The 57,671-nt window shown below is 57.2% G+C and carries 52 protein-coding genes (1 of these 52 running past the window's edge); 28 read left to right on the forward strand and 24 right to left on the reverse strand.

The genetic code is table 11. The features are described 5' to 3' along the window. Positions 1–320: 320 nt before the first annotated feature. The 3 genes from ppc (at position 321) to fsa (ending at position 4,585) form a co-directional block, all read left to right on the forward strand. Entirely contained in the window at positions 321–2,972 is a 2,652-nt protein-coding gene (gene ppc, locus IM314_RS17895) for a phosphoenolpyruvate carboxylase (protein ID WP_041911805.1), read from the forward strand. A 57-nt stretch (positions 2,973–3,029) separates the two neighbouring features. Further along, positions 3,030–3,794: an AraC family transcriptional regulator gene (locus IM314_RS17900; RefSeq protein WP_153657339.1), complete on the forward strand. Its 765-nt coding sequence runs from the start codon at positions 3,030–3,032 to the stop codon at positions 3,792–3,794. 128 nt (positions 3,795–3,922) lie between these two features. After that, a complete protein-coding gene (gene fsa / locus IM314_RS17905; RefSeq protein WP_193359359.1) occupies positions 3,923–4,585 on the forward strand; it encodes a fructose-6-phosphate aldolase in 663 nt (220 codons plus the stop codon). A gap of 111 nt (positions 4,586–4,696) precedes the next feature. Here fsa and katG read toward each other — a convergent pair whose 3' ends face one another. From katG to metB, 4 genes are all read right to left on the reverse strand, one after another. Beyond that, positions 4,697–6,877: a catalase/peroxidase HPI gene (gene katG / locus IM314_RS17910; protein WP_193359360.1), complete on the reverse strand. Its 2,181-nt coding sequence runs from the start codon at positions 6,875–6,877 to the stop codon at positions 4,697–4,699. 146 nt (positions 6,878–7,023) lie between these two features. Next, positions 7,024–7,911: a methylenetetrahydrofolate reductase gene (metF, locus tag IM314_RS17915; protein WP_041911801.1), complete on the reverse strand. Its 888-nt coding sequence runs from the start codon at positions 7,909–7,911 to the stop codon at positions 7,024–7,026. A gap of 659 nt (positions 7,912–8,570) precedes the next feature. Further along, entirely contained in the window at positions 8,571–11,003 is a 2,433-nt protein-coding gene (locus IM314_RS17920; protein WP_041911800.1) for a bifunctional aspartate kinase/homoserine dehydrogenase II, read from the reverse strand. A 2-nt stretch (positions 11,004–11,005) separates the two neighbouring features. Then, a complete protein-coding gene (gene metB / locus IM314_RS17925) occupies positions 11,006–12,166 on the reverse strand; it encodes a cystathionine gamma-synthase (RefSeq protein WP_021242813.1) in 1,161 nt (386 codons plus the stop codon). A gap of 275 nt (positions 12,167–12,441) precedes the next feature. On the opposite strand from metB, the gene metJ reads away from it, so the two are divergent. Next, positions 12,442–12,759 carry a met regulon transcriptional regulator MetJ gene (metJ, locus tag IM314_RS17930; protein WP_003862042.1) on the forward strand — a complete coding sequence of 106 codons (318 nt, stop codon included), beginning with the start codon at positions 12,442–12,444 and terminating at the stop codon, positions 12,757–12,759. A 48-nt stretch (positions 12,760–12,807) separates the two neighbouring features. Here metJ and rpmE read toward each other — a convergent pair whose 3' ends face one another. Next, a complete protein-coding gene (gene rpmE, locus IM314_RS17935) occupies positions 12,808–13,020 on the reverse strand; it encodes a 50S ribosomal protein L31 (RefSeq protein WP_003862040.1) in 213 nt (70 codons plus the stop codon). 200 nt (positions 13,021–13,220) lie between these two features. On the opposite strand from rpmE, the gene priA reads away from it, so the two are divergent. From priA to rraA, 7 genes are all read left to right on the forward strand, one after another. Next, positions 13,221–15,416 (forward strand): primosomal protein N', encoded by a 2,196-nt coding sequence (priA, locus tag IM314_RS17940; protein WP_047362498.1) that lies wholly within the window; start codon positions 13,221–13,223, stop codon positions 15,414–15,416. Positions 15,417–15,535: 119 nt separating this feature from the next. Continuing rightward, positions 15,536–16,561 carry a DNA-binding transcriptional regulator CytR gene (cytR, locus tag IM314_RS17945; protein ID WP_041911797.1) on the forward strand — a complete coding sequence of 342 codons (1,026 nt, stop codon included), beginning with the start codon at positions 15,536–15,538 and terminating at the stop codon, positions 16,559–16,561. Between the two features lie 93 nt (positions 16,562–16,654). Next, positions 16,655–17,641, forward strand: coding sequence for a cell division protein FtsN (gene ftsN, locus IM314_RS17950; RefSeq protein WP_028014839.1), 987 nt, complete (start codon positions 16,655–16,657; stop codon positions 17,639–17,641). Between the two features lie 94 nt (positions 17,642–17,735). Next, positions 17,736–18,266: an ATP-dependent protease subunit HslV gene (gene hslV, locus IM314_RS17955; protein WP_008501802.1), complete on the forward strand. Its 531-nt coding sequence runs from the start codon at positions 17,736–17,738 to the stop codon at positions 18,264–18,266. Between the two features lie 9 nt (positions 18,267–18,275). After that, a complete protein-coding gene (gene hslU, locus IM314_RS17960) occupies positions 18,276–19,610 on the forward strand; it encodes an HslU--HslV peptidase ATPase subunit (RefSeq protein ID WP_028014840.1) in 1,335 nt (444 codons plus the stop codon). A gap of 62 nt (positions 19,611–19,672) precedes the next feature. Beyond that, entirely contained in the window at positions 19,673–20,599 is a 927-nt protein-coding gene (menA, locus tag IM314_RS17965; RefSeq protein WP_100171285.1) for a 1,4-dihydroxy-2-naphthoate polyprenyltransferase, read from the forward strand. A gap of 92 nt (positions 20,600–20,691) precedes the next feature. Further along, on the forward strand, positions 20,692–21,177 hold the full coding sequence (gene rraA / locus IM314_RS17970) for a ribonuclease E activity regulator RraA (RefSeq protein WP_014885702.1): 486 nt from the start codon (positions 20,692–20,694) through the stop codon (positions 21,175–21,177). A gap of 584 nt (positions 21,178–21,761) precedes the next feature. On the opposite strand, the gene zapB is transcribed toward rraA, so the two are convergent. Beyond that, on the reverse strand, positions 21,762–22,001 hold the full coding sequence (zapB, locus tag IM314_RS17975) for a septal ring assembly protein ZapB (RefSeq protein ID WP_028014842.1): 240 nt from the start codon (positions 21,999–22,001) through the stop codon (positions 21,762–21,764). 398 nt (positions 22,002–22,399) lie between these two features. On the opposite strand from zapB, the gene IM314_RS17980 reads away from it, so the two are divergent. The 4 genes from IM314_RS17980 (at position 22,400) to fpr (ending at position 26,752) form a co-directional block, all read left to right on the forward strand. Next, the gene (locus tag IM314_RS17980; RefSeq protein WP_028014843.1) at positions 22,400–23,245 is read left to right on the forward strand and encodes an MIP/aquaporin family protein; all 846 of its coding nucleotides are present in this window, start codon (positions 22,400–22,402) and stop codon (positions 23,243–23,245) included. 21 nt (positions 23,246–23,266) lie between these two features. After that, entirely contained in the window at positions 23,267–24,775 is a 1,509-nt protein-coding gene (glpK, locus tag IM314_RS17985; RefSeq protein WP_028014844.1) for a glycerol kinase GlpK, read from the forward strand. A 123-nt stretch (positions 24,776–24,898) separates the two neighbouring features. Continuing rightward, entirely contained in the window at positions 24,899–25,909 is a 1,011-nt protein-coding gene (glpX, locus tag IM314_RS17990) for a class II fructose-bisphosphatase (RefSeq protein WP_028014845.1), read from the forward strand. 96 nt (positions 25,910–26,005) lie between these two features. After that, positions 26,006–26,752: a ferredoxin--NADP(+) reductase gene (gene fpr / locus IM314_RS17995; RefSeq protein ID WP_047362494.1), complete on the forward strand. Its 747-nt coding sequence runs from the start codon at positions 26,006–26,008 to the stop codon at positions 26,750–26,752. Here the strand turns inward: fpr and IM314_RS18000 are convergent, their stop codons facing one another. Beyond that, positions 26,753–27,172: a DUF805 domain-containing protein gene (locus IM314_RS18000; protein WP_028014847.1), complete on the reverse strand. Its 420-nt coding sequence runs from the start codon at positions 27,170–27,172 to the stop codon at positions 26,753–26,755. A gap of 112 nt (positions 27,173–27,284) precedes the next feature. Between IM314_RS18000 and IM314_RS18005 the strand changes: the two genes are divergently transcribed. Further along, positions 27,285–27,881, forward strand: a complete 597-nt coding sequence (locus tag IM314_RS18005; RefSeq protein ID WP_041911791.1) for a DUF1454 family protein — start codon at positions 27,285–27,287, stop codon at positions 27,879–27,881. 111 nt (positions 27,882–27,992) lie between these two features. Beyond that, the gene (gene tpiA / locus IM314_RS18010) at positions 27,993–28,760 is read left to right on the forward strand and encodes a triose-phosphate isomerase (protein ID WP_006808674.1); all 768 of its coding nucleotides are present in this window, start codon (positions 27,993–27,995) and stop codon (positions 28,758–28,760) included. 38 nt (positions 28,761–28,798) lie between these two features. Here tpiA and IM314_RS18015 read toward each other — a convergent pair whose 3' ends face one another. The 6 genes from IM314_RS18015 to cpxP form a co-directional block, all read right to left on the reverse strand. Beyond that, a complete protein-coding gene (locus IM314_RS18015) occupies positions 28,799–30,103 on the reverse strand; it encodes an SLC13 family permease (RefSeq protein WP_193359246.1) in 1,305 nt (434 codons plus the stop codon). Between the two features lie 73 nt (positions 30,104–30,176). Next, positions 30,177–30,920, reverse strand: a complete 744-nt coding sequence (locus IM314_RS18020; protein ID WP_045630631.1) for a CDP-diacylglycerol diphosphatase — start codon at positions 30,918–30,920, stop codon at positions 30,177–30,179. A 107-nt stretch (positions 30,921–31,027) separates the two neighbouring features. After that, positions 31,028–32,017 (reverse strand): sulfate ABC transporter substrate-binding protein, encoded by a 990-nt coding sequence (locus IM314_RS18025; protein ID WP_028014851.1) that lies wholly within the window; start codon positions 32,015–32,017, stop codon positions 31,028–31,030. Between the two features lie 134 nt (positions 32,018–32,151). Then, positions 32,152–33,114, reverse strand: coding sequence for a 6-phosphofructokinase (pfkA, locus tag IM314_RS18030; RefSeq protein ID WP_028014852.1), 963 nt, complete (start codon positions 33,112–33,114; stop codon positions 32,152–32,154). Positions 33,115–33,288: 174 nt separating this feature from the next. Continuing rightward, the gene (gene fieF, locus IM314_RS18035; protein ID WP_028014853.1) at positions 33,289–34,182 is read right to left on the reverse strand and encodes a CDF family cation-efflux transporter FieF; all 894 of its coding nucleotides are present in this window, start codon (positions 34,180–34,182) and stop codon (positions 33,289–33,291) included. A 153-nt stretch (positions 34,183–34,335) separates the two neighbouring features. Then, positions 34,336–34,842 (reverse strand): cell-envelope stress modulator CpxP, encoded by a 507-nt coding sequence (gene cpxP, locus IM314_RS18040; protein WP_041911789.1) that lies wholly within the window; start codon positions 34,840–34,842, stop codon positions 34,336–34,338. Positions 34,843–34,992: 150 nt separating this feature from the next. Here cpxP and cpxR point away from each other — a divergent pair, with 150 nt between their 5' ends. Together cpxR and cpxA are read left to right on the forward strand one after the other, a co-directional pair. Further along, positions 34,993–35,691 (forward strand): envelope stress response regulator transcription factor CpxR, encoded by a 699-nt coding sequence (cpxR, locus tag IM314_RS18045; RefSeq protein WP_006179159.1) that lies wholly within the window; start codon positions 34,993–34,995, stop codon positions 35,689–35,691. Then, positions 35,688–37,061 (forward strand): envelope stress sensor histidine kinase CpxA, encoded by a 1,374-nt coding sequence (gene cpxA / locus IM314_RS18050; protein ID WP_003862003.1) that lies wholly within the window; start codon positions 35,688–35,690, stop codon positions 37,059–37,061. Before cpxR ends, cpxA begins: the two co-directional genes overlap by 4 nt. Positions 37,062–37,113: 52 nt before the next feature. On the opposite strand, the gene yiiM is transcribed toward cpxA, so the two are convergent. Next, positions 37,114–37,788, reverse strand: coding sequence for a 6-hydroxyaminopurine reductase (gene yiiM, locus IM314_RS18055; RefSeq protein WP_193359245.1), 675 nt, complete (start codon positions 37,786–37,788; stop codon positions 37,114–37,116). A gap of 71 nt (positions 37,789–37,859) precedes the next feature. Next, on the reverse strand, positions 37,860–38,480 hold the full coding sequence (gene sodA, locus IM314_RS18060) for a superoxide dismutase [Mn] (protein ID WP_047736671.1): 621 nt from the start codon (positions 38,478–38,480) through the stop codon (positions 37,860–37,862). A gap of 288 nt (positions 38,481–38,768) precedes the next feature. Between sodA and rhaT the strand changes: the two genes are divergently transcribed. Beyond that, the gene (gene rhaT / locus IM314_RS18065; RefSeq protein WP_045630604.1) at positions 38,769–39,803 is read left to right on the forward strand and encodes an L-rhamnose/proton symporter RhaT; all 1,035 of its coding nucleotides are present in this window, start codon (positions 38,769–38,771) and stop codon (positions 39,801–39,803) included. Here rhaT and rhaR read toward each other — a convergent pair whose 3' ends face one another. Together rhaR and rhaS are read right to left on the reverse strand one after the other, a co-directional pair. After that, positions 39,804–40,652 carry an HTH-type transcriptional activator RhaR gene (gene rhaR, locus IM314_RS18070; protein WP_041911786.1) on the reverse strand — a complete coding sequence of 283 codons (849 nt, stop codon included), beginning with the start codon at positions 40,650–40,652 and terminating at the stop codon, positions 39,804–39,806. It abuts the gene before it with no gap. Between the two features lie 73 nt (positions 40,653–40,725). Beyond that, positions 40,726–41,562 (reverse strand): HTH-type transcriptional activator RhaS, encoded by an 837-nt coding sequence (gene rhaS, locus IM314_RS18075; protein WP_193359244.1) that lies wholly within the window; start codon positions 41,560–41,562, stop codon positions 40,726–40,728. Positions 41,563–41,863: 301 nt separating this feature from the next. Between rhaS and rhaB the strand changes: the two genes are divergently transcribed. From rhaB to rhaM, 5 genes are all read left to right on the forward strand, one after another. Continuing rightward, positions 41,864–43,333 carry a rhamnulokinase gene (gene rhaB / locus IM314_RS18080; protein ID WP_193359243.1) on the forward strand — a complete coding sequence of 490 codons (1,470 nt, stop codon included), beginning with the start codon at positions 41,864–41,866 and terminating at the stop codon, positions 43,331–43,333. After that, positions 43,330–44,589, forward strand: coding sequence for an L-rhamnose isomerase (gene rhaA / locus IM314_RS18085; RefSeq protein ID WP_193359242.1), 1,260 nt, complete (start codon positions 43,330–43,332; stop codon positions 44,587–44,589). Before rhaB ends, rhaA begins: the two co-directional genes overlap by 4 nt. A 96-nt stretch (positions 44,590–44,685) precedes the next feature. Continuing rightward, the gene (gene rhaD, locus IM314_RS18090) at positions 44,686–45,516 is read left to right on the forward strand and encodes a rhamnulose-1-phosphate aldolase (protein ID WP_041911782.1); all 831 of its coding nucleotides are present in this window, start codon (positions 44,686–44,688) and stop codon (positions 45,514–45,516) included. 30 nt (positions 45,517–45,546) lie between these two features. Further along, positions 45,547–46,695, forward strand: a complete 1,149-nt coding sequence (fucO, locus tag IM314_RS18095) for a lactaldehyde reductase (protein ID WP_193359241.1) — start codon at positions 45,547–45,549, stop codon at positions 46,693–46,695. Next, the gene (gene rhaM, locus IM314_RS18100; RefSeq protein WP_193359240.1) at positions 46,692–47,006 is read left to right on the forward strand and encodes an L-rhamnose mutarotase; all 315 of its coding nucleotides are present in this window, start codon (positions 46,692–46,694) and stop codon (positions 47,004–47,006) included. The genes fucO and rhaM overlap by 4 nt, the downstream gene beginning before the upstream one ends. A 38-nt stretch (positions 47,007–47,044) precedes the next feature. Here rhaM and IM314_RS18105 read toward each other — a convergent pair whose 3' ends face one another. The 5 genes from IM314_RS18105 to IM314_RS18125 form a co-directional block, all read right to left on the reverse strand. Next, positions 47,045–47,983 (reverse strand): Abi family protein, encoded by a 939-nt coding sequence (locus IM314_RS18105; protein WP_052682972.1) that lies wholly within the window; start codon positions 47,981–47,983, stop codon positions 47,045–47,047. Positions 47,984–48,183: 200 nt separating this feature from the next. After that, positions 48,184–49,455, reverse strand: coding sequence for an MFS transporter (locus IM314_RS18110; RefSeq protein WP_192972064.1), 1,272 nt, complete (start codon positions 49,453–49,455; stop codon positions 48,184–48,186). A 44-nt stretch (positions 49,456–49,499) separates the two neighbouring features. Further along, positions 49,500–51,623, reverse strand: a complete 2,124-nt coding sequence (locus IM314_RS18115; protein ID WP_193359239.1) for an alpha-galactosidase — start codon at positions 51,621–51,623, stop codon at positions 49,500–49,502. Between the two features lie 104 nt (positions 51,624–51,727). Continuing rightward, on the reverse strand, positions 51,728–52,723 hold the full coding sequence (locus IM314_RS18120; protein WP_193359238.1) for a LacI family DNA-binding transcriptional regulator: 996 nt from the start codon (positions 52,721–52,723) through the stop codon (positions 51,728–51,730). Between the two features lie 17 nt (positions 52,724–52,740). Beyond that, the gene (locus IM314_RS18125) at positions 52,741–53,289 is read right to left on the reverse strand and encodes a helix-turn-helix domain-containing protein (RefSeq protein ID WP_193359237.1); all 549 of its coding nucleotides are present in this window, start codon (positions 53,287–53,289) and stop codon (positions 52,741–52,743) included. A 103-nt stretch (positions 53,290–53,392) separates the two neighbouring features. On the opposite strand from IM314_RS18125, the gene IM314_RS18130 reads away from it, so the two are divergent. Both IM314_RS18130 and IM314_RS18135 read left to right on the forward strand, forming a co-directional pair. Next, a complete protein-coding gene (locus IM314_RS18130; protein ID WP_028014867.1) occupies positions 53,393–54,052 on the forward strand; it encodes an AzlC family ABC transporter permease in 660 nt (219 codons plus the stop codon). Continuing rightward, positions 54,052–54,375, forward strand: coding sequence for an AzlD domain-containing protein (locus tag IM314_RS18135; protein ID WP_028014868.1), 324 nt, complete (start codon positions 54,052–54,054; stop codon positions 54,373–54,375). Before IM314_RS18130 ends, IM314_RS18135 begins: the two co-directional genes overlap by 1 nt. Before the next feature lie 40 nt (positions 54,376–54,415). Here the strand turns inward: IM314_RS18135 and IM314_RS18140 are convergent, their stop codons facing one another. Both IM314_RS18140 and fdhD read right to left on the reverse strand, forming a co-directional pair. Then, complete coding sequence (locus IM314_RS18140) at positions 54,416–54,628, reverse strand: DUF1471 domain-containing protein (protein WP_193359236.1); 213 nt, start codon at positions 54,626–54,628, stop codon at positions 54,416–54,418. Positions 54,629–54,742: 114 nt separating this feature from the next. Further along, a complete protein-coding gene (gene fdhD / locus IM314_RS18145) occupies positions 54,743–55,579 on the reverse strand; it encodes a formate dehydrogenase accessory sulfurtransferase FdhD (protein ID WP_041911777.1) in 837 nt (278 codons plus the stop codon). Between the two features lie 371 nt (positions 55,580–55,950). On the opposite strand from fdhD, the gene fdnG reads away from it, so the two are divergent. Continuing rightward, positions 55,951–57,671: the 5' portion of a formate dehydrogenase-N subunit alpha gene (fdnG, locus tag IM314_RS18150; RefSeq protein WP_193359235.1), read on the forward strand. It continues 1,330 nt past the right edge of the window; only the first 1,721 of its 3,051 coding nucleotides appear in the window; the start codon lies at positions 55,951–55,953; its stop codon lies off the right edge, out of view.

Consider the following 57,671-nt stretch of genomic DNA (forward strand, 5'->3'; position numbering starts at 1 on the left):
TGCCTTAGTTGTAAGTGTCTACCATGTCCCCGAACAAGTGTTCACTATGTCCCCGGACCGTACAGTGGGAGAGGGTTAGGGTGAGGGTGAGGGTGAGGGCAACAAATCGCATGATCACCGTCACATTTCCATAAGCATCTCTTATCTGACGCAATGCGAATTAAATTTCGTAAATTGCCCGCATTTATTCGTTTGCTGAACCGTTTTCGCAGCAATTGACGACGGGGGTTTTACGTGGCTTTATAAAGGGAGATGACAAAATAATGTCCAGAAGATTTTCGCCTGGGCATAAACAAAAATGATGGGGTGACTGGGTTTTTATGAACGAACAATATTCCGCGTTGCGTAGTAATGTCAGCATGCTCGGCAAAGTGCTTGGAGATACCATCAAAGACGCGCTGGGGGAGAACATCCTCGACCGCGTTGAAACCATCCGCAAGCTGTCCAAATCTTCCCGTGCCGGTAACGAGGCCAGTCGTCAGGAGCTGCTCACCACCTTGCAGAACCTCTCTAACGATGAGCTGCTGCCCGTTGCCCGCGCCTTCAGCCAGTTCCTGAACCTGGCAAACACCGCTGAGCAATACCACAGCATTTCGCCAAACGGCGAAGCGGCCAGCAACCCGGAAGTCATTGCCCGCACCCTTCGTAAACTGAAAGACCAGCCAGACCTCAACGAAGCCACCATCAAAAAAGCGGTGGAGTCCCTTTCGCTGGAGCTGGTGCTGACCGCACACCCAACCGAAATCACCCGTCGTACGCTGATCCACAAGATGGTGGAAGTAAACAGCTGCCTGAAGCAGCTGGATAACAAAGACATTGCCGACTACGAGCGCAACCAGCTGATGCGCCGTCTGCGCCAGCTGATTGCCCAGTCCTGGCACACCGATGAAATTCGTAAGCATCGCCCAAGCCCGGTCGACGAAGCCAAATGGGGCTTTGCGGTGGTGGAAAACAGCCTGTGGGAAGGGGTACCAAACTACCTGCGCGAGCTGAACGAACAGCTGGAAGAAAACCTGGGCTATCGTCTGCCGGTAGACTTTGTGCCGGTGCGCTTCACCTCCTGGATGGGCGGTGACCGCGACGGCAACCCGAACGTGACCGCGGAAATCACCCGTCACGTCCTGCTGCTGAGCCGCTGGAAAGCGACCGACCTGTTTCTGAAGGATATTCAGGTGCTGATCTCCGAGCTGTCGATGGTTGAAGCGACGCCGGAACTGCGCGCGCTGGCCGGTGAAGAAGGTGCCAGCGAGCCGTACCGTTTCCTGATGAAAAAGCTGCGCGGTCAGCTGATGGCCACCCAGGCGTGGCTGGAAGCGCGCCTTAAAGGCCAGCGCCTGCCGAAGCCGGAAGGTCTGCTGAGCCAGAACGAACAGCTCTGGGAGCCGCTATACGCCTGCTATAAATCACTCCAGGCCTGTGGCATGGGCATCATCGCCAACGGCGAACTGCTTGATACCCTGCGCCGCGTGAAGTGTTTCGGCGTACCGCTGGTGCGTATCGACGTCCGTCAGGAAAGTACCCGCCATACTGAAGCCTTGGGCGAGCTGACCCGCTATCTCGGCATCGGCGACTATGAAAGCTGGTCCGAAGCCGACAAGCAGGCGTTCCTGATCCGCGAATTGAACTCCAAGCGCCCTCTGCTGCCGCGCAACTGGGAGCCAAGCAACGACACCCGCGAGGTGCTCAACACCTGTAAAGCGATCGTCGATGCGCCGAAAGGATCGGTGGCCGCCTACGTGATCTCTATGGCGAAAACCCCGTCCGACGTGCTGGGTGTTCATCTTCTGCTGAAAGAAGCGGGCATCGACTACGCCCTGCCAGTCGCCCCGCTGTTTGAGACCCTCGACGACCTGAACAACGCCAACGACGTCATGACCCAGCTGCTTAACATCGACTGGTATCGCGGCTTTATTCAGGGCAAGCAGATGGTAATGATTGGCTATTCCGACTCCGCGAAAGATGCGGGCGTGATGGCGGCGTCCTGGGCGCAGTATCAGGCTCAGGATGCGCTGATCAAAACCTGCGAGAAAGCCGGTATCGAGCTGACCCTGTTCCACGGTCGCGGCGGCTCCATTGGTCGCGGTGGCGCGCCTGCTCACGCGGCGCTGCTCTCTCAACCGCCGGGAAGCCTGAAAGGCGGCCTGCGCGTGACCGAGCAGGGCGAGATGATCCGCTTCAAGTATGGCCTGCCGGAAGTGACCATCAGCAGCCTGTCGCTCTATACCAGCGCGATCCTGGAAGCGAACCTGCTGCCGCCGCCGGAGCCAAAAGAATCCTGGTGCCGCATCATGGACGAGCTGTCAGACATCTCCTGCGATCTGTACCGCGGCTACGTGCGTGAAAACAAAGACTTCGTGCCTTACTTCCGTTCAGCAACGCCTGAGCAGGAGCTGGGTAAATTGCCGCTGGGCTCGCGTCCTGCAAAGCGTCGCCCGACCGGTGGCGTTGAATCCCTGCGCGCCATTCCATGGATCTTCGCCTGGACGCAAAACCGCCTGATGCTGCCCGCCTGGTTGGGTGCCGGTGCCGCGCTGCAAAAAGTGGTGGAAGACGGCAAACAGAACGAACTGGAAACCATGTGCCGCGACTGGCCCTTCTTCTCTACCCGTCTGGGCATGCTGGAGATGGTCTTCTCGAAGGCCGACCTGTGGCTGGCGGAATACTACGACCAGCGGCTGGTGAAACCAGAGCTGTGGGCGTTGGGTAAAGAACTGCGCGAACTGCTGGAAGGCGACATCAAAGTGGTGCTGGACATCGCCAACGACTCGCACCTGATGGCGGACCTGCCGTGGATCGCCGAGTCAATCCAGCTGCGTAACATCTACACCGACCCGCTGAACGTTTTACAGGCTGAACTGCTGCACCGTTCCCGCCTGGCGGAAGAGGAAGGTAAAGAGCCGGATCCGCGCGTTGAACAGGCACTGATGGTGACGATTGCGGGCGTTGCGGCGGGTATGCGTAACACTGGGTAATGCTTTATGCCGGGCAGGCGTTTTTAGCGCCGCCCGGCACGTTTCGGTAGTCTTCTCATGTATTCCGATATCACCCGAATTTTGGCTGACCTGGTGAACCGTACGTTACCGCTGGGCCAGATTCATTTCTCAGCGCTGGCTGAACAGCATCCCCGAACATCTCCCTGCCTCGTCATTACCCTTGCTCCGCCCTGTGAGGCGATATTTTCATCCTTTGGACACATCACGCTTCCACCGTCTAACGCCATGAGCATACATTTCGGTAAGCAGCAGCTGACTCTGGATTTACAGCGTGACAACGCGCTTTTGCAGCAGCTGCAGGTTCCCCGACGTGGCCCGCGAACGGGTGCTTTTCTTCTGCAAGCGCTCACCGAATTACAGATGCAGCCAGACGAGCAAGACACAGCCATGCTGGTGGTATTAAGCTTGCTCAGCCACTGCCGGGATCTGCTTGGCAGTGACATCCACACCGCTAACCGCAGCCGGGCGCTATTCGAAGCCGTTCGTAGTTATATCGAAGAAAATTACGCCTCTTCGTTAACGCGCGAATCCGTGGCACAGGCGTTCTACATCTCGCCGAACTACCTTTCCCATCTCTTTCAGAAGATCGGCCACGTGGGGTTCAACGAGTATCTGACACAAACGCGGCTGGAACATGCACGCCAGCTGCTGAAAGGCTACGATCTCAAAATTAAAGATATTGCCGCACGCTGCGGATTTCCTGACAGCAACTACTTTTGTCGCCTCTTTCGCAAGCACACCGAGCGTTCCCCTTCCGAATATCGTCGCCAGTATCACAGCCAGCTTATCGCCAAAAAATAGCATTGTGATCGCTATCGCACTTCGCTAAGGACATTACATTTGTCCAGTATTTGGCAAAATTGACCTGTATCCGCCGCACTCAGCCGGGCCTTATCCTTTATTCAACCTTTCTGACTTAAGGAAAAATAATGGAACTGTATCTGGATACCGCGAACGTGGCGGAAGTGGAACGCCTTGCCCGCGTCTTCCCCATCGCGGGCGTCACCACCAACCCAAGCATCATTGCCGTCAGCCGTGAATCCATCTGGGACGTGCTGCCGCGCCTGCAACAAGCCATCGGGCCGAACGGTACGCTGTTTGCTCAAACCATGAGCCGCGACGCCGAAGGCATGGTGGCGGAGGCCAAACGCCTGAGTAACGCCATCCCGGGTATTGTGGTGAAAATTCCGGTCACCGCGCAGGGGCTTATCGCCATTAAACAGCTGAAAAGAGAGGGTATTACCACGTTGGGTACCGCCGTTTACAGCGCCGCTCAGGGTTTACTGGCCGCGCTGGCAGGCGCGAAATACGTTGCGCCGTACGTCAACCGCGTCGACGCACAGGGCGGCGACGGTATTCGCATGGTACAGGAGCTGCAGTCCCTGCTGGAACTGCATGCGCCGGAAAGCATGGTGCTGGCTGCCAGCTTTAAAACACCGCGTCAGGCGCTGGACTGCCTGCTGGCCGGATGCGAGGCAATCACGATCCCCTTAGACGTAGCGCAACAAATGCTCGGTACCCCAGCGGTAGAGTCGGCCATAGAAAAGTTCGAGCAGGACTGGAAAAACGCGTTTGGTAACCTCAATCTCTAAGGGAGAAGAGGTTCGCAAAAAAAACTCGATCGCCTGAAAAGCGGGTGACAGCTACGCCTTACCCCGCCTGGATGACTGGCAAAAAAATCCCCGCCGTGGCGGGGATTGCTTTTACTTCACGTCAAACCGATCCAAATCCATCACCTTCGTCCATGCGGCAACGAAGTCACGGACAAACTTCTCGTGTGCGTCGCTGCTGGCATAAACCTCGGCCAGCGCGCGCAGGACGGCGTTAGAACCGAAGACCAGGTCGGCGCGGGTCGCGGTGTATTTCACTTCACCGCTGGCGCGATCGCTTCCGGCAAACAGTTCGTTTGAATCGTCGGTCGCTTTCCACTGGGTATTCATATCCAACAGGTTCACGAAGAAGTCGTTGCTCAGCACGCCCTCGCGGTTGGTGAATACGCCATTATTGCTGCCATCAAAGTTCGTGCCCAGCACGCGCAGGCCACCGATCAGCACCGTCAGCTCAGGTGCGGTCAGGGTCAGCTGCTGGGCCTTATCAATCAGCAATGATTCCGTCGTGGACACATCCACCTGCGCACGGTAGTTGCGGAAGCCGTCGGCAATCGGTTCGAGCAGGTTAAACATCTCGATATCCGTCTGATCCTGACGCGCATCCACACGGCCCGGCGTGAACGGCACGTTGACGTAAACGCCCGCGGCTTTCGCCGCCTGCTCAACGCCCACAACGCCCGCCAGCACGATGATATCCGCCAGCGAGGCTTTATTGGTGGTGCGCTGAATAGCTTCCAGAGCCGGTAACGCACGTACCGCCGCGGCGTTCACATCCCAGTCGCGCTGAGGCGCCAGCGCCAGACGCGCGCCGTTGGCGCCGCCGCGCTTGTCGCCACCGCGGAAGGTCGATGCAGACGCCCATGCCACGGAAACCAGCTCGCTCACGGAGAGGCCAGAGGCCGCGATTTCCGCTTTCAGGCTTTCAATGTCTTCCTGCGTCGGATGGAACACCGGCTGAGGCAGCGGATCCTGCCAAATCAGATCTTCTTTCGGCACTTCCGGGCCGATGTACCGCGCTTTTGGCCCCATATCACGGTGGGTCAGTTTGAACCACGCGCGCGCGAAGGCTTCGTTAAAGGCCTGCGGATCGTTCAGGAAGCGACGGGAAATTTTCTCGAATTCCGGGTCGAAACGCAGCGTCAGGTCGGTGACCAGCATGGTTGGCTTACGTTTTTTCGACGGGTCAAACGGGTCTGGCATGATTTCTGGCGCATCCACGGCTTCAAACTGAATCGCGCCTGCCGGGCTGCGGGTCTGCACCCATTCGTATTTGAACAGGTTCTCGAAGAAGTAGTTGCTCCACTGGGTCGGAGTTTGCGACCAGATGACTTCCAGCCCGGAGGTGATGGCGTCAGCGCCAATACCGGTGCCGTGCGTGCTGGCCCAGCCTAAGCCCTGCGCTTCAATCGGCGAGGCTTCCGGATCGGTACCTACGTGCGTGGCTTCACCCGCGCCGTGGGTTTTACCGAGCGTATGGCCGCCGGCAATCAGCGCGACGGTCTCTTCGTCGTTCATACCCATGTTGCCAAAGGTGGCGCGGATCGCCGCCGCAGCAGACAGCGGTTCACCGCTGGCGTTTGGCCCTTCCGGGTTCACGTAAATCAGCCCCATTTCGGTGGCCGCCAGCGGGCGCTTCGCCAGTGCTTCCGGGTCACGGTGGGTCAGCCAGGCTTTTTCATCACCCCAGTTCACGTCCAGATCCGGTTCCCAGACGTCTTCACGACCGGCGCCAAAACCAAAGGTGCGGAAGCCGGAGTTCTCCAGCGCCACGTTACCCGCGAGAATAAACAGGTCGGCCCAGGAGATTTTTTGTCCGTATTTTTGCTTGATTGGCCACAGCAGGCGGCGCGCTTTATCCAGGCTGACGTTATCAGGCCAGGAGTTCAGCGGCGCAAAGCGCTGTTGGCCGCGTCCGGCGCCGCCGCGTCCGTCAACGGAGCGGTAAGTACCGGCACCGTGCCAGGCCATGCGAATAAACAGACCCGCGTAGCTGCCCCAGTCGGCAGGCCACCACGGTTGAGAATCGGTTAACAGGGCTTTGAGATCGCCCTTGAGGGCGGAATAGTCGAGCTTGCTGAATTCTTTGCGGTAGTCGAAGTCTTCACCCAGAGGGTTCGAACGGTTGGAATGTTGGTTTAGAAGATCGATGCGGAGTTGTTTAGGCCACCACTCTTTGCTGCCGGTACCTGCGCCCGCGCTGTGATCGACGCCGCCCTGATGGAACGGACATTTGCCGGCGGATGCCGCGTTATTGGTCTCGTCTGACGTGCTCATCGCTATGCTCCCTTTACAGTGATACCGTTACGATATACACCACTAGCAATAAGATATAGTTGAATTAATCCACAGATTCGATAGTTAATACCTTTTAACTTTTTATATGATTAAAAAGCCCTCACTTTATGAGGGCTTTTTGCTGATTACGCCGGACGAACGCCCAGCGTATGACAAATGGCGTAGCTCATCTCCGCGCGGTTAAGCGTGTAGAAATGGAAGTCTTTCACCCCTTCGCGGCTTAAGATCTTCACCATGTCCATCGCAATATTGGCCCCCACCAGCTTGCGGGTTTCCGCATCATCGTCCAGCCCTTCGTACATTTTGGACATCCACAGCGGAATGCGAACGTTGGTCATATCGGCGAACTTCTTCGCCTGTTTGAAGTTAGAGACTGGCAGAATGCCCGGGATAATTTCGACGTCGATACCTGCCGAGACGCAGCGGTCGCGGAAGCGCAGATAGCTTTCCACGTCAAAGAAGAACTGGGTGATGGCGCGGTTGGCACCGGCCTCCACCTTACGCTTCAGGTTAAGCAAATCCGCCTGGGCGCTTTTCGCTTCCGGGTGGACTTCAGGGTAGGCGGCCACGGAGATATCAAAATCAGCAACGTCTTTCAGCAGCGCGACCAGATCGGTAGCGTACATGTCCGGCTTGCCGCTTCCCGGCGGCAGATCGCCACGCAGGGCAACGATATGGCGAATCCCGTTGTTCCAGTAGTCCTGGGCAATGGCGCGCAGCTCATCGCGGGTGGCGTCAATACAGGTCAGATGCGGCGCTGCTTCCAGACCGGTACGATCTTTGATGCCTTTAATAATGCTGTGCGTACGGTCACGCTCGCCGGAGTTGGCGCCGTAGGTCACGGAGACAAACTTCGGCTTAAGGCTGCTCAGGCGATCGATAGAGCTCCACAGGGTTTGCTCCATTTCACTGGTGCGCGGCGGGAAAAATTCAAAAGAGACGTTAATCTGGCCATTTACTTCGGCCAGGCTCTGATTCAGTGCTTCCCGCTGGTTGGCGTGAAAAAAGCTCATACCTTACCTCTATCTTTCGCGTGTCATTGTCTGTTGTGTTGTGAACTTCTATACGTTTAGACGTCCAGATGTAAAAATGACGGAAAAGCGGCGTGACGTCAACAGAAATAATCACAATAACGGTGAGGTTTGCTCAGGGAAGATGAAGGGAGTTCATGATGAGGGTGAGCGCGGTCTGATGCCCTCACCCTAACCCTCTCCCTGTGGGCTGAGGGATCCCCACAAAATAATACCAGCACGGACGACCCCCTCTCCCTTGAGGGAGAGGGCTGGGGTGAGGGGGAACATACGGCTCTGGTGGTCATTCCGTTCACTTTATGTTCCTTGCTACTCTGTAAGGACATGACCTGTGAACGTGCCAGGGCGGCTCAATCGCCGCCGCCCTGGCGACCCGGGCTCCCGGCGGTAAATCGCCGCTTCGCGGTGCCTTCGGCTTATTCCTTCCGGCTTGTCGGGGGCGGGCGGAGGTAACGTCCCTGTAAAGCCCGCCCTCTCGGCGCATCCATGCGCCTCGCCCCGGCCTACAGGAAACGCCTCAGCGATTTACAGCCGGACCAGGACATCGCTGTAAGTTATTCATTTCTCTGAAGCAATGTTCATCGCTTCAGGAAAAAATTACTGGGGATTCCTCAGCCCACAGGGAGAGGGAAATTCACTTTTTACAGCAGCTTAGCCAGACGGTTAATATCGGACTGGATAGCCCCAGCGGTGACATCGCGCCCCGCGCCCGGGCCGCGGATCACCAGCGGGTTATCGCGGTACCAGCGGCTTTCAATGGCGAAGACGTTATCGCACGGCAGCAGGGCCGCCAGCGGATGGTCAGGACGCACCGCCTCGACACCCACACGCGCCTTACCGTTCGCCTCGAAACGCGCCACGTAGCGCAGCACCAGCCCCATCTCGTTTGCCGCTTCCAGACGCTGTACCATCTGGTCATTCAGCTCGTCGCCGTTTTCGAAGAAGTGATCAACAGAACCTTCTTCGCAGCCCGCAGGCACCAGCGACTCGACGCGTACGGAATCCGGCTCGATGTCATAACCGGCTTCACGCGCCAGGATCACCAGCTTGCGCATCACGTCTTTACCGGAGAGGTCAACGCGCGGATCGGGCTCGGTTAAGCCCTGCTGCCACGCCTGATCCACCAGGTCGGTGAACGGTACGGTGCCGTCAAACTGCAGGAACAGCCAGGAGAGCGTACCGGAGAAGATCCCGCTCAGCGCCAGAATGCTGTCGCCGCTTTCAATCAGGTCACGCACGGTATGGTTAACCGGCAGGCCCGCGCCAACGGTGGCATTATAGAGCCAGTGGCGGCCCGTTTTTTCGAACGCGTCATGGATCTGACGGTATTTATCGGTGCTGCTCGCCCCCGCCAGCTTGTTGGCGCTGATGACGTGGAAACCGTGGCTGGCGAAATCCAGATACTGATCGGCAAGCTGTTCGCTGGCGGTGACGTCCAACACCACCAGATCGTCATACGGGTGCGCGCGCATCCACAGGAACAGCGACTCTTCATCCTGCTCAACCGCTTCATCGTTAAAGAAGGCAAGCGCCCGGCTGGCGTCCAGCCCTTCGTAGTTCAGCAGGCTGCGGCGGCTATCCACCACGCCCGCAAGAATAAATTCAAACCCGGTACGCGCCGAAAGCGTGACCTGTTCGCGGGCGAACAGCTCCAGCCAGCGGGAACCGATGTTACCCTTGCCAAACAGCACCAGGCCGATGCGTTTTTCCGCGCGGAACAGCGAGGTGTGCAGACCCTGAATCAGGCTTTCGGTTGGGCCTTTACGCAGCACGGCGACCAGGCTGATGCCCTCTTCCGACTGCCAGGTGAACTCTACCGGCTGGCCCTTCAGCTGCTGCCAGAAGCGGTGGCAGTGCAGCGGGTTACGGGTGACGCCCGCGCCGACCATCGCCACCAGCGCCAGCCCCTGACGCAGGCGAAGCTCGCCCGGCAGGCCCGCTTCGTCGAGAATTTTCAGCGCGCTGTCCGCCACTTCGGCGGTATAGCAGAACTGCAGCAGTTGACGATCGTTATGCACGCCAACGGCCAGCGGACGCACCTGGGCGCGTTTCAGGATCGTGTCGATATCTTTATGCGCCAGCCTGAAGTCCTGACCCGCAGGGACCTGGAACTCAATCAGGCAGATGTCGTCGTGGCTGGTGACGATGCGCGCGCCCGTGCCGGACGCCAGCACGCGCTCAATGCGCGTGGACCCCTGATCCGGCGTATAGCTACAGCGCAGCTGCAGGTCAATATCGCTGCCGGAAACCGGCTGCAGCGTGCGCGCGTGCAGCACCGGTGCCGCCAGACGCGCCAGCTCGCTCGCTTCGTCGAGACGCAGCAGCGGAAGCAGGCAGGCATCTTTCACTTTACGCGGGTCCGCGCTGTAGACACCGGCCACGTCGCTCCAGATGGTAACGCGGGACACGCCCGCCAGGGCACCGATCTGCGTTGCCGAGTAGTCCGAGCCGTTACGGCCCAGCAGCACGGTTTCACCCGCGTTGCTGCGGCTGATAAAGCCGGTGACGACAATACGTTTGCCCGGATGCTGCACCAGCAGCTGTTGCAGCAGCGGATAGGACAACCCTTCGTCCACCTGCGGCTGCGCGGCGCGTTCCGCACGCAGGAAATCACGCGCGTCGAGCCAGGCCGCGTCTACGCCCAGGTGTTGCAGTACGGCGGCCATCAGGCGCGCGGACCACACTTCACCGTGGCCCACCACTTCGGCATACACCGCGTCGGTAATCCCGCTGTCCAGCAGAGCAGCCAGACGCTCAAGGTCATGCGTGAAGGCGCTGATCAGCCCGTCCGCCACGTCCGCAGGCAGCAGGCCGGCAATCAGCTCGCTCTGGTAACGACGTAAGGACTGTTGCACCTGATGCGCAGAAAGGCGATCGGTCTGGCTCAGTTTCAGCCAGCTAATCAACTGGTTGGTGGTGCTGCCCGCCGCCGAGACAACCATCATGTCACCCGGCTGTGAATATTCGGTCATGATCCCTGCGACGCGCAGATAACATTTCACATCAGCAAGACTACTACCACCAAACTTGTGCAGCTGACGACCCTTCGCCCCTGCCTGCGCTATCACACTCATGATTACCCCTTGGCTGCGACCCGGAAGCCATTTTCCAGATCGGCAATTAAATCTTCAGAATCTTCAATACCGGTCGAGATACGCAGCAGCGTCTCGGAAATCCCGGCGGCGGCACGTGCTTCCGGTGCCATACCTGCGTGCGTCATGGTCGCGGCGTGGGAGATCAAGCTTTCAACCCCACCTAAGGATTCCGCCAGCGTAAACAATGACAGCCCGCTCAGGAAGCGACGCAGCGTTTGCTCGTCACCGTCCAGTTCAAAACTTAACATCGCGCCAAATCCCTTCTGCTGGCGCGCGGCAATCTCATGCCCCTGGTTTTCCGGCAGCGACGGGTGATAAAGCTTCTTCACCAGCGGCTGGGTTTTCAGGAAATCGACAATCGCCTGGGCATTACGCTGCGCCACGTCCATGCGCGGCGACAGCGTGCGGATGCCGCGCAACAGCAGGTAGCTGTCGAACGCGCCCGCGGTGACGCCGATATTATTAGCCCACCATGCCAGTTCCGTGACAACGTCGGGATCTTTTGCAATCACCACGCCCGCCACCACGTCAGAATGACCGTTCAGATATTTGGTGCATGAATGCAATACCAGATCCGCACCCAGTGCTAACGGGTTCTGAAGGGCCGGACTGAGGAAGGTATTATCCACTACACTTATCGCTCCCGCATCCCTTGCGAGCTGACAAATTTTCGCAATGTCGACAACGCGCAACAATGGGTTGCTTGGACTTTCCACCAGAACCAGCTTCGGCTTCTCTGCCAGCGCCTGTTTCAGCGCCTGTTCGTCGTTTTGATCGACAAACAGCACGCGGTAGCAGCCGCGCTTTGCCAGGCTGTCAAACAGACGATAGCTGCCGCCGTAACAGTCGTGCGGCGCAACCAGCAGATCGCCAGGCTTCAGGAACACCGTGGTCACCAGGTGAATGGCAGACATACCGGTATTGGTTAATACCGCACCCGCGCCGCCTTCCAGTTCCGCCAGCGCGCGCTGGGTTACATCACGCGTAGGGTTGCCGCGACGCGAGTAGTCATGCGCGCGCGGTTCATTAAATCCGGTGAAATTGTAGGTGCTGGAAAGATGAATGGGCGGGACAACGCAGCCGTACTGCTCGTCATCATTTAATCCGCTACGCACCGCGATCGTGGCCTGTTTACGCGTCATGGTGAGGGCTTCCTGGCGAATGAGGTGAAAAGTCAGCCACCAGAGTAAACATTGAAAGTATGGACGTCAATACATCTGGACATCTAAACTTCTTTGCGTATAGATTGAGCAATGCGCAAATAGCCGTTAAAATTATATGCTTTAGTGCACGCTGCAGCGGCAATATCCGTGCCACGGTATCGTCTCTACGGTAAACTACGCAAGATTACGGTTCAAAACGGGCAGTGACCGGTTTGCACCTTTAGATTAATGACTGAGAGGATTAAAGGTATCTCATGGCTGAATGGAGCGGCGAATATATCAGCCCATACGCTGAGCACGGTAAGAAGAGTGAGCAAGTAAAGAAAATTACGGTTTCCATTCCTCTGAAGGTGTTGAAGATCCTCACCGATGAACGTACGCGTCGTCAGGTGAACAACCTGCGTCACGCGACCAACAGCGAACTGCTGTGCGAAGCGTTCCTGCATGCGTTTACCGGCCAACCGTTGCCGAACGATGACGATCTGCGCAAAGAGCGTAGCGACGAAATCCCGGAAGAGGCGAAGGTGATCATGCGTGAACTGGGTATTGACCCGGAGACGTGGGAATACTGAGAAGCGGATACAAAAAAGGCACCTTGCGGTGCCTTTTTTTCGGGAAACTTATTTAGCGCCCGGGATGCTGAAACGCTTGTTGAAGCGGTCAACACGGCCACCGGTTGCAACATCACGCTGCTTACCAGTGTAGAACGGGTGGCATTTGCCGCACACGTCCAGGTTCAGATCGTGACCCACGGTAGAGCGGATCTGGATAGAGTTACCGCAAGAGCAGTTTGCAGTAATCATTTCGTATTTCGGGTGAATATCTTTTTTCATGGGAGAACCTCAGTTAAGGCCGCGTCGCTCTTCCAGCCCTAACGCCAGACACCACGCGATGTTGAATGTAAGTTCTTTGGCGTAAAGTACACCAAAGGCGGCGAATCATACAGAATTTAACCAACGTATGCAAACTGATCCGCACGCCGCTTTTACTAATGTGTATACTAACGCGCCACTTTTCAAGTCAGGAAGATTCGATGCCCGTCGCTCACGTTGCCCTGCCCGTTCCGCTTCCCCGCACCTTTGACTACCTGCTGCCCGACAGCATGAGCGCCAAAGCGGGCTGTCGCGTGACCGTGCCGTTTGGCAAACAGCAGCGCGTGGGGATCGTCGTCTCCGTCAGCGATACAAGCGAATTGCCCCTCAATGAACTGAAATCGGTGGTTGAGGTGCTGGACAGCGAGCCGGTTTACTCCACCAGCACCTGGCGACTGCTGCTGTGGGCGGCAGATTATTATCATCACCCGATTGGCGACGTCCTGTTCCACGCCCTGCCGATCCTGCTGCGCCAGGGCAAGAGCGCCAGCCACGCCCCGATGTGGTACTGGTTTGCCACCGAACAGGGGCAGGCCGTGGACATCAACAGCCTGAAGCGTTCGCAGAAACAGCAGCAGGCGCTGGCGGCGCTGCGTCAGGGAAAAATCTGGCGGCACCAGGTCGACGAGCTTGAGGTCAGCGAAACGGCGCTACAGGCATTAAGAAAGAAAGGGTTGAGCGAGCTGGCCAGCGAAGCGCCCGCCCTTCACGACTGGCGCGACGGCTTCTCCGTCTCGGGCGATCGCCTGCGCCTGAATACCGAGCAGGCCACCGCGGTTGGTGCCATTCATAGCGCCTCGGACCACTTTTCCGCCTGGCTGCTGGCGGGCGTGACGGGCTCCGGCAAGACCGAAGTCTATCTGAGCGTGCTGGAAAACGTGCTCGCGCAGGGCAAACAGGCGCTGGTGATGGTGCCGGAAATCGGCCTGACACCGCAGACCATTGCCCGCTTCCGCGAGCGCTTTAACGCGCCCGTTGAGGTGCTGCACTCCGGGTTGAACGATAGCGAGCGCCTCAGCGCCTGGCTGAAAGCGAAAAACGGCGAAGCGGCGATTGTGATCGGCACCCGCTCGTCGCTGTTTACGCCGTTTAAAAACCTCGGTGTCATCGTCATCGACGAAGAGCACGACAGCTCCTATAAACAGCAGGAAGGCTGGCGCTATCACGCCCGCGATCTGGCGGTCTACCGTGCGCACAGCGAGCAAATCCCTATTATTCTCGGATCCGCCACGCCTGCGCTCGAAACGCTGCACAACGTGCGCCAGCGTAAATACCACATGCTGCGCCTGACGCGCCGCGCGGGGAATGCCCGCCCGGCCATTCAGCACGTGCTGGATCTCAAAGGCCAGCAGGTGCAGGCCGGCTTAGCGCCCGCCTTGATTTCCCGCATGCGCCAGCATTTGCAGGCGGGGAACCAGGTCATCCTGTTCCTGAACCGTCGCGGATTTGCCCCCGCCCTGCTGTGCCACGACTGCGGCTGGATTGCCGAGTGCCCGCGCTGCGACCACTACTACACCTTCCATCAGGCCCAGCGACACTTGCGCTGCCACCACTGCGACAGCCAGCGTCCCGTTCCTCGCCAGTGCCCGTCATGTGGTTCCACGCATATCGTGCCGGTGGGGCTGGGAACGGAACAGCTGGAACAGGCGCTTGGCCCCTTCTTCCCGGACGTGCCTATTTCCCGAATCGACCGGGACACCACCAGCCGCAAGGGGGCGCTGGAGCAGCAGCTGGCGGAAGTGCATCGCGGCGGCGCGCGCATCCTGATTGGCACCCAGATGCTGGCGAAAGGGCACCACTTCCCGGACGTGACGCTGGTCGCCCTGCTGGACGTCGACGGCGCGCTGTTCTCGGCAGATTTCCGCTCCGCCGAGCGCTTCGCCCAGCTTTATACCCAGGTTGCCGGGCGTGCCGGACGCGCGGGTAAACAGGGCGAGGTAGTACTGCAAACGCATCACCCTGAGCACCCGCTGCTACAGACTCTGCTGCACAAAGGTTATGACGCCTTTGCCGAGCAGGCGCTGGCCGAACGCCAGACCATGCAGCTGCCGCCGTGGACCAGCCACGTCATCATCCGCGCGGAGGATCATAACAACCAGCAGGCGCCGCTTTTCCTGCAACAGCTGAGGAATCTCCTGCAGGCCAGCCCGCTGGTGGATAACCAGTTGTGGATCCTGGGCCCGGTGCCGGCGCTGGCGCCAAAACGCGGTGGACGTTTCCGCTGGCAGATTTTACTTCAGCACCCCTCGCGTATTCGCCTGCAGCACATCGTCAGCGGCACGCTGGCGCTCATCAATACCCTGCCGGAAGCGCGTAAAGTGAAGTGGGTACTGGACGTCGATCCCATCGAAGGCTGAAGACGGATCGAAAAATTTAACGCGCCTCACACTTTTTATGAAAATTCTGTAACCGATTCCATTAACTATCTGTAAAAATGGTGATGTCCGCAGTTCGGTGTTCAGGCGAGGAGAAGACGTTGAAGTCCAGGAAAGAGGTTGCCACGGCGACCATGAAAGACGTTGCCGAGAAAGCACAAGTCTCAACGGCAACCGTGTCCCGCGCATTAATGAACCCGGATAAAGTCTCCCAGGCGACCCGTAACAAGGTTGAACAGGCGGCGCTGGAAGTGGGGTATTTCCCGCAGGCGATGGGGCGGAACGTTAAGCGCAATGAATCGCGGACCATCCTGGTAATAGTGCCGGATATCTGCGATCCCTTCTTCAGCGAGATCATTCGCGGTATCGAAGTGACGGCGGCTGAGCAGGGCTATCTGGTGCTGATTGGCGACTGCGCTCACCAGAACCAGCAGGAAAAAACCTTTATCGACCTCATTATCACCAAGCAGATTGACGGCATGCTGCTGCTTGGCTCGCGCCTGCCGTTTGATGCCAGCATCGAAGAGCAGCGCAATTTACCGCCGATGGTAATGGCCAACGAATTTGCGCCAGAGCTTGAGCTGCCGACGGTCCACATTGATAACCTCACCGCCGCGTTCAACGCCGTAAACTATCTCCAGGAGCTGGGACATAAGCGGATTGGCTGCATTGCCGGGCCGGAAGAGATGCCGCTGTGCCACTACCGCCTGCAGGGCTATGTTCAGGCGCTGCGCCGTACCGGTGCGATTGTCGATCCGCACTATATTGCGCGCGGTGATTTTACCTTTGAAGCGGGCGGACAGGCGCTGGAGAAACTGCTGGCGCTGCCGGAACCGCCAACGGCGGTGTTCTGCCACAGCGACGTGATGGCGCTGGGTGCGCTTTCACACGCCAAGCGCCGTGGCTTACGTGTGCCGAAAGATTTGTCGATTATCGGATTCGATAACATTTCACTTTCAGAGTTTTGCGATCCACCGCTCTCCACCGTTTCACAACCGCGCTATCAGATTGGCCGCGAAGCGATGCTACTTCTGCTGGATCAGCTGCAGGGTCAAACGGTTAGCAGCGGCTCGCGTTTGCTGGACTGCGAGCTGATTATTCGCGGCTCTACCCAGGCATTGACTTAAAGTAAACGCCTTTCGGACACCCTTATCTGGTCAAAGCCCCGCCGCTTAAGTAACATGGCGGGCTGACGAACGAATAAATACAGCGAAACGATAGTGGCACAACGAGATTATGTACGTCGCGGCCAGCCGGCACCTTCGCGACGCAAAAAGAGCAGTTCAAAAAGCAAGCAGCGTAATCTGCCTGCGGTCTCGCCAGCAATGGTCGCTATTGCTGCGGCCGTGCTGGTGGCCTTTATTGGCGGCCTGTACTTCATCACGCACCATAAAAAAGAAGAGTCCGAGGCCCTTCAGGGCAACAAAGTGGTGGGAAATGGTCTGCCGCCGAAACCTGAAGAGCGCTGGCGCTATATTAAAGAGCTGGAAAGTCGTCAGCCCGGCGTGCGTGCGCCTACTGAGCCCTCAGCCGGTGGCGAAGTGAAGAATGCCGATCAGCTGACGGACGAGCAGCGCCAGCTGCTGGCACAGATGCAGGCCGATATGCGCCAGCAGCCGACGCAGCTGAATGAAGTGCCGTGGAATGAACAAACGCCAGCGCAGCGTCAGCAAACGTTGCAGCTGCAGCGTCAGCGCCAGGCACAAATTCAACAGCAGCAACAGCAGCAGTGGACGCAAACTCAGCCGGTACAGCAGCCGAAGGCCCAGCCATACCAGCAACCGCAGCAGCAGACGCGTACGGTGCAGTCGCAGCCTGTTCAACAGCCAAAAGCGCAGCCGCCAAAGCAAGCGGCGCAGCCGTATCAGGATCTGCTCCAGACGCCAGCGCATACCACCGCGCAGCAGCCGAAAACGCAGCAGGCCGCGCCGGTAACCAAAGAGACCGAAGCGCCGAAGCAGACGGCAGAGAAAAAAGACGAGCGCCGCTGGATGGTGCAGTGCGGTTCGTTTAAAGGTGCCGAGCAGGCGGAAACGGTGCGTGCACAGCTGGCGTTCGAAGGGTTTGACTCACGCATTACCACCAATAACGGCTGGAACCGCGTGGTGATCGGCCCGGTTAAAGGCAAAGAAAACGCAGACGGCACCATTTCCCGTTTGAAAGTGGCTGGCCACACAAACTGCATTCGACTCGCCTCCGGGGGTTGAAACCCCCAAAATCCCCCCCATCTATCATTTAATTCAGCCCTGAGCACAGGCTCAGGGCTTCTGTTTCCCGAATCTGTAACCAGGGGGTCTGCTCGTGACAACAATAGTAAGTGTACGCCGTAACGGCCATGTGGTAATCGCCGGTGATGGCCAGGCCACGCTGGGTAATACCGTCATGAAAGGCAACGTGAAGAAAGTCCGTCGTCTCTACAACGACAAAGTGATCGCCGGTTTTGCAGGCGGCACGGCGGATGCCTTCACGCTGTTTGAACTGTTTGAACGCAAGCTGGAAATGCACCAGGGTCATCTGGTGAAAGCTGCCGTTGAGCTGGCAAAGGACTGGCGTACCGACCGTATGCTGCGCAAGCTCGAAGCGCTGCTGGCGGTCGCGGATGAAACCGCTTCGCTTATCATCACCGGTAACGGTGACGTGATTCAGCCGGAAAACGACCTGATTGCCATCGGCTCTGGCGGCCCTTATGCCCAGGCTGCAGCCCGCGCGCTGTTGGAAAATACCGACATGAACGCGCGCGATATCGCGGTGAAGGCGTTGGATATTGCAGGTGATATCTGCATCTATACCAACCACAACCACACCATCGAAGAATTGACCTCCAAAGCGTAAGGATCTCCCATGTCTGAAATGACCCCACGCGAAATTGTCAGCGAACTGAACAAACACATTATCGGCCAGGATAACGCCAAGCGCTCCGTGGCTATCGCGCTGCGTAATCGCTGGCGTCGTATGCAGCTTGACGAAGAGCTGCGTCACGAAGTCACCCCGAAAAACATTCTGATGATCGGCCCGACCGGCGTCGGTAAAACCGAAATCGCCCGTCGTCTGGCGAAGCTGGCGAACGCGCCGTTCATCAAAGTTGAAGCCACCAAGTTCACCGAAGTGGGCTATGTGGGTAAAGAAGTGGACTCTATCATCCGCGACCTGACCGATTCTGCGATTAAGATGGTGCGCGTCCAGGCGATTGAGAAAAACCGCTACCGCGCGGAAGAGATGGCCGAAGAGCGTATTCTCGACGTGCTGATCCCACCGGCGAAAAACAACTGGGGCCAGGCTGAACAGCAGGCTGAGCCTTCAGCCGCGCGTCAGGCGTTCCGCAAAAAACTGCGTGAAGGCCAGCTTGACGACAAAGAGATTGAGATCGACCTCGCGGCCGCGCCGATGGGCGTGGAGATCATGGCGCCTCCGGGTATGGAAGAAATGACCAGCCAGCTGCAGTCCATGTTCCAGAACCTGGGCGGCCAAAAGCAGAAAGCGCGTAAGCTGAAAATCAAAGACGCGATGAAGCTGCTGATTGAAGAAGAAGCGGCGAAGCTGGTGAATCCGGAAGAGCTGAAGCAGGACGCTATCGACGCGGTTGAGCAGCACGGTATCGTGTTTATCGACGAAATCGACAAAATTTGTAAGCGCGGCGGCAACAGCTCCGGTCCGGACGTGTCCCGCGAAGGCGTACAGCGCGACCTGCTGCCGCTGGTTGAAGGCTGCACCGTCTCTACCAAGCACGGCATGGTGAAAACGGACCACATTCTGTTTATCGCTTCCGGTGCATTCCAGGTAGCCAGCCCGTCGGATCTGATCCCGGAACTGCAGGGTCGTCTGCCTATCCGCGTTGAGCTGCAGGCGCTGACCACCGAAGATTTCGAGCGCATCCTGACGGAGCCAAACGCCTCTGCTACCGTACAGTACAAGGCGCTGATGGCGACCGAAGGCGTGAACCTCGAGTTCACCGAAGACGGTATCAAGCGTATCGCCCAGGCCGCATGGCAGGTCAACGAAACCACCGAGAACATCGGTGCGCGTCGTCTGCACACCGTGCTGGAACGTCTGGTTGAAGACATCTCATATGACGCGAGCGACCTCAACGGTCAAACCATTACCATCGACGCAGACTATGTGAGCAAACATCTGGATGCGTTAGTGGCAGATGAAGATCTGAGCCGTTTTATCCTATAATCGCGGTTACTGCATTCTCATCACTGTTAATGGGGGCTAAGGCCCCCATTTTTATTGGCTAAATTACTATGACTGATATCAGCCGTACTCAGGCGTGGCTCGAAAGTCTGCGCCCTAAAACGCTTCCTCTGGCTTTTGCCGCCATTATTGTCGGCACCGCGCTTGCCTGGTGGCAAGGGCATTTCGATCCGCTGGTGGCAGGTCTGGCGCTCATTACCGCCGGGCTGCTGCAAATCCTCTCTAACCTCGCGAACGATTATGGCGATGCGGTAAAAGGCAGCGACAAGCCTGACCGTATCGGGCCGCTGCGCGGGATGCAAAAAGGGGTGATCACCCAGGCACAGATGAAGCGTGCGCTGATTATCACCGTGGTGCTGATTTGCTTATCTGGCCTGGCGCTGGTGACGGTCGCCTCGAAAACCACCAGCGACTTCATTGGCTTCCTGGTGCTGGGCCTGCTCGCCATTATCGCGGCCATCACCTACACCGTCGGCACGCGCCCTTACGGCTATATTGGCCTTGGGGATATCTCTGTGCTGGTGTTCTTCGGCTGGCTGAGCGTAATGGGGAGCTGGTACTTACAGGCGCATACGGTGATCCCTGCCCTGTTCCTCCCGGCGACCGCCTGCGGCCTGCTGGCGACGGCGGTACTCAATATCAATAATCTGCGCGATATCGACAGCGATCGCGAGAACGGCAAGAACACGCTGGCGGTGCGTCTGGGGCCGGTGAATGCGCGCCGCTATCATGCCTGCCTGCTTATTGGCGCGCTGGTTTGCCTGGCGCTATTTAACCTGATTTCCCTGCACAGTCTGTGGGGCTGGCTGTTTGTGCTTGCCGCGCCGCTGCTGGTTAAGCAGGCCCGCTTTGTGATGCGTGAACTCAGCCCGGCAGCCATGCCGCCAATGCTGGAGAGAACGGTAAAAGGCGCGCTGCTGACTAACCTGTTGTTCGTCATCGGGATTGTGTTAAGCCAGACGCTCAGTTAGCTGACAAATATCAATTAACAATTGATGATTTTGCCAACAACGCATTTCGCACGATATACTGAACACATTCGCAGCAACTGAGCGTTAAACCTATGAAATACGATACCTCCGAGCTTTGTGACATCTACCAGGAAGATGTCAACGTCGTTGAACCGCTGTTCTCCAACTTTGGTGGGCGGTCATCGTTTGGCGGTCAAATCGTCACGGTGAAATGTTTCGAGGACAACGGGTTGCTGTACGATCTGCTCGAACAGAACGGCCGTGGCCGCGTTCTGGTGGTCGACGGCGGCGGGTCCGTGCGTCGCGCACTGATTGATGCTGAACTGGCCGGCATTGCCGTCCAGAACGAGTGGGAAGGCATCGTGGTGTACGGCTCCGTGCGTCAGGTGGACGATCTGGAAGACCTGGATATCGGGATTCAGGCCATCGCGGCCATTCCGGTAGGCGCTGCGGGTGACGGCATCGGCGAAAGCGACGTGCGCGTTAACTTCGGCGGCGTGACCTTCTTCTCCGGGGACCATCTCTACGCCGATAATACCGGCATTATCCTTTCTGAAGATCCGCTGGATATCGAGTAATAAAACCATAAGCGTGAACCATAAAAAAACCGCCAACAGCAATGTGGCGGTTTTTTTGTCCCTCGGGATTCGCGGTCCGTTGGGAAGTTTTGCAACCTTTAACCAGGATTTTTATCTTACCCTGGTTCAAACCTCAGGTAACCTCATCGACCCTTTATAAATTCCTAATTATCTATGAAAACCTTAACTACGCTGCTATTGCTCATTATGATGCAGCGTCCCTTTCCGCCATTTCGCACATGGGCATCGGTCCAGGGAAAGGTGTAACCACAACCGTAAAGCAGCCTTTAACCAGGCTTGTGTCCACCGACTTATCACCGGTGGTGAACGGTGGAGCGGTTAGCCGCAGGGACCGCATAATGAAACGCTATTTATGTATCGCGTTCATTGTCGCCAGCGTACTCGTTGTAAAAAGTGATGAACCGATCGGGTTTGTTGCGTTTACCACGACAGCGCAGGACAAGTAGCGTTAAGGCCGCCTTGGGCGGCCTTTTTTATGGTTGGATGTCAGTCAGCGAGAACCATAAAAAAAGCCGGGTAGCGGCATCGCCTTACCCGGCCTGTTCAGTTCATCCCAGTGGGAATCAGACCTCTTCCATACGTCCCAGCAGCGCCTGCAGGCGATCCTGCCAGCCGTTCTGCTGTTCGCGCAGCTGGTTGTTTTCGCGCTCCAGTTCTTCGCGGCCGTGCTGAGCGTTCTGAACTTCCTGCGCCAGGCTGTTGTTCTTCTCTTTCAGCTCTTCAATTTCCATCTGCAGCAGCGTGATGGTGTCAATCGCCTGCTGTACTTTCGCTTCCAGTTTCTCAAACACTTCTAAAGACATGATCCTACCTCTCCTGAATTGCAAGGCGACGCTTTAACGTAAACGCGCACAACATATGTTCCGATTGTATGGAGCGCAGTCGCCCCTGTCCAGCGGCATGCCACGCAGATCGCGGTTTGCAACACTTTTCGGTCTCGTCCTGGTGCGTTCGCGGCATATACCTCTAAGTTGTTAACCCATTCGTTAAAAAAATGATTCAGCTCACCATGCGCGACTGATGCAAAAACGCGCTTTATGGCGCGAAAACGCTCATTTTATTGACACAGACCACACATTTTAATTTCGATATTTCTCGTTTTTGCTCGTTAACGATAAATTAACACTATGTCTACAGGGCATCGTGGCTGTCACGGGCGGCCACGCTAACAATAAACATCAATTTCTTCAGGATTCCGATTATGAGTCAGACATCAACCTTAAAAGGCCAGTGCATTGCCGAGTTCCTTGGTACCGGGTTGTTGATATTCTTCGGAGTGGGCTGTGTCGCTGCACTGAAAGTGGCGGGTGCCAGTTTTGGTCAGTGGGAAATCAGTATCATCTGGGGTCTGGGCGTGGCGATGGCCATCTACCTGACTGCAGGGGTCTCTGGCGCACATCTTAACCCGGCGGTGACTATCGCACTGTGGCTGTTCGCGTGCTTCGACGGACGCAAAGTTGTTCCCTTCATTATTTCTCAATTTGCCGGCGCGTTTTGCGCAGCGGCGTTAGTTTACGGGCTTTATTACAATCTTTTCATCGACTTCGAACAGACGCATCATATGGTGCGCGGCAGCGTCGAAAGTCTGGATCTGGCAGGCATCTTCTCAACCTACCCTAACCCACATATCAATTTTGTGCAGGCGTTCGCAGTTGAAATGGTGATTACCGCTATTCTGATGGGCGTCATTATGGCTTTGGGCGATGATGGTAACGGCATTCCACGTGGCCCGCTGGCGCCATTGCTGATTGGCCTGCTGATCGCCGTCATCGGTGCGTCCATGGGGCCGTTAACAGGGTTTGCGATGAACCCGGCGCGTGACCTGGGTCCAAAAACCTTCGCCTTCTTTGCAGGATGGGGCGACGTGGCTTTCACCGGCGGCAAAGATATTCCTTACTTCCTGGTACCGCTGTTCGGACCAGTCGTAGGGGCGGCACTGGGTGCATTTGGCTATCGCAAATTAATTGGTCGCCACTTACCGTGCGACACCTGTGTGGAAGAGGAGAAGGAAACGACTTCTACCGCACAACAAAAAGCTTCGCTGTAATCTGACTACGGGACACATACCATGACCGAAAAAAAATATATCGTTGCGCTCGACCAGGGCACTACCAGCTCCCGCGCTGTCGTAATGGATCATGACGCGAATATCGTCAGCGTGTCACAGCGCGAATTTGAGCAAATTTATCCTCGTCCAGGCTGGGTAGAACACGACCCGATGGAGATCTGGGCGTCACAAAGCTCCACGCTGGTAGAAGTGCTGGCGAAAGCCGACATCAGTTCCGACGAAATCGCCGCGATTGGTATCACCAACCAGCGTGAAACCACCGTGGTGTGGGAACGCGAAACCGGTAAGCCGATTTACAACGCCATCGTCTGGCAGTGCCGCCGTACGTCAGAGATCTGCGAACAGCTTAAGCGTGACGGGATGGAAGAGTACGTGCGTAGCGCCACCGGCCTGGTGGTTGACCCGTACTTCTCCGGCACCAAAGTGAAGTGGATCCTCGACCACGTGGAAGGTTCACGCGAGCGTGCAAAACGCGGCGAGCTGCTGTTCGGTACCGTTGATACCTGGCTTATCTGGAAGATGACTCAGGGACGTGTCCACGTTACTGACTACACTAATGCCTCGCGCACCATGCTGTTCAACATCAACACCCTGGAGTGGGATGACAAGATGCTGGACGCGCTGGATATTCCGCGCGCGATGCTGCCTGAAGTGCGTAAGTCGTCTGAAGTCTACGGCCAGACCAACATCGGCGGTAAAGGCGGCACCCGTATTCCTATCGCCGGTATCGCCGGTGACCAGCAGGCGGCGCTGTTCGGCCAGCTGTGCGTCAAGGAAGGGATGGCGAAGAACACCTACGGCACCGGCTGCTTTATGCTGATGAACACCGGCGAGAAAGCGGTGAAATCAGAAAACGGCCTGCTGACCACCATCGCCTGCGGCCCGCGCGGCGAGGTGAACTATGCCCTGGAAGGTGCGGTGTTTATGGCGGGCGCATCTATTCAGTGGCTGCGCGACGAGATGAAGCTGATCAGCGATGCGTTTGACTCCGAGTACTTCGCGACCAAAGTGAAAGACACCAACGGCGTGTACGTGGTGCCAGCGTTCACCGGTCTGGGCGCACCGTACTGGGACCCGTATGCCCGCGGCGCAATTTTCGGCCTGACGCGTGGTGTGAACTCAAACCACATCATTCGTGCGACCCTGGAATCCATCGCCTACCAGACGCGTGACGTGCTGGAAGCGATGCAGGCAGACTCCGGCATTCGTCTGCACGCCCTGCGCGTGGACGGCGGCGCGGTGGCCAACAACTTCCTGATGCAGTTCCAGTCCGACATTCTGGGCACCCGCGTTGAGCGCCCTGAAGTACGTGAAGTGACGGCACTGGGCGCGGCGTATCTTGCGGGCCTCGCGGTAGGCTTCTGGCAGAACCTGGACGAGCTGCAGGAGAAAGCGGTCATCGAACGCGAATTCCGCCCTGGCATCGAAACCACCGAGCGCAACTACCGCTACAGCGGCTGGAAGAAAGCGGTGAAACGCGCCCTTGCGTGGGAAGAGCACGAAGAGTAAGCCTATATTCCCTCTCCCTGTGGGAGAGGGTTAGGGTGATGGGCATCGACCGCACCGGTCCCCTCACCCCTCCCCACTCTGTGATAAACTTCGTGCAATTCCTTTTGATTGTACGAGTCCCTCATGAAACGTGAACTTGCTATCGAGTTTTCCCGCGTCACCGAAGCAGCCGCCCTTGCAGGCTATAAATGGCTGGGTCGTGGCGACAAAAATACCGCAGACGGCGCGGCCGTCCACGCCATGCGCATTGTGCTTAACCAGGTCAACATCGACGGCACAATTGTCATCGGTGAAGGCGAGATCGACGAAGCGCCGATGCTCTACATCGGTGAAAAGGTCGGGACCGGCAAAGGCGATGCGGTGGATATCGCGGTGGACCCGATCGAAGGCACGCGCATGACGGCGATGGGCCAGGCCAACGCCCTGGCGGTGCTGGCCGTGGGCGATAAAGGCTGCTTCCTCAACGCGCCAGACATGTACATGGAAAAGCTGATTGTCGGCCCTGGTGCGAAAGGCGCAATCGATCTCAGCCTGCCGCTGGACGCCAACCTGCGCAATATCGCGGCGGCGCTGGCTAAACCGCTCAACGAACTCACCGTGACCATTCTGGCGAAACCGCGCCACGACGCCACCATCTCTTATCTGCAGGCACTCGGCGTGCGCGTGTTTGCCATTCCGGATGGCGACGTTGCCGCCTCTATTCTGACCTGCATGCCGGACAGCGAAGTCGACGTGCTTTACGGCATCGGCGGCGCGCCAGAAGGCGTGGTCTCTGCGGCGGTGATCCGCGCGCTGGACGGCGATATGCAGGCGCGCCTTCTGCCGCGCCATGAGGTGAAAGGCGACAGCGACGAAAACCGTCGTATCGGTGAGGACGAGCTGGCGCGCTGCGCAGCGATGGGCATCGAAGCCAATAAAGTACTGGCGCTGAACGACATGGCGCGCAGCGATAACGTCGTCTTCTCTGCAACCGGCATCACCAAAGGCGATCTGCTGGACGGCATCACCCGCAAGGGCAACATGGCGACCACTGAAACGCTGCTGATCCGCGGTAAATCGCGCACCATCCGACGCATTCAGTCCATTCACTATCTCGACCGTAAAGACCCGGACGTGCAGACGCACATTCTGTAAAACCGTTTGATCGATAGAGCTTTCCGGCCCGAAGGGGCTGGAAATGTTTCCCACAAGTACGGAAGATAGAACAGAGAAACAGCACAGGAGAAGATCATGGCGGACTGGGTAACAGGTAAAGTCACAAAGATAGAATTCTGGACCGATGCGCTATTTAGTCTCACCCTGCATGCTCCCGTTCACCCGTTTAAGGCCGGGCAATTTGCCAAGCTGGGGCTGGATGTCGACGGCGAGCGCGTGCAGCGCGCCTACTCTTACGTTAACGCGCCGGATAACCCGGATCTCGAGTTCTATCTGGTCACCGTTCCTGACGGTAAGCTCAGCCCGCGCCTTGCCGCCCTTAAGCCCGGCGACGATGTGCAGATTGTGAGCGAAGCGGCAGGCTTCTTTGTGCTTGAAGAGATCCCTGACTGTGACACGCTCTGGATGCTGGCAACCGGCACGGCCATCGGTCCGTATCTCTCTATCTTGCAGTACGGTAAGGATCTGGAGCGCTTCAAAAACATCGTGCTGGTGCACGCCGCGCGCTATGCCGCAGATTTAAGCTATCTCCCGCAGATGCAGGCGCTGGAACAGCAGTACGGCGGAAAGTTAAAGATTCAGACGGTAGTCAGCCGCGAAACCGTAGCAGGAGCGCTTACCGGTCGCGTACCGGCGTTAATTGAGAGCGGCGCACTGGAAGACGCGGTGGGTTTACCGATGACGGCCGAAACCAGCCACGTCATGCTGTGCGGTAACCCGCAGATGGTCCGGGACACGCAGCAGCTTCTGAAGGATACCCGGCAGATGACGAAACATCTACGCCGCCGGCCGGGTCATATGACCGCCGAACACTACTGGTGATCAGCGGTATTTCACCTCGACGGTATCTTTACCGTATTTATTTTCGCTCTGGGTGCCGATAAACGCGCCCAGATCGACAATCATCATCACGAAGATGACCGACGGCAGCAGCCTGCCCACGACCCACGGCAGGATGGAAGGCAGCATCGCCCAGTTCCCTGCCACCAGCATCCACGCCAGTATGATCAAAAATGCCCACGCGCCGGAGCGGCCGCGATCGTGCAGGCGTTTCACCACGACGGCCGCCGTTGGCCATAGCAGGCAGACCAGTGCAAATGCCGCCGTTTGCGTGCTCAGCCAGGCGTTGTAGGCAACGAAAAAAAGAAGCAGCATGGCGACGACCCACGTCACCATCCAGACCCAGAAATCACGGCGTCCAATACGCCCTTTGAATGAAAACAGCCACTGCTGTATGGTCATGTAAGGTTCCTTATTATCGTTTAGCCCGCATTTTACCCTGGAGTTGTGACCTTTTGACAAGCCGACCAGATATCGTTTTAATCATGAGCACTTACGGCCAGGTGCAATGTTGATGAAAAATTCGGCACATTCTCTTTTCCTGTGTTTAGCGATGCTCGGCGCGGGTTTTCCGCTGCACGCCGCCAACACCGCGGCCCCCACCACTGCGCCGTATTTGCTGGCGGGCGCACCGTCTTTCGATCAGTCCATCAGCCAGTTTCGCGAAGCTTTCAATCAGGCCAACCCAGGGCTGCCGCTGGATGAGTTTCGCGCCATTGATAGCTCGCGCGATACCCCTACACTGACCCGTGCAGCGAGCAAGATTAACGAGAATTTGTATGCTTCCACGGCGCTGGAGCGCGGTACGTTAAAAATCAAAAGCATGCAAATCACCTGGCTGCCGATTCAGGGGCCAGAGCAGAAAGCGGCTAAATCGAAGGCGCTTGATTACATGAGCGCGGTGCTGCAGGCGTTTACACCTGCGCTGACGAAAAAGCAGAGCCAGCAAAAGCTGCAAAAGCTGCTGGCCGCCGGTAAAAACAAGCGGTACTACGCCACAACCGAAGGCGCGATTCGCTATGTAGTGGCGGATAACGGCGAAAAAGGACTGACCTTCGCCGTTGAACCGATTAAGCTGGCGCTATCTGACACCCTTGGCGGGGCCAATTAATGACAAAAAGCAAAGCCTTTCGAGGGAAAATCTCTATACTGATTCACAGACCATGCTGCCCGACAGGGCGGCCATATTCCTTAATTCGCTTATTTAGCGTGGAGAATTGAAATGCGACATCCTTTAGTGATGGGTAACTGGAAACTGAACGGCAGCCGCCATATGGTAAACGAACTGGTTGCAAACCTGCGTAAAGAGCTGGCTGGCGTGACCGGCTGCGCGGTTGCTATCGCTCCGCCGGATATGTACCTGGATCTGGCTAAACGTGCCGCTGACGGCAGCCACATTGTGCTGGGCGCGCAGAACGTTGACGTTAACCTGTCTGGCGCGTTCACCGGTGAAACTTCCGCTGAAATGCTGAAAGATATCGGCGCGAAATACATCATCATCGGCCACTCCGAGCGTCGCACCTACCACAAAGAATCTGACGAGTTCATCGCGAAGAAATTTGCCGTGCTGAAAGAGCAGGGTCTGATCCCGGTTCTGTGCATCGGTGAAACCGAAGCGGAAAACGAAGCGGGCAAAACCGAAGAAGTGTGTGCACGTCAGATCGACGCCGTGCTGAAAACGCAGGGCGCGGCAGCGTTCGAAGGCGCGGTTATCGCTTACGAGCCAGTCTGGGCGATCGGTACCGGCAAATCTGCTACCCCTGCGCAGGCTCAGGCAGTTCACAAATTCATCCGTGACCACATTGCTAAAGCCGACGCGAAAGTGGCTGAGCAAGTGATCATCCAGTACGGCGGCTCCGTAAACGCCTCCAACGCTGCTGAGCTGTTTACCCAGCCAGATATCGATGGCGCGCTGGTTGGCGGTGCATCCCTGAAAGCGGACGCTTTCGCGGTGATCGTTAAAGCGGCAGAAGCGGCTAAACAGGCGTAATGGCCTTTGTGGCGGGTGGCGCTTGCGCTTACCCGCCGCTACAAACGCCCTAACACGCTAAACCACAGATAATCCAGCGGCAGCAGCACCAGATACGTCGCAATCGCTAGCGCCAGGCAGAGCACCATCCCCGCCCTTGCAGGCACCTTTCCTAGCCCCATCGCCACCACAATCGGCGACGCCTGATACGGCAGCAGCGGCGTGGAATAGCCCAGTACCTGAATCATGATTACCGACAGCAGCGGGAAACCGGTCGCGTCCGAGAAGCTCTGCGCCAGCGTGGTGTAAAGCGCCGGAACGCCGTTGGCAGTCATAATGAAGTTGAGTGCCGTAGTAATTCCGGTTAGCGCCAGGAAGCTGGTGAATGGTTTGCCCGCATCCAGCGGCATTATGCGCAGCAGCGCCTCGCCTACGGCCGCTCCGATACCCGTTTGCGTCACGACGATCGCCAGCCCGAGAATACCCGCAACGTAAATGCAGGTGCGCATATTTACCCCCGCCGAGAACTCCTCGCCGGTGATAAAACCAATGCGCGGCAGCATAACGATAATCGAGGCCGCCAGCCCCGTCCACGCCGGCCCCACGCCGTGCCAGCTCTCCGTCACCCACATCATCAGCACCACCACCAGCAGCCAGGCGAGTCGTTTTTCGTCACGCCCCATCGGTTCAGACAGCGTGAAATCCTTCGCCGGTTTCGGGCTGCCGGGGAACAGCCAGCAGATGAGGCCAATCAGAATCAGGCCTTTGAGAATACCGAGCACCGGCGTGTGCAGCAGCAGATACGGGACATAGTTCAGGTGAATGCCGTACGAGCCTTCCGCCGCGCCGCTCATGACCAGGTTAGGCACGTTGGCGGGCAGAATGGTGGCCGAGAGCTGGAAGGTACCGAAGCCGACTGCCAGCGCAAGGCCGAACCAGGCGCGGGATCCGTCGGCGATACCGGCGCGTTTCGCCATCGCCGCGACAATGGGCATCAGCAGCGCAATACGCCCCATGTTTGACGGCATCACAAACGCCAGCGCGTAGCTGAGCAATACCACGCTCGCCACCATCAGCATCCAGGAGTCGGTGAGCTTTGCCGACAGCGCCCGGGCGGCCCTGTCCGCCAGGCCGGTTTTACGGATCGCCACGCCGAGCACAAAGCCGCTGAAGACCAGCCAGAAGGCCGACGAGGCAAAACCGCCAAAAATCACCTCCGGCGGGGCGATTCTGGCGGTCATCGCCGCCGTGAAAAACAGCAGCGCGGTGATAAATTCCGGCAACAGCGACGTCGCCCACAGCACGATGGTGACGCCGACGATCAGCGAGGGCAGCAGCAGAGGATGCGTTAACCAGAGCGACATACCTGTCTCCTGTAGATTTTTTCAGCAAGTCTACGGTGACAGGCAGCCTGAGTAAACGCGATTTATAGTGGGGTTACTTCAGGATAGCGCATTGATGATCCTGCAATTCCTCTGCCGACGCGCGGTTAAGCGTGAGCAGGTTACGCTCGGTCGCCAGCAAAACAAACGAACCATCCGACTGCTGCGCCATCGCCAGCGCGAAGCGTCCCATATGGTCGCGCGCCTCCGGCAGCTCTTCCGCCAGCATCATAAACGGACTGCGCTGGACCAGTTCATTCTCCGTCACCCGGCGTGCGAGGTACTCATGCCCTTCCAGCCCACCCGGGAACGGTAGCCACTGGGTGCTGATATCTCCCTGCGCCGCGTTGAGCTTCTCGCGCACGTCCGGGCGCAGGCAGGAGATATGGATATGGAAATGGTTTTGCGTGCGTCCGGTCGGTGAGTTAATCGTCAGCGAAATAGCGCTGTCCGGCACTTCAGAGCCACGCTTCAGGGTCATAAAGCTGCGCGACTGCCACGCCAGCCAGAAGAAGTTTGGCGTATGAGGCTCGGTCAGGAGCGGGCTTTCGGTGCCGTTGATGCGATACGTTGGCATCAACAGATACTGCAGCGGCCCGTTGCGGTCCTTAAATACTACATAGCCCGCATCAGGCTTCACCTGCGCGCAGGGTGCCGGGTTACGGTGTTGCAGCTGATTAGGCAGACACTGGTCGAGGACGATATGGCGCAACGCATTCGGATTACCCGCTTTTATCCAGTACACGCCGCCTGCGGCAAGGGCGATGACAATCAGGATCAGTAAGATAATTTTTTTCACAACGCGTTCCCTGTTTTCAATAGAGGCAAAAGAGTAACGCAAAATGATGACCAAATAAAAAACCCGGTGGATTTCTCACACCGGGTCGCCGTGTCGTTTGCTAACCGTTAACGCTGGCTAATCTGGTCGAAGGTGCCGCCATTAGAGAAGTGCTCTTTCTGCGCTTTCGTCCAGCCGCCGAACACATCATCAATGGTGAAGAGCTTCAGTTTCGGGAATTCGCTGTCGTATTTCTTCGCGACAGCCGCATCGCGCGGACGATAGAAGTTCTTCGCCGCGATTTCCTGGCCTTCCGGCGAGTAGAGATACTTCAGGTAGGCTTCCGCCACCGCTTTGGTGCCTTTCTTATCAACGACCTTATCGACCACGGAAACGGTCGGCTCGGCGAGGATGGATTCGCTCGGAGTCACGATCTCAAACTTGTCTTTACCCAGTTCGTGGGTCGCCAGCAGGGCTTCGTTTTCCCAGGCAATAAGCACGTCGCCAATTCCGCGCTCGACGAAGGTGTTAGTTGCACCGCGCGCGCCGGAGTCCAGCACTTCAACGTTTTTGTACAGGGATTTGACGAACTCCTGTGCTTTAGCCTGGTCACCGTTGTTGTGGTGCAGCGCGTAGCCCCAGGCCGCCAGGTAGTTCCAGCGTGCCCCGCCGGAGCTTTTCGGGTTCGGGGTAATCACAGAAACGCCCGGTTTGATCAGGTCGTTCCAGTCCTTAATCTGTTTTGGGTTGCCTTTACGCACCAGGAAGACGATGGTCGAGGTGTATGGCGCGGAGTTGTCCGGCAGGCGTTTGATCCAGTTTTTGTCGATACGGCCACGCTCGGCGATAGCGTCGACATCATAGGCCAGCGCCAGGGTAACCACGTCGGCTTCAATACCGTTAATCACAGATGTCGCCTGCTTACCAGAGCCACCGTGCGACTGGCGAACCACCACGTTATCGCCGGTTTCCTGCTTCCAGTGCGCCGCGAAGGCTTTGTTGTATTGATCGTACAGCTCACGCGTCGGGTCGTACGACACGTTGAGAAGTTGAATGTCCTTTGCCAGCACGCTGGTCGATGCCAGCAATAACGTTAACCCCACGCCCCATTTATTCATCGCCCAGCTCTCTTGTGTAGTGTTTTGATGAATGCAGCGTGCCAGAAAGCGAATCGATGATTAAAGAATAAAAAAAGATTGGCTATAACGTGGAGGAATAAAAGCCCTCTTCAGAAAGAAGAGGGCTCTAAGGATCAGTACAGTTTTTTCGCGCAGTCCAGCCAGTCACCTTTGAACGGACGCTTCATGTTTTCAATCGCGTCGATGATGTCATGGTGAACCAGCTGTTCGTTCTGAATACCGACGCAGCGGCCACCGTGGCCCTGCAGCAGCAGCTCGATAGCGTACGCGCCCATACGGGACGCCAGAATACGGTCGTACGGGCCAGGGGAACCGCCGCGCTGGATGTGGCCCAGAACGGTCGCGCGGGTTTCGCGTTTAGTTTCGGTTTCGATGTACTTCGCCAGCTCGTCAACGTCACAGATGTGCTCGGTGATAGCCACAATCGCGTGTTTCTTACCTTTCGCGATACCGGCTTTGATTTCTGCAACCAGATCTTCGCGGCTGAATTCCACTTCAGGAACCACCACAAACTCACAGCCACCGGCGATAGCCGCTGCCAGGGTCAGGTCACCGCAGTAACGGCCCATCACTTCAACGATAGAGATACGCTGGTGAGAAGAAGAGGTGTCACGCAGGCGGTCAATGGCTTCCACAACGGTGCCCAGCGCGGTGAAGTAACCGATGGTGTAGTCAGTGCCTTTGATGTCGTTGTCGATGGTGCCCGGCAGGCCGATGCACGGGAAGCCCATTTCGGTCAGACGTTTTGCACCCATGTACGAGCCGTCACCGCCGATAACGACCAGCGCGTCCAGACCACGCTTTTTCATGTTCTCGATAGCCACTTCACGGATGTGTTCGTCACGGAATTCCGGGAAGCGCGCAGACCCAAGGAAGGTACCGCCACGGTTGATCATGTCAGACACGCTGTAGCGGTCGAGCTGAACCATACGGTCTTCATACAGACCCAGGTAACCATCATAGATACCAAAAACTTCCAGACCTTCCGTCAGCGCTGCACGGACAACCCCACGAATTGCCGCGTTCATGCCCGGCGCATCACCGCCGCTTGTCAACACACCGATTTTCTTAATCATGACTACCTCTGAACTTAGGAATGCAAAATTGAAATCTGTTGCCGGAAGAAACTTATCGACCAACGAATACTGCAAATAGTATATCAATCCCTTCTGGCTGAATTGATTCAGGTCAGACCAAATGGCGGTAATTTATACACAAAATGCTGGCCTGGCTCACTTTTTTACAACGAATTACGAAAGCCCAACATGTCCGGGTACAACCGAGCAGGGATCCTGGTGAATGATGACGTCTGAACCAGGAAAACGCTGCAAAATCGCCTGCTCGACCTGCTCAGCAATAACGTGAGCCTGTACCAGTGGCAGGTTGTCTTCCATTTCAATATGAATCTGAATAAAGCGGGTCGGCCCTGACTGCCGCGTTCGAAGATCGTGTGCACCGCTGACGCCGGGCCAGGAGGTCACGATAGAAAAAATTTCGTTACGTTCTGAGTCCGGAAGAGCGCGATCGAGCAGTGATTGCACCGCGTCATACCCCATCCGCAGGGCGCTATATAAAATATAGATACCAATCCCTAACGCAAACAACGCATCGGCCCGATGCCAGCCATACCAGGCCAGACCGAGCGCAATAAGAATAGCCCCATTCATCATAACATCAGATTGATAATGAAGCATATCCGCCCGTACGGCTTGACTTTGCGTTTTGCGAACGACCCAGCGCTGGAACGTTACCAGAACAAGTGTGCTTATAAGTGCAATGACCGTGACGACCACGCCGACACCGGGATTGTTCATCGGTGAAGGCGAAACCAGATGCTGGATACCGGTCAAAAACAGGAACAGTGCAGAGCCAGAAATGAACATACTTTGCGCCAGCGCCGCGAGCGATTCCGCCTTGCCGTGCCCAAACGTGTGCTCTTCATCCGCCGGCTGCAGCGAGTAACGCACCACCAGAAGATTGGTCAGCGAGGCGGCGATATCGACCAGTGAATCCACCAGCGCCGCCAGAATACTGACCGAGCCGGTATACCACCAGGCAAAGATTTTGATCAGCAGCAGGCCAGAGGCCATGACGGTCGCCGCAATGGCGGCCCGGCTTACCAGCCTTCCATAGGATTGATTCATAAACGCTCCTGTCATGTCATGCCGCTAGTATAACGGAAGCATGGGGAGGCAAAGGATGAATAAACGGTTAACAAATCAGAATGCGGGGCAAAAAAAACCCCCACATCATGTGGGGGAAGACAGGGATGGTGTCTATGGCAAGGAAAACAGGGTTTACTGGTTACTACGGGTACTGCTATTGCTACTGAAAAACGTCGCTTCTGAGCTTCGCTGCATCCGTGCAACCTCACGCAGCTGGTCCATACGCTGCTGATGTCTGGCATTCAAAACCGCTTGCTGCTCGGGCGTTAGCAGGTGGAACATCTGGTTGCGGACCTTCGCCATTTCTACCTGGCGGGCAACCTGTTCCTGTGCCATTTTTTCGGCCTGAGCGCGAACAGCGCTTTCGTCAAAATTTTCTGCGGTGACAAGGCGATGCATTGTCTCCATTTCGCTAACATTAACAGGGGGCTGGTCGTGTCGTGCCCTCTGCATCAGATCTCGCATCTGTTGACGCTGATGTTCGGTTAAACTTATGCCGTCAAACATATGGCTTTGGCTGCTGTGCTGCGTTGCGCCCTCTTGCGAGGAACCGTTATCGCCGATGATAGCTACAGCAGCCTGGCTAAACGCACTGAACGCCAGCGTTGAGGCCATGACGGCAGCGGTAACTTTGCGCATCACTTGCTCCCAAAATCTTTCGTGTCGCGATTCAACGAGAGACAGTCTACGATTCAGGCTGCAAACATGCGTCAGGGGGTGTAAAACAACGTAAAGTCATGGATTAGATAGCCTTGATGTCGTAATTTCTGCCTCGGAGGTATTTAAACAATGAATAAAATCCTGTTAGTTGACGATGACCGAGAGCTCACATCCCTTTTAAAGGAGTTGCTCGACATGGAAGGTTTCAACGTCCTGGTTGCCCATGATGGCGAGCAGGCGCTGAGTCTCCTTGACGACAGCATCGATCTACTTTTGCTCGACGTAATGATGCCAAAGAAAAACGGTATTGATACGCTGAAAGAGCTTCGCCAGACACACCAGACCCCCGTTATCATGCTGACCGCCCGCGGCAGCGAGCTTGACCGCGTTCTCGGCCTTGAGCTGGGTGCGGATGACTATTTACCGAAGCCGTTCAACGACCGTGAACTGGTGGCCCGTATTCGCGCGATCCTGCGTCGTTCCCACTGGAGCGAGCAGCAGCAGAATACCGACAACAGCTCGCCAACGCTGGAAGTGGACTCCCTGAGCCTGAACCCAGGCCGTCAGGAAGCAAGCTTCGACGGCCAGACGCTGGAGCTTACCGGCACCGAGTTCACACTGCTGTATCTACTGGCGCAACATCTTGGCCAGGTGGTATCGCGTGAACATTTAAGCCAGGAAGTGCTGGGCAAACGCCTCACGCCGTTTGACCGCGCCATCGACATGCACATCTCTAACCTGCGCCGCAAGCTGCCGGAGCGTAAAGACGGTCACCCATGGTTTAAAACCCTGCGTGGTCGCGGTTATCTGATGGTTTCTGCTTCATGATAGGTAGCTTAACCGCCCGCATCTTCGCCATCTTCTGGCTGACGCTGGCACTGGTTTTAATGCTCGTTTTGATGTTGCCAAAACTCGACTCACGCCAGATGACGGAGCTGCTCGACAGCGAGCAACGTCAGGGCGTGATGATCGAGCAGCACGTGGAAGCGGAGCTGGCAAACGATCCGCCGAACGATTTAATGTGGTGGCGCAGGCTGTTTCGCGCTATCGACAAGTGGGCGCCGCCAGGACAACGTCTTTTGCTGGTTACCAGCGAAGGCCGCGTGATTGGCGCCGATCGCAATGAAATGCAGATCATCCGCAACTTTATTGGCCAGGCGGATAACGCCGATCACCCACAGAAAAAGAAATATGGTCGGGTAGAGATGGTCGGCCCTTTCTCGGTACGGGATGGGGAAGATAACTACCAGCTCTACCTGATTCGCCCTGCGAGCAGTTCCCAGTCCGACTTCATCAACCTGCTGTTTGACCGTCCGCTTCTGCTGCTGATCGTCACGATGCTGGTCAGTTCCCCGCTGCTGTTATGGCTGGCGTGGAGCCTGGCGAAACCGGCGCGTAAGCTGAAAAATGCGGCGGACGAAGTGGCACAAGGCAATCTCAGACAGCATCCGGAGCTGGAATCCGGGCCGCAGGAGTTTCTGGCCGCCGGCACCAGTTTTAACCAGATGGTCAGCGCGCTTGATCGGATGATGACGGCCCAGCAACGCCTGCTGTCGGACATCTCACACGAACTGCGCACCCCGCTCACGCGCTTACAGCTGGGCACCGCCCTGCTGCGTCGCCGCAGCGGGGAGAGCAAAGAGCTGGAACGTATTGAAACGGAAGCGCATCGTCTGGACAGCATGATTAACGATCTGCTGGTGATGTCGCGCAACCAGCAGAAAAACGCGCTGGTGAGCGAAACGGTGAAAGCCAATCACCTGTGGCACGAGGTGCTGGACAACGCGGCGTTCGAAGCGGAGCAGATGGGTAAATCGTTCACCGTCAACTTCCCGCCGGGCCCGTGGCCGCTGTACGGTAACCCCAACGCGCTGGAAAGCGCTCTGGAGAATATCGTGCGTAACGCCCTGCGCTACTCGCATACGAAGATTGAAGTGGCGTTCTCGGTGGATAAAGACGGGATCACCGTCATTGTCGATGACGACGGTCCTGGCGTCAGCCCGGAAGATCGCGAGCAGATTTTCCGTCCGTTCTACCGTACCGACGAAGCGCGCGACCGTGAGTCCGGCGGTACGGGGCTGGGTCTGGCGATTGTAGAAACCGCCATGCAGCAGCACCGCGGCTGGGTGAAAGCCGACGACAGCCCGCTGGGCGGGCTGCGGTTAACGCTGTGGCTACCGCTGTATAAGCGTTCGTAACGGTATGTGCCGGGTGGCGGCTTCGCCTTACCCGGCCTACTTTCTACGGAACCTATTTCCCCCACAATCTCCGCGAACTACTCTCGATCTTCCCGCTTATACGCCGCTTTTGCATCGTTCTCGTCCAACTGGTAGACAACCCCGCCGCCGACAGCAGGCGATGATACTGTTCATCGTCGAAAGGCATATGCCAGGCAATCGCGCAGGCGTCGTAAACGGACACGTCGCTCAAACGCGACGCGAGCTCAAGCGGGGCATCCGCCGAAACCTGTCCCGCCTGCACAACGCGGTACAGCCAGCCGGTTTTACCCGCGTTTTGCAGCTGGGCCGACATATCCTGAATACCGAAATGGTAGTTGAGCTTAAAGCACGGCGAGCGCGGCTGGGTGATCTGAATCAGGGCATCGCCCCAGCGGTAAATATCGCCAATAAAGACGTTCTTTTCCGTCAGCCCTTCCGTTGAGAGATTTTCGCCAAACGCGGGCGCGACGAAGAGGTCCGCCTGATCAGGAAATTCGGTTTTCCAGTGCTGATAGTGCTCGCGCGGATAGTGGCACAGCGCGCGATCGGGCCCGCCGTGGATTTTCTTTTCGGCCTGCTGGTCGCCCACAAGCCCGAGCTCGGTCAGCGACAGCTCACCGTCGACCTGCACTTTGGCGATGGCGCTTGGGCGGCTGCCGTCGTACTCCCTTACCTTGCCTGTAAACACGTTCACCGGGTAATGCATCGCTGCCTCCATTACGCAGATACAAAAAAAGCGAGTCCTCAGACTCGCTTCTCACAGGCGTCAATGCAACCTTATTTTTTAGCGGCGAAACGCGCTGCTGCTTCGTCCCAGTTCACGACATCCCAGAACGCTTTGATGTAGTCAGGGCGACGGTTCTGGAACTTCAGGTAGTAAGCGTGTTCCCACACGTCCAGACCCAGGATTGGGAAACCGGATGCGCCAGAGATCGCTTCACCCATCAGCGGGGAGTCCTGATTAGCAGTAGAAACCACCGCCAGCTTGTCGTCTTTCAGAACCAGCCACGCCCAGCCAGAGCCGAAGCGGGTTGCAGCGGCTTTTTCGAATTCCGCTTTGAAGTTGTCTACGGAACCGAAGTCGCGCTCGATAGCCGCTTTCAGGTCGCCCTGCAGGGTGGTGCCGGTTTTCAGGCCTTTCCAGAACAGGCTGTGGTTAGCGTGACCGCCCGCGTTGTTACGCAGCACGGTTTTCTTGTCTGCTGGCAGCTGGTCCAGCTTGGTGATCAGCTCTTCAACAGGCAGATTAGCGAACTCTGGCAGGCTTTCCAGCGCAGCATTCGCGTTGTTCACGTAGGTCTGGTGGTGTTTAGTGTGATGGATTTCCATCGTCTGCTTGTCGAAATGCGGTTCCAGTGCGTCGTAGGCATACGGCAGGGATGGCAGTGTATAACTCATAATCCTCTCCATTGTTGTCGGGCGGCACAGCTGTTAATGCCGCGTAAGCAGTTGGTTCATTATAGTTAATTAAATGATATTGAAAATGATTATCAATGCCGTAATTTTTATATGGTTATTCGGTTTTTGAGAAATAAAAGAATTGTGAGTCTGCTCACGCGCTTAACGTGCTGATTGCCATTCAAAACAAAAGTGCGGCAACCTTCTGAAGGTTCCTGAACAGCCTAATTTTTACACTCATCAAGTCGGGGGGAAGCCTCCGGCTATAAAAACGATGAGGACGTAAAAATGAATCATGCGATTACGATGGGTATCTTCTGGCATTTAATAGGCGCAGCCAGTGCAGCCTGTTTCTATGCCCCGTTCAAAAAGGTGAAAGGCTGGTCGTGGGAAACCATGTGGTCCGTTGGCGGTACCGTGTCCTGGCTGATTTTGCCGTGGACAATCAGCGCCATGCTGCTGCCCGATTTCTGGGGCTACTTCTCCTCCTTCAACGCCTCCACCCTGCTACCGGTATTCCTGTTCGGCGCAATGTGGGGCATCGGCAACATCAACTACGGCCTGACCATGCGCTACCTCGGGATGTCGATGGGTATCGGCATCGCGATTGGCATTACGCTGATCGTCGGCACGCTGATGACGCCAATCCTTAACGGCCATTTCGACGTGCTGATCAACACCCAGGGCGGCCGGATGACGCTGCTGGGCGTGCTGGTGGCGGTGATCGGCGTGGGGATCGTCACCCGCGCAGGCCAGCTAAAAGAACGCAAGATGGGCATCAGGGCCGAAGAGTTCAACCTGAAGAAAGGTCTCCTGCTGGCGGTGATGTGCGGAGTCTTCTCGGCGGGCATGTCGTTCGCCATGAACGCCGCCAAACCGATGCACGACGCCGCTGCGGCGCTGGGCGTTGACCCGCTGTATGTTGCCCTGCCAAGCTACGTGGTGATCATGGGCGGCGGCGCGCTGGTAAACCTCGGTTTCTGCTTTATCCGTCTGGCAAAAGTGAAGAACCTGTCGGTAAAAGCCGACTTCTCGCTGGCAAAACCGCTGATCCTTACCAACGTTCTGCTCTCCGCGCTCGGCGGCCTGATGTGGTATCTGCAATTCTTCTTCTACGCCTGGGGCCACGCCAGCATTCCGCCGCAGTACGACTACATAAGCTGGATGCTGCACATGAGCTTCTACGTGCTGTGCGGCGGGCTGGTTGGGCTGGTGCTGAAGGAGTGGAACAACGCCGGACGTCGTCCGGTTGGCGTACTGAGCCTGGGCTGCGTGGTGATTATCATTGCGGCCAATATCGTCGGCCTCGGCATGGCGAACTGATTACGCTGCTTTTCGACTGCGATGACGCCACTGAACCGGCGTCATCCCCACCTCACGGTTAAACACCACCGAAAAGTAGTTACTGTCCTCAAAGCCGCTGCGCATCGCCACTTCACTGACCATCAGCTCCGTATGCTGTAACAGATACTGGGCGTGGCAGATGCGCAGCTGGCGCAGGTAATGGTTTATCGTCATCCCCGTCTGGGTGCGGAACTGCTGGCGCAGCGCGCGCTCGCTGCACTGCTCCTGCTCGCAGAATTTTTCCAGCACGAAACTCTTGTTCAGACTGCCCGCAAGCCGGGCGATCAGCTTATCCAGCAGCGCTTCCTGCGTGGTGGCGGAGGGATTATCCGTGGCGTAACGATGACGCTTCAGGGTCATCACCAGCTGGGCGAAAAGCAGCTCCGACATCTGGTTTGCCACCGGGTCGCTCTTCTGGCTCTCCTGCTCCAGCTGGGAAATCGTCTGGCGCACCTGAGCCATGCCGCTGCTGCTTAAGCGCCAGTGCGGTTCGCCTCCGGCATTCAGAATGCCCGGAATGTTGCTCGCCCAGTCGACATTCAGTTTAAGCCTGTCAGGGCAGTAGATGACGTTCTGCAACACCAGATCGTTAACCGAGGCGTAGGCGTGTTTGTCTTCGGCGCGAATGTAAAACAGATCCCCGCGCGTGATGCGGTAGGGCCGGTCGTTGAGGACGTGCAGGCCGTTGCCGCGCCACACCAGCACCAGCTCGCAGAACTCATGGGTGTGCTCGGCAAAGACATTTTGCGGGTAACGGTCGGCCACCGCGACGGCCTGACTCGCGGAGGCAAAAAAATCATCTTTGCGAAGAATTAACTGAGCGGCCACACCACAACCTCTACGGCGAATAACCGGGCATTATTAGCTTTTTTGCGGCCTGAAAACGGTGACTGCCCTCGCGTTACTGAAGCAACGCGTCTTTCCCCTGACGAATATCGCGCGGCGACCAGCTAAATTCCCGGCGAAATAGCGTCGAAAAGTGGTTACTGTCGCCGAAACCGCAGCGATAAGCAATTTCCGTAACGCTTTCTTCGGTATGCCGTAAAAGGTGACGCGCTTTGATCAGGCGCAGACGGTTAAGGTAACGCTGCGGCGTGAGCCCGGTATGCTGCTTGAGCTGACGATGCAGCGTGCGCAGCGAGAGCGAAAAGTCGTTCGCCAGCGTTTCCCAGCAAACATCTTCAGCGAAATGATCTTCCAGCCAGGCCATAAGCTGGTTCAGCCGTGCGTCATTATTTTCCATCCCTTCCACCAGGCTGCTGCGGCGCAGCAGCACCAGCAGCTGCATAAACAGCAACTCGCGGGTGGCAATCGCGTGCGTCTCCTGCACGTCCTCGCTCTGCTCCATCTGGCTCACCAGCTGACGCACCTGCTGTAACGTGGATTGATTCACCCGCCAGTGCGACGGGTAGTGGCCGTCTTTCTCCTGCGGCAACAGCTGATTCAACCCGGAGAGAAACTGGAACGCATCCGGGGAACGATAGAGCACGTTGGTCAGACACAGGTTGTCGGTATGTTCATACAGGTGCCTGTCGTGGTCGCGCACGAAGCACACCGTACCGCCGCTGATGGTATACGGCTGACCGTTGAATACGTGGATGCCTGTTCCGTGCTCAACAATCACAATCTCATGAAAATCATGATGATGCTCCGGGAACGCAGCCTGAGGAAGCCGTGGCTCAATCGCGACGGGAGAAGCCCCCGAAGGAAAAAAATCGACGCTGTGCAGTACGGTCATAACGGCCCCCACCAATGAGAAAAGTTCTCAAAATAGTAATTAAGGCCCTCCACGCTCACCTTAAATTTTTGACAGTAAACCGCGCAAAAGCTGCCGGTTTTTCAAGAAACAGGCGGAAAGATCGGGAAATGCGGTCAGCGTCACACTGCCTGCAAACCCCGCCATTACTGGAAACTGTGAACTCCCTCACGTTCACCTTTGCTTTCTTGCCAGCGCGAGATTTGGGCTGTCAGTGGAGAGAAGGTGGCTATTTCTTCCCTTTCTTACACTCATCGCTAATGACTTAAGAAAGGACCCGACCATGACTTTTCGCCATTGTGTGGCTGTCGATTTAGGCGCATCCAGCGGCCGTGTAATGCTCGCCACCTGGGACTGTGACCAGCACACCCTTACGCTACGCGAAATGCACCGTTTCGCCAATTGTCTGCAAAAACAGGACGGTTTTGTGACCTGGGATATTGATGCGCTGGAAGCGGAGATCCGCACCGGACTTCACAACGTCTGCGAAAACGGTATCCGCATCGACAGTATCGGCATTGATACGTGGGGCGTGGATTACGTGCTGCTGGACAGTCACGGCGAACGCGTCGGCCTGCCTGTTTCCTACCGCGACAGCCGCACCGATGGGCTGATGGCGCACGCCATCGCGCAGCTTGGCAAGGAGAATATCTATGGTCGCAGCGGCATTCAGTTTCTGCCGTTTAACACGCTTTACCAGCTGCGCGCGCTGGTGGAGCAACAGCCAGAGCTGGTTGAAAAGGTGGCGCATGCGCTGCTGATCCCGGACTACTTAGGCTATCGTCTGACCGGCAACATGAACTGGGAATACACCAACGCCACCACCACGCAGCTGGTCAATATCAACACCGATAACTGGGATGAACACCTGCTGGCATGGACGGGCGCCTCGCCGTCCTGGTTCGGCACGCCAACCCATCCGGGCAATGTCATAGGCCAGTGGATTTGCCCGCAGGGGAATGAAATTCCCGTTGTCGCCGTCGCCAGTCACGACACCGCAAGCGCGGTCATTGCCTCGCCGCTCGCCAGCAAAGACGCGGCCTATCTCTCCTCCGGCACCTGGTCGCTGATGGGTTTTGAGAGCAAAACGCCTTACACCAGCGACGCCGCGCTGGCCGCCAATATCACCAACGAAGGCGGTGCCGAAGGACGCTACCGCGTGCTGAAGAACATCATGGGCCTGTGGCTGCTCCAGCGGGTGCTGAAAGAGCAGAACGTCACCGACCTGCCCGCGCTTATCGCGGAAACCGAAAAGCTGAAGGCCTGCACCTTCCTGATTAACCCGAACGACGACCGCTTTATTAACCCGGTGCACATGAGCGCTGAGATCCAGGGCGCCTGTTTTGACGCGGGGCAGCCGGTACCTTCCCGTCCCGCCGAGCTGGCGCGCTGTATTTTTGACAGCCTCGCCCTGCTCTATGCCGACATCCTGAGCGAGCTGGCGAGCCTTCGCGGTAAACCGTTCAGCCAGCTGCACATCGTGGGCGGCGGCTGCCAGAACCAGCTGCTGAACCAGCTCTGCGCCGATGCCTGCGGCATTACCGTGGTGGCAGGTCCCGTAGAGGCTTCCACGCTCGGCAACATCGGCATTCAGTTGATGACGCTGGACGAACTATCAAACGTCGACGATTTCCGTTCGGTGGTGACGGCGAATAACAGCCTGACCACCTTCACCCCCAATCCCTGCCATGACATTGCCCGCTACCGGGCGCAGTTTCAGCAAAAACGACTGACTAAGGAGCTTTGCGCATGACCACTCAACTTGAACAAGCCTGGGACCTGGCTAAACAGCGTTTCGCCGCCGTCGGCGTGGATGTCGAAGAGGCGCTGCGCCAGCTCGACCGTCTGCCCGTCTCCATGCACTGCTGGCAGGGTGATGACGTCGCCGGTTTCGAGAATCCGGGCGGTTCCCTGACGGGTGGCATTCAGGCAACGGGTCACTACCCGGGCAAAGCGCGCAACGCCACCGAACTGCGTGCGGATCTTGAAATGGCGTTGAGCCTGATCCCGGGGCCAAAACGCCTGAATCTGCACGCGATTTATCTCGAATCCGACGCGCCGGTCGCGCGTAACGAAATCAAACCGGAACACTTTAAGAACTGGGTGGAGTGGGCAAAGGCCAACCGGCTGGGACTGGATTTTAACCCGTCCTGCTTCTCGCACCCGCTGAGCGCGGACGGGTTTACCCTTGCACACGCCAACGACGAAATCCGGCAGTTCTGGATCGACCACGTCAAAGCCAGCCGACGCGTCTCGGCGTATTTCGGCGAACAGCTTGGCACGCCTTCGGTGATGAATATCTGGATCCCGGACGGCATGAAGGACATCACCGTAGACCGACTGGCCCCGCGTCAGCGGCTGCTGGCCGCGCTGGATGAAGCCATCAGCGAGAAGCTGGATCCGGCGCACCATATCGACGCGGTGGAGAGCAAGCTGTTCGGCATTGGCGCAGAAAGCTACACCGTCGGCTCGAACGAGTTCTACATGGGCTACGCCACCAGCCGCCAGACCGCGCTGTGCCTGGACGCTGGCCACTTCCACCCAACGGAAGTCATCTCCGACAAAATATCCGCCGCCATGCTCTACGTGCCGCGCCTGCTGCTGCACGTCAGCCGTCCGGTGCGCTGGGACAGCGACCACGTGGTCCTGCTGGACGACGAAACCCAGGCGATTGCCAGCGAAATCATCCGCCACGATCTGTATGACCGCGTGCACATCGGCCTCGACTTCTTTGACGCCTCCATCAACCGCATCGCGGCGTGGGTTATCGGCACCCGCAACATGAAGAAAGCGCTGCTGCGCGCTCTGCTGGAGCCGACTGCTGCGCTGAAACAGCTTGAAGAAAACGGCGACTACACCGCGCGTCTGGCGCTGCTGGAGGAGCAAAAATCCCTGCCGTGGCAGGCGGTATGGGAGATGTACTGCCAGCGTCACGATGCGCCTGCGGGCAGCCAGTGGCTGGACAACGTGCGGGCGTATGAAAAAGACGTGCTCGCCGCTCGTCAGTAAAAAATATCGCCCGGCAGCGCATTGCATGCCGGGCCTACAGGTAAAAGCAGGCCGGGTAAGCGTAGCGCCACCCGGCATTTTCAAAGGAAACACTGTATGCAGACCATCACCACCTCCTGGTTCGTCCAGGGCATGATCAAAGCCACCTCCGACGCCTGGCTGAAGGGCTGGGACGAGCGCAACGGCGGCAACCTCACGCTGCGCCTGGACGATGCGGACATCGAGCCCTACGCCGCCGATTTTCACCAGAAGCCGCGCTATATTGCCCTGAGTCAGCCGATGCCGCTGCTCGCCAACACGCCGTTTATCGTTACCGGTTCCGGCAAGTTCTTCCGTAACGTTCAGCTGGACCCGGAAGCCAATCTCGGCGTCGTGAGGGTAGACAGCGACGGCGCGGGCTACCACATTCTGTGGGGGCTAACGGACGACGCGGTGCCGACCTCTGAACTGCCGGCGCACTTCCTCTCCCACTGCGAGCGCATCAAGGCGACCAACGGCAAAGACCGCGTCATCATGCACTGCCACGCCACTAACCTGATCGCCCTGACCTACGTGCTGGAAAATAATTCTGATTTCTTTACCCGCAAGCTGTGGGAAGGCAGTACCGAGTGTCTGGTGGTGTTCCCGGACGGCGTCGGCATTCTGCCGTGGATGGTGCCGGGTACCGACGAGATCGGCCAGGCGACCGCCAAAGATATGCAAAAACATTCGCTGGTGCTGTGGCCGTTCCACGGCGTCTTCGGCAGCGGTCCGACGCTGGATGAAACCTTCGGCCTGATCGACACCGCCGAGAAATCCGCGGAGGTGCTGGTGAAGGTCTACTCCATGGGCGGCATGAAGCAGACCATCACCCGGGAAGAGCTGATCGCGCTGGGCAAACGTTTTGGCGTTACCCCGATGCAGTCGGCCCTGGATTTATACGCGTAACGCCACAGGCGATAGTTAAGGAGAATTATCATGAGCTTTATGTTGGCACTTCCCAAAATTAGCCTGCATGGCGCGGGTGCAATCGGCGATATGGTCACCCTGGTGGCGACCAGGCAGTGGGGCAAAGCGCTGATTGTCACCGACGGCCAACTGGTGAAACTGGGCCTGCTCGACAGCCTGTTTACCGCGCTGGACGCCCATCAAATGTCATATCACCTGTTCGATGAGGTGTTTCCGAACCCGACGGAAGCGCTGGTGCAAAAAGGATTTGCGGCTTACCGGGACGCGGAGTGTGATTACATCATCGCCTTTGGCGGCGGCAGCCCGATTGATACCGCCAAGGCGATTAAAATCCTCACCGCTAATCCAGGCCCGTCTACCGATTACTCCGGCGTCGGCAAGGTGAAAAACGCAGGCGTGCCGCTGGTGGCGATTAACACTACCGCAGGCACCGCGGCAGAGATGACCAGCAACGCAGTGATCATCGACTCCGCTCGTCAGGTGAAAGAGGTGATTATCGACCCGAACATCATCCCGGATATTGCCGTGGACGATGCCAGCGTGATGCTTGATATTCCGGCCCCGGTGACCGCCGCGACCGGTATGGATGCGTTAACGCACGCCATTGAAGCCTACGTGTCCGTTGGCGCGCACCCGCTGACCGATGCCAACGCGCTGGAAGCGATTCGCCTGATTAATCTCTGGCTGCCGAAAGCGGTCGACGACGGTCATAACCTGGAAGCGCGCGAGCAGATGGCGTTTGGTCAGTACCTGGCAGGTATGGCGTTTAACAGCGCCGGGCTGGGGCTGGTACATGCTCTGGCGCACCAGCCGGGCGCAACGCACAACCTGCCGCATGGCGTGTGCAACGCCATCCTACTGCCGATCATCGAAAACTTTAACCGCCCGAACGCGGTCGCGCGTTTTGCCCGCGTGGCGCAGGCAATGGGCGTCGATACCCGCGGGATGAGCGATGAAGCCGCAAGCATGTCCGCCATTCAGGCGATTCGCGACCTGAGCGCCCGCGTCGGCATTCCGTCAGGCTTCAGCCAGCTCGGCGTCACCAAAGCCGATATCGAAGGCTGGCTGGATAAAGCCCTCGCCGATCCGTGTGCGCCGTGCAACCCGCGCACCGCCAGCCGCGACGAGGTCCGCGAGCTGTACCTGGAGGCATTATGATCCGCAAAGCGTTTGTGATGCAGATAAACCCGGATGCGCACGATGAGTACGCGCGTCGCCACAATCCGATCTGGCCCGAACTGGATGCGGTGCTGAAAACCCACGGCGCGCACCACTACGCCATTTACCTCGATAAAGCACGCAACCTGCTGTTTGCGACGGTGGAGATTGAGTCGGAGGAGCGCTGGAACGCGGTGGCGAATACCGACGTGTGCCAGCGCTGGTGGAAATATATGGCTGACGTCATGCCGTCGAACCCGGATAACAGCCCGGTGAGTTCGGAACTGAAAGAAGTGTTTTACTTAGCGTAACGGCAAAGCAGGTGATGGAACGCACGCGTCACCTGCTTTTAGCGCAAGGTTCTCAATCCATAAACTACCGTATCATGCTCCCAGATGATGGTTTCGTTCCTCTCTTTCGCATCGTGACAGTACTGTTCGATAACGGCAATCTGCTCGGGCGATAACGCACAAAACGGTTTCGTATAACGATAGATATTGAGCTCTTCTAGTGAGCAAACGCGTCTGGCATTCTCAAACAGCCCTACCTTTTTCATCACCTTAAGCAGATTAATATCAAGGGCTTCGATGATAAGTTCAATCTTGTTTATCTTGACTCTTATCGTATCAATCGCCGTTCTTGCGTCATTCACGTTTGGCGCTTTAACCCAGATAGGTTCGTGATGGGAAATACGGTTGCGATACTCTCTCAGTTCAAAGATGAGATCGATCAGCGTTTTTCTGACTTTTTGCGGGTTCGTGTTGATTCTGGCGTAATTTTTAAAGACTTTACTCAATGATTTTGGCCATAAATATCCGTGATTATCTCGCGGTGCGGGAGCGTTAAACTCATTATTCAAAACATAATGCCAGGTACTAAAATCCGTTGAGGCAATAATACGATCGTGACTCCATTCCGGGACCGGTTGCACCTGAGCATAAGCTCCTCGCCTGCGCCTCATCTCTTTTTTGCGCCATTCCCGGGTAAGGCACTCTTTAGCCTTTTCGATGTTTTTATAGAAATGACACTCATCCCGGTCTTTTGTGCAGTGAATCGTTTCCCACCACATATCGCCAAATCTCACCCTGGCTTCTCTGTCGACGGCGTTTCTTAAAGAGATCTCAAGGTTTTGGAGGAGAGGATAAATGGACGCTGCTGCATGCTGAGACCAGATGTATATGCCGTATAATTCGCATTCATTATTCGGACGAAACGTTGTGCGATATCCGTCCAAGCGTATTGATGAGATCAATGAAATAATCGGTTTGTAATTAGTAGCTTGCGGCATTTATTCGTGCTCCCAGAACGATGTGCCGAAGCATACCATAGACCTGTAGATACAGTTGACGGTGGATCCTTCAACCGTTAGAATTTGGTCCTGAAAGCCTGTACTGTCTACTTCCCCTTTTTATAGGTTCTGGTTGCGTACACCATAGGCAAAGCGATTTATGAAACCCACCTCTGGTGGGTTTCGTCGTTTTACAGCGCCTATGCCTGGTTCGCCTCCACCGTGTTACTTCGTGCAGCAATCTCCCGCCTGCTGCTCAGCGTAAACGCCGATACCACCGTAATCGCCAGCACGAAACAGCCCAGCATCAGATACGTCTCCTGAAAGCCGATCCGGTCATACATATTTCCGGCAAAGGCGGAGAGGAAAATCGCTGCCGACTGTTTGGCAAACTGAAAACCAATCAGATAGATGGTGGCCGACAGGCGCGTATCAAACACTCCGGTAATGTATTTGAATGCCCCCACCAGCAGGAACGGGACTTCCAGGGCGTGCAGCATCTTGAGGGCGATGACCTCCACGGCGGTGGTGGCAAACGACGAGCCGATAATGCGCGTCGCCATAATCACCCCGGCGATCAGCAGCGTGTTCTTCGCGCCGATGCGGTTAATGATCCACGGCGAGCAGAACATGATGATGGCGTTACAAATCTCCCCCGCCGTGGTGGCAAAACCAAAGGCACGGGTCCCTTCCTGCGGCGTGGCGAAGAAGGTTTTAAAGAAGGTGGCAAACTGCTGGTCGAAAACGTCATACACGCAGGCCACGCCAATCACGTACAGGATGAACATCCACATTCTGCGCTGGCGGAACAGGTTGAACACGGTTTTAGCGGTGATCTGCGGCTGGTTCGCACCCAGGGCGTTCATCACCTGCGCCGTCTGGTTGGGCTTCGGTTTCGCGACCACCAGCAACAGCATCAGCAAAAGTGCCGCCGCCGATCCCATCCAGAAAACATACGACGGATCGATGCCGAACAGGATGCCGCCCGTTGAGGCGCACAAGCCCCAGCCGAGGCAGCCAAACATGCGCGCCTTGCCGTATTCAAAGAGGCTGTTGCGGCTCACGCGTTCAATGTAGGCCTCAATGGCCCCGGATCCGGCTGAAAAAACAAAGCCGATATACAACCCGCCGCTCAGCGCGCCCAGCCAGATATTGGTTTTCAACAGTGGCGCGAAGACGTACAGGAAAAACGGCGCGAACAGAAACAGCAGCACCGAGATTATCCACAGCAGGTGTTTTTTCAGCCCCAGCTTGTCCGAAATAACGCCCAGCACCGGCTGGAACGCGATGGCCGACAGCGAGATGCAGGAGAAGACAATCCCGGTATGGGTTTTATTCAGGCCAATGATGTCCGACAGCCAAATCGGCAGGAACGGAAAGCAGGTGGCCATGATGAAGAAGTAGAGAAAGAAGAACAGCCCGAAGATCCAGAAATTGGGGTTGTCTTTGTGGGTACAGGTTGTTGTGTTCATTATTTTTATCCTCAACGGGGGGCCGGCTGCCCGGCCCGTCACCTTTACACGCGATCTACGCCAATCAGAATGGCGGTTTCCGGATCCAGAATCGGCAGCGCAATACCCGCCCGCATCAGCCATTCGCCGCTTGCCGTTTGCGGGGCTTCCATCCACGCCGGCAGCTTGCGCATGGTGTGCCCGCCCTCGCCCGTGATCTGAATGTTCGGGTGATCCAGCAGCGTGATGCGGTACTGCGCGCTGGCGTCTAGCCCCGGCATGCGCAGCGGCATCAACAGGGTGTAATCCGGCATCGCGAGCTGGCTGACCATAAACAGCCCCTGCGCTTTGTCTTCACTCACTATACCCTGCGCCAGCGTGGTGGCATCCGGCATGTCCACGCGCCATTGGGTACCGTGATGAATCACCTCACGCCACCGCTTATACAGCGCGGCATAATGGCGATAGCCCTCACGCTCCTGCGCATCGACGGTGAGCGGATCCAACTCCAGCCCCATATGCCCAAACAGCGCCGTCAGCCCACGGAAAGCGATGCTGTGCTGGCGGAAGGTAGCGTGACATTTATGATGACCGATATGCGCCCCCATCACCTCCGGCGGGAAGAAATAGCTCATGCCGCGCTGGATCGTGTTGCGCTCCAGCGCGTCGTTGTTGTCGGAAGCCCAGAAGCGGTGGCTGCGGGTCAGCACTTCATAATCGATTCGCCCCCCGCCGGAGGAGCAGGACTCAAATTCAATGTGCGGAAAACGCTCGCCCAGCACGTCCAGCAGGCGGTAAAACTGGCGGGTCTGCGCGTCGGCGGCGGCTTTACCGTTGTGCCCGGGCTGCACCAGCTCGCGGTTCATGTCCCATTTCACGTAGTCAACCTCGTGCTCGCCCAGCAGCCAGCTCATGCGCTCCACAAGATAATCAAAGGCCTCTGGGATGTTGAGATTAAGCACCAGCTGGTGCCGTCCGGTCGCCTGGGGATAGCCCGGCAGCGCCAGCACCCAGTCAGGATGCGCGCGATACAGATCGGAATCCGGGTTAATCATCTCCGGCTCGATCCAGATGCCAAACTCCATGCCGAGCCGTTTAACGTGACTGATTACCGGCGTCAGGCCGTTCGGGTATTTTTTCTCATCCAGGTACCAGTCGCCCAGCGCGGCATGGTCGTCGTTGCGGCCTTTGAACCAGCCGTCGTCAATGATAAAGCGCTCCACGCCCAGCGCGGCGGCCTCATCGGCCATGCGCATGATGTACTCCGGATCGTGGCTGAAGTAGATCCCCTCCCAGGTATTGAGGTGTACCGGGCGCGGTTTGTTTTCCGGGAAGCGGATGATGCTGTCGCGCAGGTAGCGGTGCAACTGCTGGCTCATGCCGTTCAGCCCGTGCGGGGAGTAGCTGGCATACAGGCGCGGCGTCCAGAGCGTTTCGCCCTCTTCAATCGCCATTTCACCCGGCAGGTAGAGCGCTTCGGCCTGTATATAACGGCGACCATCGGTTTTCGCTTCGGCGCGCAGGCGGTGGTTGCCGCTCCAGCCCAGATGCACGCCCCAGACGTCGCCCTGCATTTCGCTGAACGATGGCGTACCGGCGATCAGCGCCGGAAAATGTTCGTGGGACGTTTTACCCCGACGGTTTTCAATGACAAAGCTGTCGTGTTCAAGCGTGACGCGGTGCGGCTGAAATTCCCTGATCCAGCGTCCGTGAAAGGCCATAACCTCCTGCGCGCGCTCGGCCACCGGCAGCGTGACGGCGAATCGGTCCACCTGCCACGCCAGCGCTTTCAGGTTGGTTACTCCATGGCGCACCACCAGCACGCCGCTGGCCTCCAGCGTCAGCTCGCTGGTCAGACGCAGGCCCGCGCATCCATCTTCGGCGGTTATCGTCAGGGTGTTTACGTCCTGCTGCACCTGCGTGGTTTTAAACACCGGGGAACCGTCCAGCCCCTGGCGATGCCCCTCAATACCGGGCGAGCCAAACAGCCCGTGCCCCAGCTCGGCCATCAGCGTTACCGGGGAGTCCACATCCAGCCTGCCGTTTGCCACCGGCCGCGCCAGCGTAGCGACATTCTGCGGCGAAAAGTGCTGAAGGTGCGGCCCCCAGTAGAGAATTTCGGCGAACGGTTGGGTTTTTATCACCACGTCAACCGTGGTGCTTTCGAGTCGTAAAATGGCATCTTGCATCAGACATCTCCTGTCGTCGGGATGCCTTGAGTGTTGATCCGAAACGTTTCGGATACAAACCAAAACGTTTCGGATCTGTGATCGGGTTTGGAAATTTACGCGGTTTAGGCCGTCTGGCCCGGGAAGAATTCGGGCTGCCAGAGCACCTGGAGCCGTTCGACGTCGTCGCCGTTAATCAGCTGGCGCACCATATCGGCAATCTGTTTCCCGACGCCCTGACGAGTGGACTGGATCACTGCCGCCACGTCAGCATCAACGATGCTGTCCTGCGGAAGTCCGTCATAAACCACCAGCGCAACGGCGTTCTCGCCTGTCAGGCGGCCCAGTTCCGCCAGCGCCATCGCCGCGCCGTCGCCGTGGGTGTTGCAGTCGGTAATGATGGCCGTGGGCGGCTGCGGCAGGGAGAGAAGTTCTTTCGTGGTGGCATACCCCACGCGACGCGAAGGGGGCATGGCGCGCAGCCATTCGCTGGAAAGCCCGGCTTCCCGCAGCGCGTCCAGATAGCCATGACGACGCTGGGTGATGAATGCCTGATTATTGATCTCGCCCAGTAGCGCAATGCGCTGATGGCCTTTCTCGATCAGCCAGCGGGTGGCCTGATGCGTACCGGCATAGTTGTCGAAGTCAAACCACGCGTACGGCTGCGGCAGCTGGCTGCGCCCGAGCGCCAGAAAGGGGAACCCGGCGGCCTGAAGTTGCTCAAGACGCGGATCGTGATCCAGCGTGTGCGCCACGATCAGCGCGTCGACGCGGCGGCTTTGCACCATGCGCATATAGCTGTGCTTATCGGCCAGATCGTCGTCGGCGATGAGCAATAAGTCGATCTCATGTCGCGCCAGTTCGTGGCTAATTTCGCCGACCATGTCCATAAATACGCTGTTATTGAGCGGAACAGGGTGTACGGGAAAGACCAGCCCGACGGCGTCGATTTTACCCATCTTGAGGCGGCGGGCGAAGGTGTTAGGTCGGTAGCCACGGCGCTGAGCCTCCGCCTCCACGCGGGCGCGCGTCTCAGCAGAAACATCGTCATACCCGTTGAGGGCGCGGCTGACGGTAGTGACGGACAGCCCCAGTTCTTTAGCAATGGCTTTGAGCGACATGATTTTCCGTATCTTCGTTAATTTTGTTCCGCCACCAGAAGGGCGTGGGTGTCTGGCTCCAGCGCCTTAAAGATATGCGGCTGATCGGCAGGGTAGCAAATGTAATCGCCCGGGCTGAGTTCTTCCGCGGCGTCGATCAGGCCGACCATCGCCCGCCCCTGGGTCACGATAATATGCTCAACCGACCCCGGCGGATGCGGCTGGGAAATACGATCTGCGCCCGGCTGCGTCAGCAGCAGATAGATATCACGACGCGCGCCCGGCGGACACGCCGCCAGCAAAATCGCCTCGTAGTTTGCCTGCCCGGCAACCACCTTGGTGCCCTCGCCGCGGCGGATCACCTTCGTGACGGGCTGCTGCGGCTCCAGTAACCGGGCAAATGGGATATCCAGCGCCACGCAAAGCGACCAGAGCGTTTCCAGGCTAGGATTGCCGTTGCCAGACTCCAGCTGAGAAAGCGTAGATTTGGCGATCCCGGCACGGCGGGCAATTTCCGCCAGTGACAGCCCGGTTCGCAGGCGTTCCCGCACCAGGCTTTTGGCGATCACGCTGATTGGCTGCGTCATAAAAACGGCCTCTTTCTCTCTATAACGAACGATTCGTTCATCTTGTAAAACGATTGTGATGCGTTCATTATAATGGAAATACGTTCGATATGGCTAAAATGATATGAAGAATCCCCTCTCTTGCCTGAAAGGCGACACGATAAAAGCGATAATTTTGGTCTGCCTCGCGGTAGGCGTGGTCGGCATGTCTTACGGCTCCCTGGCGATGGCCTACGGTTTTCCGCTGTGGGTGCCGTTTGTGCTTTCCCTCACGGTGCTGGCAGGCGCATCCGAGTTTATGTTTATCGGCATTGTGGCAAGCGGAGGTAACCCGCTGGCGGCAGCGGCCGCCGGTTTGCTGGTCAACGCGCGCCATGTGCCGTTTGGCGTGACGGTGCGTGAACTGGTGGGCAAACGGGGTTTGAGCTATCTCGGCTGTCACATCATGAACGATGAAAGCGTGGTGTTTGGCCTGTCGCAAAAAACGCCCGAGCAGCGTAAAGCGGCCTACTGGCTGTGCGGTTTAGGCGTGGCGATTATCTGGCCGGTGGGGGCGCTGCTGGGTGCCATGGTCGGTAAACTGCTGCCGGACCCGGAGACCATCGGGCTGGACGCGGTGTTTCCGGCGATCCTGCTGGCGTTAGTGGTACCCGCGTTTAAAAACCGTACCACGCTGATCCGCGCCTGCAGCGGTGCCGCGCTATCACTGGCTGCCGTGCCGTTTGCCCCGGTGGGTTTACCGGTTCTGCTTTCGTTACTCGGTCTCGCTGCGAGGAAAAAATAATGGGAAACATGACGTTTTTTATTCTCGGCATCGCCATTCTTTCTGCCGGAACCTACCTGATGCGTCTCGGCGGGGCAAAGCTGGGCAACCGGCTGGCGCTTTCTGAACGTTCGCAGGCGCTGCTTTCCGATGCGGCTACCGTTTTGCTGTTCTCCGTCGCGCTGGCGACCACGTTTTATGAAGGGGAACATTTTGCGGGCATGGCGCGCGTGCTGGGCGTGGGGTTCGCGGTGTTCCTGGCATGGCGAAAAATGCCGTTAATTGTGGTGATCGTCGCGGCGGCGGTGGTGACGGCGCTGCTGCGTCTGGCGGGTATAAACTAAAAAAGCGCCCCAGGGGCGCTCTTTCGACGGTATAGCGAAATTATTTGTTCAGTTCAGCGGTCATGTGTACGCGGTTACCGGTGAACGCCTGGGTAATTTTGTAGGATGACGCGCCCGCTTCCTGAGCCTGAGCCGCGATTTTCGCTTCTGCGCTATCAATGGTGGAGGCAGAGGCGGTCACTGTTTGTGCAGCGAAAGAACTGAAAGAAGCAGCCAGAGCGATTACAGCGACAAAAGTTTTGATGCTTTTCATGATATAAACCCTTTCATTAAGTTGTTTAGGTAAGGCACCGTGCCTTGATGAGATAAATACTAGCCCTCATACTGAACAACTAAAAGCGGAAGGATTTGCTATTATCGTTCAAAATTACTGATCAACCATTAACCGCTGCGGATGGGTATAAATCGTCGCCCTGCCCGGCTTGCAGAACCCCACCAGCGTCAGATTGCAGCGCTCCGCCACCTCCACCGCCAGCGTGGTTGCCGCCGACACCGCAAACAGAATCTCCACGCCGCACATCGCGGACTTCTGCACCATCTCATAGCTGGCGCGGCTGGAAACAAGCGCCGCGCCCTGCTGCCAGAGATCGCTTTCCCCCGCACGACGGCCTAATAGCTTGTCGAGCGCGACGTGGCGGCCCACGTCCTCATGCCCTCCAGCAATATCTCCTGACGGCAATACCCACGCCGCCGCGTGCGTGCAGCCGCTCAGTTGGCCGATGGGCTGAACATCGTTGAGATTTTCCAGCGCACGGTCGAGATGCGCCAGATTGAAGGTCTGGGTAAACGGCAGTGGCGCAACGGGCTTGCCAATATCATTAAGCTGCTCAACACCACAGACACCGCACCCGGTACGCCCGGCCAGCGCGCGGCGGCGCTCTTTCAGCCCCATAAAGCGGCGGCTGGAGAGTTCGATTTGCACTTCAAGACCGTTACACGCCTGAACCACGTCCATGCCGTAGATCTCCTGCGGGTGCGAAATGATGCCTTCCGAAAGGGAAAAACCGATGGCGAACAGTTCGAGATCTTTGGGTGAGGCCATCATCACCACGTGCGAAATACCGTTGTAAACGAGGGCAACGGGCACTTCTTCAGCCAGAAAATCGGGTGTGGCATGGGTAATGCGGGGCGGTCTGCGTACCGACATTTCCACAATGCCCGCAGGCAGTGGCGATGAGCGGGTAGCACGGTTTTGTTTAGACACAGCGGTATTCCTGAACAACCACGGAAGTAGGCCTGCTATTGCAGCATAAACCGCAGGCCTTACGCATAGTATGGATCAACTTTTCGACACTCATTGTCCTACTCATTAAGAAGAGGTGCAACCCGGCCCCCGCTACACCCCTTTAACATGCAGAGCTTATAGTGTGATCAGTGTCACACTTTATAATCAACACAGTGATAATACGTTCACTTTGTATTAACGCCGTTGGAACAGGTATACCGACATTGTGGTATTCTGATGATATCCCTCGGAGAAATGAGGGATTAACGCAAATTTTTCTCCTTTGCGGTCAATTCTCAACCGCGAAGTTAAAACTACATATATAAGCAATGTCGAACAAGGAGTGACCCATGCAGGTCAGCAGAAGGCAGTTCTTTAAGATCTGCGCTGGCGGTATGGCAGGCACCACGGCGGCGGCACTGGGCTTTGCGCCCGGCGTAGCGCTGGCGGAAACGCGGCAGTACAAACTGCTGCGCACCCGCGAAACCCGTAACACCTGTACGTACTGCTCCGTCGGCTGTGGGCTGTTGATGTATAGCCTCGGCGACGGTGCGAAAAACGCCAAAGCGTCTATTTTCCATATCGAAGGCGACCCGGACCATCCGGTCAACCGCGGCGCGCTGTGCCCGAAAGGGGCCGGTCTGGTGGACTTTATCCACTCCGAAAGCCGTCTGAAATTCCCGGAATATCGCGCACCTGGCTCCGATAAATGGCAGCAAATCAGCTGGGAAGAGGCGTTTGACCGCATCGCAAAACATATTAAAGAAGACCGCGATGCCAACTTTATTGAGAAGAACGCCGACGGCGTTACGGTCAACCGCTGGCTCTCCACCGGGATGCTGTGTGCTTCTGCCTCCAGCAACGAAACCGGCTATTTAACCCAGAAATTCACGCGCGCACTCGGTATGCTCGCGGTCGACAACCAGGCGCGTGTCTGACACGGACCAACGGTAGCAAGTCTTGCTCCAACATTTGGTCGCGGTGCGATGACCAACCACTGGGTCGACATCAAGAACGCCAACCTCATTGTGGTGATGGGCGGTAACGCCGCTGAAGCGCACCCTGTCGGGTTCCGCTGGGCGATGGAAGCCAAAATCCACAACGGTGCGAAACTGATTGTGATCGATCCCCGCTTTACGCGTACTGCGTCAGTGGCGGATTTCTACACCCCTATTCGTTCAGGTACTGACATCACTTTCCTGTCAGGCGTACTGCTGTACCTGATGACCAACGAAAAATATAACCGCGAGTACACCGAAGCCTATACCAACGCCAGCCTGATCGTGCGTGAGGATTACCACTTCGAAGATGGCCTGTTCAGCGGTTATGACGCGGAAAAACGCAAGTACGACAAAACCAGCTGGAACTACGAGCTGGATGAGAAAGGCTTTGCGAAGCGCGACACCACTCTTCAACACCCGCGCTGCGTATGGAACCTGCTGAAAGAGCACGTTTCCCGCTACACGCCGGACGTTGTCGAGAACATTTGCGGCACGCCGAAAGCAGACTTCCTGAAGGTCTGCGAGCTGATCGCGGAGACCAGCGCGAAGGACAAAACCGCGTCGTTCCTGTATGCACTCGGCTGGACGCAGCACTCCATCGGCGCGCAGAACATCCGTACCATGGCAATGGTGCAGCTGCTGCTCGGCAACATGGGGATGGCAGGCGGCGGCGTGAACGCCCTGCGCGGTCACTCTAATATCCAGGGTCTGACCGACCTCGGCCTGCTGTCGCAGAGCCTGACGGGTTACATGAACCTGCCGAGCGAGAAACAGACTGACCTGCAGACCTACCTGACGGCCAGCACGCCAAAACCGCTGCTCGAAGGCCAGGTGAACTACTGGGGCAACTATCCGAAGTTCTTCGTCTCGCTGATGAAAGCCTTCTACGGCGACAAAGCGACGGCGGAAAACAGCTGGGGCTTTGACTGGCTGCCGAAGTGGGACAAAGGTTACGACGTTCTCCAGTACTTCGAAATGATGCACCAGGGCCAGGTCAACGGCTATATCTGCCAGGGCTTTAACCCGGTGGCGTCGTTCCCGAACAAGAACAAGGTTGTTGAATCCCTCTC

Origin of the sequence: Enterobacter cloacae complex sp. P42RS, from assembly GCF_014930595.1 — a bacterium.
Classification (GTDB): domain Bacteria; phylum Pseudomonadota; class Gammaproteobacteria; order Enterobacterales; family Enterobacteriaceae; genus Enterobacter; species Enterobacter bugandensis.

Excerpts from the sequence above, each read along its gene's own strand:
- priA (WP_047362498.1), top strand. The coding sequence starts at position 13,221 with ATGCCCGTCGCTCACGTTGCCCTGCCCGTTCCGCTTCCCCGCACCTTT.
- IM314_RS18140 (WP_193359236.1), bottom strand. The coding sequence starts at position 54,628 with ATGAAAAGCATCAAAACTTTTGTCGCTGTAATCGCTCTGGCTGCTTCT.
- cpxP (WP_041911789.1), bottom strand. The coding sequence starts at position 34,842 with ATGCGCAAAGTTACCGCTGCCGTCATGGCCTCAACGCTGGCGTTCAGT.
- fpr (WP_047362494.1), top strand. The coding sequence starts at position 26,006 with ATGGCGGACTGGGTAACAGGTAAAGTCACAAAGATAGAATTCTGGACC.
- IM314_RS18000 (WP_028014847.1), bottom strand. The coding sequence starts at position 27,172 with ATGACCATACAGCAGTGGCTGTTTTCATTCAAAGGGCGTATTGGACGC.
- metB (WP_021242813.1), bottom strand. The coding sequence starts at position 12,166 with ATGACGCGTAAACAGGCCACGATCGCGGTGCGTAGCGGATTAAATGAT.
- IM314_RS18130 (WP_028014867.1), top strand. The coding sequence starts at position 53,393 with ATGAAGAATCCCCTCTCTTGCCTGAAAGGCGACACGATAAAAGCGATA.
- IM314_RS18005 (WP_041911791.1), top strand. The coding sequence starts at position 27,285 with ATGAAAAATTCGGCACATTCTCTTTTCCTGTGTTTAGCGATGCTCGGC.
- rhaM (WP_193359240.1), top strand. The coding sequence starts at position 46,692 with ATGATCCGCAAAGCGTTTGTGATGCAGATAAACCCGGATGCGCACGAT.
- zapB (WP_028014842.1), bottom strand. The coding sequence starts at position 22,001 with ATGTCTTTAGAAGTGTTTGAGAAACTGGAAGCGAAAGTACAGCAGGCG.
- glpK (WP_028014844.1), top strand. The coding sequence starts at position 23,267 with ATGACCGAAAAAAAATATATCGTTGCGCTCGACCAGGGCACTACCAGC.
- IM314_RS18025 (WP_028014851.1), bottom strand. The coding sequence starts at position 32,017 with ATGAATAAATGGGGCGTGGGGTTAACGTTATTGCTGGCATCGACCAGC.
- metF (WP_041911801.1), bottom strand. The coding sequence starts at position 7,911 with ATGAGCTTTTTTCACGCCAACCAGCGGGAAGCACTGAATCAGAGCCTG.
- glpX (WP_028014845.1), top strand. The coding sequence starts at position 24,899 with ATGAAACGTGAACTTGCTATCGAGTTTTCCCGCGTCACCGAAGCAGCC.
- IM314_RS17980 (WP_028014843.1), top strand. The coding sequence starts at position 22,400 with ATGAGTCAGACATCAACCTTAAAAGGCCAGTGCATTGCCGAGTTCCTT.
- fucO (WP_193359241.1), top strand. The coding sequence starts at position 45,547 with ATGAGCTTTATGTTGGCACTTCCCAAAATTAGCCTGCATGGCGCGGGT.
- IM314_RS18125 (WP_193359237.1), bottom strand. The coding sequence starts at position 53,289 with ATGACGCAGCCAATCAGCGTGATCGCCAAAAGCCTGGTGCGGGAACGC.
- rpmE (WP_003862040.1), bottom strand. The coding sequence starts at position 13,020 with ATGAAAAAAGATATTCACCCGAAATACGAAATGATTACTGCAAACTGC.
- rhaA (WP_193359242.1), top strand. The coding sequence starts at position 43,330 with ATGACCACTCAACTTGAACAAGCCTGGGACCTGGCTAAACAGCGTTTC.
- IM314_RS17900 (WP_153657339.1), top strand. The coding sequence starts at position 3,030 with ATGTATTCCGATATCACCCGAATTTTGGCTGACCTGGTGAACCGTACG.
- metJ (WP_003862042.1), top strand. The coding sequence starts at position 12,442 with ATGGCTGAATGGAGCGGCGAATATATCAGCCCATACGCTGAGCACGGT.
- rhaS (WP_193359244.1), bottom strand. The coding sequence starts at position 41,562 with ATGACCGTACTGCACAGCGTCGATTTTTTTCCTTCGGGGGCTTCTCCC.
- IM314_RS18120 (WP_193359238.1), bottom strand. The coding sequence starts at position 52,723 with ATGTCGCTCAAAGCCATTGCTAAAGAACTGGGGCTGTCCGTCACTACC.
- IM314_RS18015 (WP_193359246.1), bottom strand. The coding sequence starts at position 30,103 with ATGTCGCTCTGGTTAACGCATCCTCTGCTGCTGCCCTCGCTGATCGTC.
- IM314_RS18110 (WP_192972064.1), bottom strand. The coding sequence starts at position 49,455 with ATGAACACAACAACCTGTACCCACAAAGACAACCCCAATTTCTGGATC.
- ppc (WP_041911805.1), top strand. The coding sequence starts at position 321 with ATGAACGAACAATATTCCGCGTTGCGTAGTAATGTCAGCATGCTCGGC.
- rhaT (WP_045630604.1), top strand. The coding sequence starts at position 38,769 with ATGAATCATGCGATTACGATGGGTATCTTCTGGCATTTAATAGGCGCA.
- IM314_RS17920 (WP_041911800.1), bottom strand. The coding sequence starts at position 11,003 with ATGAGTGTGATAGCGCAGGCAGGGGCGAAGGGTCGTCAGCTGCACAAG.
- fieF (WP_028014853.1), bottom strand. The coding sequence starts at position 34,182 with ATGAATCAATCCTATGGAAGGCTGGTAAGCCGGGCCGCCATTGCGGCG.
- yiiM (WP_193359245.1), bottom strand. The coding sequence starts at position 37,788 with ATGCATTACCCGGTGAACGTGTTTACAGGCAAGGTAAGGGAGTACGAC.
- IM314_RS18115 (WP_193359239.1), bottom strand. The coding sequence starts at position 51,623 with ATGCAAGATGCCATTTTACGACTCGAAAGCACCACGGTTGACGTGGTG.
- hslU (WP_028014840.1), top strand. The coding sequence starts at position 18,276 with ATGTCTGAAATGACCCCACGCGAAATTGTCAGCGAACTGAACAAACAC.
- IM314_RS18135 (WP_028014868.1), top strand. The coding sequence starts at position 54,052 with ATGGGAAACATGACGTTTTTTATTCTCGGCATCGCCATTCTTTCTGCC.
- rhaB (WP_193359243.1), top strand. The coding sequence starts at position 41,864 with ATGACTTTTCGCCATTGTGTGGCTGTCGATTTAGGCGCATCCAGCGGC.
- sodA (WP_047736671.1), bottom strand. The coding sequence starts at position 38,480 with ATGAGTTATACACTGCCATCCCTGCCGTATGCCTACGACGCACTGGAA.
- rhaD (WP_041911782.1), top strand. The coding sequence starts at position 44,686 with ATGCAGACCATCACCACCTCCTGGTTCGTCCAGGGCATGATCAAAGCC.
- cpxA (WP_003862003.1), top strand. The coding sequence starts at position 35,688 with ATGATAGGTAGCTTAACCGCCCGCATCTTCGCCATCTTCTGGCTGACG.
- IM314_RS18105 (WP_052682972.1), bottom strand. The coding sequence starts at position 47,983 with ATGCCGCAAGCTACTAATTACAAACCGATTATTTCATTGATCTCATCA.
- tpiA (WP_006808674.1), top strand. The coding sequence starts at position 27,993 with ATGCGACATCCTTTAGTGATGGGTAACTGGAAACTGAACGGCAGCCGC.
- pfkA (WP_028014852.1), bottom strand. The coding sequence starts at position 33,114 with ATGATTAAGAAAATCGGTGTGTTGACAAGCGGCGGTGATGCGCCGGGC.
- katG (WP_193359360.1), bottom strand. The coding sequence starts at position 6,877 with ATGAGCACGTCAGACGAGACCAATAACGCGGCATCCGCCGGCAAATGT.
- cpxR (WP_006179159.1), top strand. The coding sequence starts at position 34,993 with ATGAATAAAATCCTGTTAGTTGACGATGACCGAGAGCTCACATCCCTT.
- fsa (WP_193359359.1), top strand. The coding sequence starts at position 3,923 with ATGGAACTGTATCTGGATACCGCGAACGTGGCGGAAGTGGAACGCCTT.
- rraA (WP_014885702.1), top strand. The coding sequence starts at position 20,692 with ATGAAATACGATACCTCCGAGCTTTGTGACATCTACCAGGAAGATGTC.